The sequence below is a fragment of the Nocardioides pocheonensis genome, from assembly GCF_003725535.1.
GTDB classification, from domain to species: domain Bacteria; phylum Actinomycetota; class Actinomycetes; order Propionibacteriales; family Nocardioidaceae; genus Marmoricola; species Marmoricola pocheonensis.
Genome location: NZ_RJSF01000048.1, coordinates 1 through 56,128, shown reverse-complemented (window position 1 = coordinate 56,128; position 56,128 = coordinate 1). Strand labels below are relative to the sequence as shown.

The 56,128-nt window shown below is 71.0% G+C and carries 52 protein-coding genes, 1 pseudogene and 1 riboswitch (1 of these 54 cut by a window edge); of the genes and pseudogenes, 20 read left to right on the top strand and 33 right to left on the bottom strand.

Translation table 11 applies throughout. The features are described 5' to 3' along the window. The 5 genes in view from EFL26_RS22655 to EFL26_RS22635 are tightly spaced (at most 9 nt apart) and all read left to right on the top strand, a layout consistent with a single transcriptional unit that may run on beyond the window. A protein-coding gene (locus tag EFL26_RS22655; protein ID WP_246000349.1) for a molybdopterin oxidoreductase family protein crosses the window boundary here: on the top strand, positions 1-502 show its end. 1,604 nt of this gene lie to the left of the window's left edge; the window shows 502 of its 2,106 coding nt (coding positions 1,605-2,106); its start codon lies beyond the left edge, outside the window; it ends in the stop codon at positions 500-502. Continuing rightward, positions 499-2,133, top strand: coding sequence for an FAD-dependent oxidoreductase (locus tag EFL26_RS22650; RefSeq protein WP_123225200.1), 1,635 nt, complete (start codon positions 499-501; stop codon positions 2,131-2,133). The genes EFL26_RS22655 and EFL26_RS22650 overlap by 4 nt, the downstream gene beginning before the upstream one ends. Before the next feature lie 9 nt (positions 2,134-2,142). Then, complete coding sequence (gene nirB / locus EFL26_RS22645; RefSeq protein WP_123225199.1) at positions 2,143-4,722, top strand: nitrite reductase large subunit NirB; 2,580 nt, start codon at positions 2,143-2,145, stop codon at positions 4,720-4,722. Next, complete coding sequence (locus tag EFL26_RS22640) at positions 4,719-5,159, top strand: nitrite reductase (NAD(P)H) small subunit (protein WP_123225198.1); 441 nt, start codon at positions 4,719-4,721, stop codon at positions 5,157-5,159. Before nirB ends, EFL26_RS22640 begins: the two co-directional genes overlap by 4 nt. A gap of 9 nt (positions 5,160-5,168) precedes the next feature. Continuing rightward, positions 5,169-6,290, top strand: a complete 1,122-nt coding sequence (locus EFL26_RS22635; RefSeq protein ID WP_123225197.1) for a uroporphyrinogen-III synthase — start codon at positions 5,169-5,171, stop codon at positions 6,288-6,290. A gap of 18 nt (positions 6,291-6,308) precedes the next feature. Here EFL26_RS22635 and EFL26_RS22630 read toward each other — a convergent pair whose 3' ends face one another. The 5 genes from EFL26_RS22630 to EFL26_RS22610 all read right to left on the bottom strand — a co-directional run bounded on the left by EFL26_RS22630 (position 6,309) and on the right by EFL26_RS22610 (position 9,934). Further along, a complete protein-coding gene (locus tag EFL26_RS22630) occupies positions 6,309-7,247 on the bottom strand; it encodes an alpha/beta fold hydrolase (protein WP_183408335.1) in 939 nt (312 codons plus the stop codon). Positions 7,248-7,315: 68 nt separating this feature from the next. Further along, complete coding sequence (locus tag EFL26_RS22625) at positions 7,316-7,570, bottom strand: hypothetical protein (RefSeq protein WP_148046811.1); 255 nt, start codon at positions 7,568-7,570, stop codon at positions 7,316-7,318. Between the two features lie 39 nt (positions 7,571-7,609). Continuing rightward, on the bottom strand, positions 7,610-8,491 hold the full coding sequence (locus tag EFL26_RS22620) for an RNA polymerase sigma-70 factor (protein WP_425464126.1): 882 nt from the start codon (positions 8,489-8,491) through the stop codon (positions 7,610-7,612). Beyond that, positions 8,488-9,078 (bottom strand): carboxymuconolactone decarboxylase family protein, encoded by a 591-nt coding sequence (locus EFL26_RS22615; RefSeq protein ID WP_123225234.1) that lies wholly within the window; start codon positions 9,076-9,078, stop codon positions 8,488-8,490. The genes EFL26_RS22620 and EFL26_RS22615 overlap by 4 nt, the downstream gene beginning before the upstream one ends. Before the next feature lie 91 nt (positions 9,079-9,169). Then, positions 9,170-9,934: an MOSC domain-containing protein gene (locus EFL26_RS22610; RefSeq protein ID WP_123225193.1), complete on the bottom strand. Its 765-nt coding sequence runs from the start codon at positions 9,932-9,934 to the stop codon at positions 9,170-9,172. A gap of 220 nt (positions 9,935-10,154) precedes the next feature. Here EFL26_RS22610 and EFL26_RS22605 point away from each other — a divergent pair, with 220 nt between their 5' ends. After that, positions 10,155-13,202: a hypothetical protein gene (locus tag EFL26_RS22605; protein WP_123225192.1), complete on the top strand. Its 3,048-nt coding sequence runs from the start codon at positions 10,155-10,157 to the stop codon at positions 13,200-13,202. A 27-nt stretch (positions 13,203-13,229) separates the two neighbouring features. Here the strand turns inward: EFL26_RS22605 and EFL26_RS22600 are convergent, their stop codons facing one another. The 9 genes from EFL26_RS22600 to EFL26_RS22565 all read right to left on the bottom strand — a co-directional run bounded on the left by EFL26_RS22600 (position 13,230) and on the right by EFL26_RS22565 (position 20,295). Beyond that, positions 13,230-13,580, bottom strand: a complete 351-nt coding sequence (locus EFL26_RS22600; RefSeq protein WP_123225191.1) for a VOC family protein — start codon at positions 13,578-13,580, stop codon at positions 13,230-13,232. Between the two features lie 21 nt (positions 13,581-13,601). Next, complete coding sequence (locus tag EFL26_RS22595; protein WP_123225190.1) at positions 13,602-14,099, bottom strand: VOC family protein; 498 nt, start codon at positions 14,097-14,099, stop codon at positions 13,602-13,604. Positions 14,100-14,109: 10 nt separating this feature from the next. Continuing rightward, positions 14,110-14,775, bottom strand: coding sequence for a nitroreductase family protein (locus tag EFL26_RS22590; RefSeq protein ID WP_123225189.1), 666 nt, complete (start codon positions 14,773-14,775; stop codon positions 14,110-14,112). A 55-nt stretch (positions 14,776-14,830) separates the two neighbouring features. After that, the gene (locus tag EFL26_RS23960; protein ID WP_148046810.1) at positions 14,831-15,025 is read right to left on the bottom strand and encodes a hypothetical protein; all 195 of its coding nucleotides are present in this window, start codon (positions 15,023-15,025) and stop codon (positions 14,831-14,833) included. 73 nt (positions 15,026-15,098) lie between these two features. Further along, positions 15,099-17,462 (bottom strand): CocE/NonD family hydrolase, encoded by a 2,364-nt coding sequence (locus tag EFL26_RS22585; protein ID WP_148046809.1) that lies wholly within the window; start codon positions 17,460-17,462, stop codon positions 15,099-15,101. Between the two features lie 161 nt (positions 17,463-17,623). Further along, a complete protein-coding gene (locus tag EFL26_RS22580; RefSeq protein WP_148046808.1) occupies positions 17,624-17,839 on the bottom strand; it encodes a hypothetical protein in 216 nt (71 codons plus the stop codon). A gap of 112 nt (positions 17,840-17,951) precedes the next feature. Beyond that, complete coding sequence (locus EFL26_RS22575) at positions 17,952-18,698, bottom strand: SDR family oxidoreductase (RefSeq protein WP_123225186.1); 747 nt, start codon at positions 18,696-18,698, stop codon at positions 17,952-17,954. Positions 18,699-18,803: 105 nt separating this feature from the next. Beyond that, entirely contained in the window at positions 18,804-19,700 is an 897-nt protein-coding gene (locus EFL26_RS22570; RefSeq protein ID WP_123225185.1) for an RNA polymerase sigma-70 factor, read from the bottom strand. 121 nt (positions 19,701-19,821) lie between these two features. Beyond that, positions 19,822-20,295, bottom strand: a complete 474-nt coding sequence (locus EFL26_RS22565; protein WP_148046807.1) for a hypothetical protein — start codon at positions 20,293-20,295, stop codon at positions 19,822-19,824. 215 nt (positions 20,296-20,510) lie between these two features. Between EFL26_RS22565 and EFL26_RS22560 the strand changes: the two genes are divergently transcribed. Continuing rightward, positions 20,511-21,272, top strand: coding sequence for an SDR family oxidoreductase (locus EFL26_RS22560; RefSeq protein ID WP_183408334.1), 762 nt, complete (start codon positions 20,511-20,513; stop codon positions 21,270-21,272). A 236-nt stretch (positions 21,273-21,508) separates the two neighbouring features. Here the strand turns inward: EFL26_RS22560 and EFL26_RS22555 are convergent, their stop codons facing one another. Next, on the bottom strand, positions 21,509-22,126 hold the full coding sequence (locus tag EFL26_RS22555; RefSeq protein WP_123225183.1) for an NADPH-dependent F420 reductase: 618 nt from the start codon (positions 22,124-22,126) through the stop codon (positions 21,509-21,511). A 118-nt stretch (positions 22,127-22,244) separates the two neighbouring features. After that, positions 22,245-23,786 (bottom strand): MFS transporter, encoded by a 1,542-nt coding sequence (locus EFL26_RS22550; protein ID WP_123225182.1) that lies wholly within the window; start codon positions 23,784-23,786, stop codon positions 22,245-22,247. A 203-nt stretch (positions 23,787-23,989) separates the two neighbouring features. Here EFL26_RS22550 and EFL26_RS22545 point away from each other — a divergent pair, with 203 nt between their 5' ends. Beyond that, positions 23,990-24,652 carry a TetR/AcrR family transcriptional regulator gene (locus EFL26_RS22545; RefSeq protein ID WP_221177118.1) on the top strand — a complete coding sequence of 221 codons (663 nt, stop codon included), beginning with the start codon at positions 23,990-23,992 and terminating at the stop codon, positions 24,650-24,652. 108 nt (positions 24,653-24,760) lie between these two features. Here the strand turns inward: EFL26_RS22545 and EFL26_RS22540 are convergent, their stop codons facing one another. Both EFL26_RS22540 and EFL26_RS22535 read right to left on the bottom strand, forming a co-directional pair. Next, positions 24,761-25,144: a VOC family protein gene (locus tag EFL26_RS22540; RefSeq protein ID WP_123225181.1), complete on the bottom strand. Its 384-nt coding sequence runs from the start codon at positions 25,142-25,144 to the stop codon at positions 24,761-24,763. 13 nt (positions 25,145-25,157) lie between these two features. Beyond that, positions 25,158-25,442: a hypothetical protein gene (locus tag EFL26_RS22535; RefSeq protein WP_123225180.1), complete on the bottom strand. Its 285-nt coding sequence runs from the start codon at positions 25,440-25,442 to the stop codon at positions 25,158-25,160. A 60-nt stretch (positions 25,443-25,502) separates the two neighbouring features. Here EFL26_RS22535 and EFL26_RS22530 point away from each other — a divergent pair, with 60 nt between their 5' ends. Next, positions 25,503-26,021 (top strand): MarR family winged helix-turn-helix transcriptional regulator, encoded by a 519-nt coding sequence (locus tag EFL26_RS22530; RefSeq protein WP_123225179.1) that lies wholly within the window; start codon positions 25,503-25,505, stop codon positions 26,019-26,021. On the opposite strand, the gene EFL26_RS25045 is transcribed toward EFL26_RS22530, so the two are convergent. Continuing rightward, positions 26,003-26,188, bottom strand: a complete 186-nt coding sequence (locus tag EFL26_RS25045; RefSeq protein WP_425464125.1) for a hypothetical protein — start codon at positions 26,186-26,188, stop codon at positions 26,003-26,005. The genes EFL26_RS22530 and EFL26_RS25045 overlap by 19 nt on opposite strands. 315 nt (positions 26,189-26,503) lie before the next feature. Beyond that, positions 26,504-27,502, bottom strand: a complete 999-nt coding sequence (locus EFL26_RS22520; protein WP_221177117.1) for a hypothetical protein — start codon at positions 27,500-27,502, stop codon at positions 26,504-26,506. A gap of 251 nt (positions 27,503-27,753) precedes the next feature. Then, positions 27,754-27,822: riboswitch (cobalamin riboswitch) on the top strand. Positions 27,823-27,926: 104 nt separating this feature from the next. Between EFL26_RS22520 and cobO the strand changes: the two genes are divergently transcribed. Continuing rightward, positions 27,927-28,460, top strand: coding sequence for a cob(I)yrinic acid a,c-diamide adenosyltransferase (cobO, locus tag EFL26_RS22515; RefSeq protein WP_123225231.1), 534 nt, complete (start codon positions 27,927-27,929; stop codon positions 28,458-28,460). 215 nt (positions 28,461-28,675) lie between these two features. Here cobO and EFL26_RS22510 read toward each other — a convergent pair whose 3' ends face one another. Next, positions 28,676-29,584 (bottom strand): LysR family transcriptional regulator, encoded by a 909-nt coding sequence (locus EFL26_RS22510; RefSeq protein WP_123225178.1) that lies wholly within the window; start codon positions 29,582-29,584, stop codon positions 28,676-28,678. A gap of 73 nt (positions 29,585-29,657) precedes the next feature. Here EFL26_RS22510 and EFL26_RS22505 point away from each other — a divergent pair, with 73 nt between their 5' ends. Next, positions 29,658-30,668, top strand: a complete 1,011-nt coding sequence (locus EFL26_RS22505; RefSeq protein ID WP_123225177.1) for an EamA family transporter — start codon at positions 29,658-29,660, stop codon at positions 30,666-30,668. A gap of 81 nt (positions 30,669-30,749) precedes the next feature. Here EFL26_RS22505 and EFL26_RS24860 read toward each other — a convergent pair. The 7 genes and pseudogenes from EFL26_RS24860 to EFL26_RS22470 form a co-directional block, all read right to left on the bottom strand. Further along, positions 30,750-31,163 (bottom strand): annotated as a pseudogene (locus EFL26_RS24860) (SAM-dependent methyltransferase); the annotation flags it as partial. Between the two features lie 388 nt (positions 31,164-31,551). Next, positions 31,552-32,838: an FAD-binding oxidoreductase gene (locus tag EFL26_RS22495; protein WP_123225175.1), complete on the bottom strand. Its 1,287-nt coding sequence runs from the start codon at positions 32,836-32,838 to the stop codon at positions 31,552-31,554. Positions 32,839-32,924: 86 nt separating this feature from the next. After that, complete coding sequence (locus EFL26_RS22490) at positions 32,925-33,704, bottom strand: NUDIX domain-containing protein (RefSeq protein ID WP_246000348.1); 780 nt, start codon at positions 33,702-33,704, stop codon at positions 32,925-32,927. 223 nt (positions 33,705-33,927) lie between these two features. Continuing rightward, positions 33,928-35,967: a 1,4-alpha-glucan branching protein GlgB gene (gene glgB, locus EFL26_RS22485; protein WP_123225174.1), complete on the bottom strand. Its 2,040-nt coding sequence runs from the start codon at positions 35,965-35,967 to the stop codon at positions 33,928-33,930. A 2-nt stretch (positions 35,968-35,969) separates the two neighbouring features. Beyond that, entirely contained in the window at positions 35,970-37,355 is a 1,386-nt protein-coding gene (locus tag EFL26_RS22480) for a maltokinase N-terminal cap-like domain-containing protein (protein ID WP_123225173.1), read from the bottom strand. Continuing rightward, positions 37,345-39,078, bottom strand: coding sequence for a maltose alpha-D-glucosyltransferase (gene treS / locus EFL26_RS22475; protein WP_123225172.1), 1,734 nt, complete (start codon positions 39,076-39,078; stop codon positions 37,345-37,347). Before treS ends, EFL26_RS22480 begins: the two co-directional genes overlap by 11 nt. After that, entirely contained in the window at positions 39,075-41,066 is a 1,992-nt protein-coding gene (locus EFL26_RS22470) for an alpha-1,4-glucan--maltose-1-phosphate maltosyltransferase (protein ID WP_123225171.1), read from the bottom strand. Before EFL26_RS22470 ends, treS begins: the two co-directional genes overlap by 4 nt. Positions 41,067-41,207: 141 nt before the next feature. Between EFL26_RS22470 and EFL26_RS22465 the strand changes: the two genes are divergently transcribed. Both EFL26_RS22465 and EFL26_RS22460 read left to right on the top strand, forming a co-directional pair. Further along, positions 41,208-41,813 carry a GrpB family protein gene (locus EFL26_RS22465; protein ID WP_123225229.1) on the top strand — a complete coding sequence of 202 codons (606 nt, stop codon included), beginning with the start codon at positions 41,208-41,210 and terminating at the stop codon, positions 41,811-41,813. A 9-nt stretch (positions 41,814-41,822) separates the two neighbouring features. Further along, the gene (locus tag EFL26_RS22460) at positions 41,823-42,383 is read left to right on the top strand and encodes an NYN domain-containing protein (RefSeq protein ID WP_123225170.1); all 561 of its coding nucleotides are present in this window, start codon (positions 41,823-41,825) and stop codon (positions 42,381-42,383) included. Between the two features lie 14 nt (positions 42,384-42,397). Here EFL26_RS22460 and EFL26_RS22455 read toward each other — a convergent pair whose 3' ends face one another. The 4 genes from EFL26_RS22455 to EFL26_RS22440 all read right to left on the bottom strand — a co-directional run bounded on the left by EFL26_RS22455 (position 42,398) and on the right by EFL26_RS22440 (position 46,200). Continuing rightward, positions 42,398-42,991, bottom strand: coding sequence for a class F sortase (locus EFL26_RS22455; RefSeq protein ID WP_221177116.1), 594 nt, complete (start codon positions 42,989-42,991; stop codon positions 42,398-42,400). Between the two features lie 56 nt (positions 42,992-43,047). Next, on the bottom strand, positions 43,048-44,094 hold the full coding sequence (locus EFL26_RS22450) for an ice-binding family protein (RefSeq protein WP_123225169.1): 1,047 nt from the start codon (positions 44,092-44,094) through the stop codon (positions 43,048-43,050). Positions 44,095-44,314: 220 nt separating this feature from the next. Beyond that, entirely contained in the window at positions 44,315-45,673 is a 1,359-nt protein-coding gene (locus EFL26_RS22445) for an NAD(P)/FAD-dependent oxidoreductase (protein WP_246000347.1), read from the bottom strand. A gap of 44 nt (positions 45,674-45,717) precedes the next feature. Continuing rightward, complete coding sequence (locus EFL26_RS22440; protein WP_221177115.1) at positions 45,718-46,200, bottom strand: Lrp/AsnC family transcriptional regulator; 483 nt, start codon at positions 46,198-46,200, stop codon at positions 45,718-45,720. Positions 46,201-46,341: 141 nt separating this feature from the next. Between EFL26_RS22440 and EFL26_RS22435 the strand changes: the two genes are divergently transcribed. Genes EFL26_RS22435 through EFL26_RS22415 form a run of 5 tightly spaced genes read left to right on the top strand, consistent with a single transcriptional unit; the run spans position 46,342 to position 51,735 of the window. Continuing rightward, positions 46,342-47,514 (top strand): polyamine ABC transporter substrate-binding protein, encoded by a 1,173-nt coding sequence (locus tag EFL26_RS22435; RefSeq protein WP_123225167.1) that lies wholly within the window; start codon positions 46,342-46,344, stop codon positions 47,512-47,514. Continuing rightward, a complete protein-coding gene (locus EFL26_RS22430) occupies positions 47,498-48,628 on the top strand; it encodes an ABC transporter ATP-binding protein (protein WP_123225166.1) in 1,131 nt (376 codons plus the stop codon). The genes EFL26_RS22435 and EFL26_RS22430 overlap by 17 nt, the downstream gene beginning before the upstream one ends. Further along, complete coding sequence (locus EFL26_RS22425; protein WP_123225165.1) at positions 48,628-49,527, top strand: ABC transporter permease; 900 nt, start codon at positions 48,628-48,630, stop codon at positions 49,525-49,527. The genes EFL26_RS22430 and EFL26_RS22425 overlap by 1 nt, the downstream gene beginning before the upstream one ends. Continuing rightward, positions 49,524-50,348, top strand: coding sequence for an ABC transporter permease (locus EFL26_RS22420; protein WP_123225164.1), 825 nt, complete (start codon positions 49,524-49,526; stop codon positions 50,346-50,348). The genes EFL26_RS22425 and EFL26_RS22420 overlap by 4 nt, the downstream gene beginning before the upstream one ends. Before the next feature lie 31 nt (positions 50,349-50,379). Continuing rightward, a complete protein-coding gene (locus EFL26_RS22415; RefSeq protein ID WP_246000346.1) occupies positions 50,380-51,735 on the top strand; it encodes an NAD(P)/FAD-dependent oxidoreductase in 1,356 nt (451 codons plus the stop codon). Positions 51,736-51,746: 11 nt separating this feature from the next. Here the strand turns inward: EFL26_RS22415 and EFL26_RS22410 are convergent, their stop codons facing one another. Further along, complete coding sequence (locus EFL26_RS22410; protein WP_123225162.1) at positions 51,747-53,195, bottom strand: aspartate aminotransferase family protein; 1,449 nt, start codon at positions 53,193-53,195, stop codon at positions 51,747-51,749. 154 nt (positions 53,196-53,349) lie between these two features. Between EFL26_RS22410 and EFL26_RS22405 the strand changes: the two genes are divergently transcribed. Beyond that, on the top strand, positions 53,350-54,810 hold the full coding sequence (locus EFL26_RS22405; protein WP_123225161.1) for a gamma-aminobutyraldehyde dehydrogenase: 1,461 nt from the start codon (positions 53,350-53,352) through the stop codon (positions 54,808-54,810). Positions 54,811-54,814: 4 nt separating this feature from the next. Beyond that, the gene (locus tag EFL26_RS22400; RefSeq protein WP_123225160.1) at positions 54,815-56,071 is read left to right on the top strand and encodes a saccharopine dehydrogenase family protein; all 1,257 of its coding nucleotides are present in this window, start codon (positions 54,815-54,817) and stop codon (positions 56,069-56,071) included. The last annotated feature ends 57 nt before the right edge of the window (positions 56,072-56,128 follow it).

Here is a 56,128-nt window from a genome sequence, read left to right as displayed (position 1 = left end):
CCGGATGTTCACCGAGCGGTTCGCGCACCCCGACGGCCGGGCGCGGATGGTCGCCACCACCCCCGGGGCGCCCGCCGACGACCTGCAGCCGGACCGACCCGTCTACCTGATCACCGGGCGGGTGCTCGCGCACTACCAGTCCGGCGCGCAGACCCGCCGGGTCGCCGCCCTCAACCGGGCGTCGGCCGAGCCCTTCGTCGAGCTGCATCCCCAGCTGGCTCGGCGGCTCGCCGTCGACGACGGCGACGACGTGGCGGTCACGTCGCCGCGCGGCACCGCGGTCGCCCGCGCACGGATCACGACCGGGATCCGCCCGGACACCGTGTTCATGCCGTTCCACTGGCCCGGCGCGGGCATGGCCAACGCCGTCACCAACGACGCCACGGACCCGATCTCCGGAATGCCGGAGTTCAAGGTCTGCGCCGTCTCCGTCGCGCGCGCCGACCTGGCGACGGCGCTCCATGAGGCTCCACGACCGGACACCGAGGAGATCCCCGCATGACGCTCAATGCCCCCGAGAAGGCCTCTGGCCAGGCTCCCGAGAAGGTCCTGGTGATCGGCGCCGGCATGGTCGGGCACCGCTTCGTCGAGGAGCTGGTCCGAGGCGACCGCGACCAGCGGTACGCCGTGGAGCTGGTCGGTGAGGAGGAGTACGAGCCGTACAACCGGATCCTGCTCTCCGACGTGCTCGCCGGCCGCTCGGACCTCAAGGCGATCTCGCTGCCGATGCCCGACCCGGGGCGGGTGCAGTTCTGGCGCGGCGTCGCGGCCTCGGCGATCGACCGCGAGTCCGGAGTCGTGCACCTCTCGGACGGCAGCACGCGGCCCTACGACCGGCTGGTCCTGGCCACGGGCGCCCGCGCGTTCGTGCCGCCGGTGCCCGGCCTCGGTGTGTCCGACGAGGGCGGCCAGCCGCGCCACGTCCACGTGCTCCGCACGCTCGACGACTGCCGCAACATCGCCGCACGGGCGATCAACGCCAAGCACGCGGTGGTCCTCGGTGGTGGCGTGCTGGGTCTCGAGGCGGCCTGCGGGCTCCGCCGCCGCGGCGTGCCGGTCACCGTCGTCGACCTCGACGCCCACGTCATGGCCACCCAGCTCGACGCACCGGCCGCCCACGTGCTCGCCGCCCAGCTCGCCGACCTCGGCGTGGACGTGGTCACGGGCACGAGCGTGGCCGAGGTGATCAGCGCCTACGACGAGCTGGTGGCGGTCCGGCTCACCGACGGCCGGATCGTGGCCGCCGACCTGATGCTCGTGTCCTGCGGCGTCCGGGCCAACGTCGAGCTCGCCCGTGGAGCCGGCCTCGACGTCGACCGGGGCGTGGTGGTGGACGCGACGCTGACCTCCACCGACCCCCGCGTGCACGCCATCGGCGACTGCGCGCAGGCACCCGGCGGGATGCCCGGCCTGCTGGCGCCGGGATGGCGCCAGGCCGAGCAGCTCGCCCGGATGCTCACCGAGCCGACGTACGCCGAGGAGGCCGACGAGACCGCCGGCCCCGCGGCGAGCCAGGAGCCGGTGCGCCTGAAGGCCGCGGGCGTCGACCTGGTCACGATGGGCGTGCGCGCCTCGACCGCGCGCGACACCGACCGGGTCATCACGCTCAGCGACCCCGCCGGTCGCCGGCACGTCGACCTGGTGGTGCGCCCCGACGACCGGGGCGAGCCGACCCTGGTCGGGGTGACCTGTCTCGGCGCCGCCGACGTCTCCGCGACGCTGAGCGTCGCCTTCGACCGGCGCACCCCGCTGCCGGTGGACCCGCTGGCGCTGCTGCTGCCCGACGGCGGCCGGGCCGAGGAGTCCACCTCGCCGGTGCGCATGCCCGGGTCGACCACCGTGTGCCGCTGCAACGGCGTGTCGAAGAAGGACATCGTCGCCGCCTGGGAGGCAGGTGCCGGCACCGTCGAGGCGATCGCCGGCCGGACGCGAGCCACCACGGGCTGCGGCGGCTGCAAGGACGTGGTCTGCGGACTCGTCGACTGGCTCAACGCCAGCGACCCGGCCTCGCCGCTGTCCGACGCCGGCACCGGGCCCGCGGACCGCCCCCTCACCGACGCCACCTCGCCGCTGGGAGGCGGCCGTAGCACGGACGTAACACAGCGAAACATCACCGCCCCATCGACTTCCTAAGGTGCCTCCATGTCCAGTACTCACCCCACGCTGGCCAGCCGAACCGACCGTCCCCGCCGCCTGCACGTCATCGGTGGCGGCATGGTCGCCCACCGCCTGGTCGAGGCCCTGCGCGACCGCGACGTCGACGGCACCTGGACGGTGGACCTCTACTGCGAGGAGCCGCGGGCGCCGTACGACCGGGTCGCCCTGACGTCGTACTTCTCCGGCAGCAGCCCCGACGACCTCCTCCTCGGTGACGACCCGCTCGACCACGACCCCCTGGTGACCGTGCACGTCGGCACCCGGGTGACCGCGATCGACCCCGAGACCCGCACGCTCACCGTGGACGGCCGCGCGGAGGCGTACGACGCCCTCGTGCTCGCCACCGGCTCCTCGGCCTTCGTGCCGCCGGTCGCCGGCGCCGACCTGCCCGGCGCCTTCGTGTACCGCACGATCGAGGACGTGCAGGCGCTCGAGCGCTGGGTCCAGGACGGCGGACGGCCGCTCCAGGGTGTCGTCGTCGGCGGCGGGCTGCTCGGCCTGGAGGCCGCCGGCGCGCTGCACGGCATGGGCGTGCGGAGCACGGTCGTGGAGTTCGCCGACCGGCTGATGCCGCTCCAGGTCGACGAGGGCGGCGGGGCTGCGCTGCGCCGGATCATCGAGGGCATGGGCGTCCAGGTGCGCACCTCCACCGCCACCGCGGCGCTGCACGCCGGCAGCGACGGCAACGTCGGCTCGATGGAGTTCGCCGACGGCACCACCGTCGAGGCCGACGTGGTCGTGTTCGCCACGGGCGTCCGCCCCCGCGACGAGCTGGCCCGGGAGGCCGGGCTCGTGGTGGGTGAGCGTGGTGGCGTGGTCGTCGACGACGCGTGCCGCACCGTGGCCCCCGACGTCTACGCGGTCGGCGAGGTGGCGTGCATCCACGGCCGCACGTGGGGCCTGGTCGGACCGGGCAACACGATGGCCGAGGTCGTGGTCGACCGGCTGCTCGGCGGCGAGGCGACCTTCCCGGGCGCCGACACGAGCACCAAGCTCAAGCTCCTCGGCGTCGACGTCGCGTCGTTCGGCGACGCGTTCGCCGACTCCGCCGGCAGCCTCGAGGTCGTGTACGCCGACCCGGTGGCCAAGGTCTACAAGAAGCTCGTGATGTCCGACGACGCCACCACGCTGCTCGGCGGCGTGCTGGTCGGCGACGCCAGCGCCTACGCCTCGCTGCGCCCGATGCTGGGATCCGCGCTCGGGTCGGACCCGAACGCCTGGCTGCTGCCCGAGGGCGGCGTCGCCCCGCCGACCGGCGAGCTGCCGGACGCTGCCAACGTCTGCTCCTGCAACAACGTCACGGCCGGCACCATCCGGTCCGCCGTCTGCGACGCGGGCTGCACCGACCTGGGGTCGCTGAAGGCGTGCACCAAGGCCGGCACCAGCTGCGGCTCGTGCCTGCCGCTGGTCAAGAACATCCTCAACGCCGAGCTGAAGAAGTCCGGCGCCGAGGTCAGCACGGCGCTGTGCGAGCACTTCGCGTTCAGCCGCGCGCAGCTGTTCGACATCGTCTCGGTCACGGGACTGCGCACCTTCAGCGAGATCATCGCCGCGCACGGCACCGGTCGCGGGTGCGACATCTGCCGGCCGGTGGTCGCGTCGATCCTCTCCTCGCTCGGTGCCGGTCACGTGATGGACAAGGACCTGGCGCGGCTGCAGGACACCAACGACCACGTGATGGCCAACCTGCAGAAGGACGGCACCTACTCCGTCGTACCGCGGGTGCCGGGCGGTGAGATCACGCCCGAGGGGCTGATCGCGATCGGCGAGGTGGCCAAGGACTTCGGGCTCTACACCAAGATCACCGGCGGACAGCGGATCGACCTGTTCGGGGCCCGCCTCGAGCAGCTGCCGGCGATCTGGCGGCGCCTCGTCGACGCGGGCTTCGAGTCGGGCCACGCCTACGGAAAGGCGCTGCGCACGGTGAAGTCGTGCGTCGGGTCCACCTGGTGCCGCTACGGCGTGCAGGACTCCGTCGGCATGGCGATCGACCTCGAGCTGCGCTACCGCGGCCTGCGGTCACCGCACAAGCTCAAGCTGGGCGTCTCGGGGTGCGCCCGCGAGTGTGCCGAGGCGCGCGGCAAGGACATCGGCGTGATCGCCACCGACAAGGGCTGGAACCTGTACGTCGGGGGCAACGGTGGCTTCACCCCGCGGCACGCGCAGCTGTTCGCGGAGGACCTCGACACCGAGTCCCTGGTCCGCACCATCGACCGGTTCCTCATGTACTACGTGCGCACCGCCGACCGGCTCCAGCGCACCGCTCCCTGGGTGGAGGAGCACGAGGGCGGTCTCGAGGCGATCCGCGCGGTCGTCATGGAGGACTCGCTCGGCATCTGCGCCGACCTCGACGCCGCGATGGCCGCGCACGTGGAGAACTACCGCGACGAGTGGGCGGCGACGCTGGCCGACCCGGAGAAGCTCTCGCAGTTCGTCTCCTTCATCAACAGCCCGGAGTCCTCGGACCCCGACCTCACCTACGTCGAGGAGCGCGGCCAGCGGCGGCCCGCGACTCCCGACGAGCGACAGCTGATCGCCGGACCCAGACTGGAGGTGCGTTCATGACGCTGCAGGCCGAGTCGCCGACCGAGCCGCTGGCTCGCGAGACCCCGCGCAACGAGTGGGTCGCGGTGTGCACCAAGAGGCAACTGATCCCGGAGCGCGGCGTCGCCGTGCTCGTGAAGGACCAGCAGGTGGCCCTGTTCCGGGTCACCGGCACCGACCCGCGGACCGGTGAGCCGGCCGACTTCGTGTACGCCGTCGGCCACCGGGACCCGTTCGCCGACGCCAACGTGATCGCGCGCGGGATCGTCGGGTCGGTCGGGCAGGGTGACGCCCAGCGCGACACGGTCGCGTCGCCGATGTACAAGCACGTCTTCGACCTCGCGACGGGCGAGTGCCTGACGGACCCGAACGGTCGGCTGCCCGTCTACCGCACCTGGATCGCCGGGGGAGTGGTCTACGTGCATCCCGTCCCCGTCACCCCGGCGCTGGTCGCCTGAGCCAGCCCGATGACCGACCTCACCCCGGTCCTGGCCGGCACCCGCATCCTCGTCACGGCGCAGCGCCGCTCCGACGAGCTCGCGGGCGCGCTCATGCGGCGCGGTGCCGAGGTGGTGATCGCGCCGACCCTGGGCGTCGTGCCGCACATCGACGAGGATGCGTTGCTGCGACGTACCCAGGAGGTCCTCGAGGCGGGCGTCGACACGGTCGTGGTCACCACCGGGATCGGCTTCCGTGGCTGGATGGACACCGCCGAGGCGGCCGGGCTGGGCGACGAGCTGGTCCAGGCCCTCGCGGCGGTGCGACTGGTCGCGCGCGGACCGAAGGCGCGCGGCGCGCTGCAGGCGGTCGGGCTCAAGGCCGACTGGGTCGCCGAGTCCGAGACGTCGGCGGAGATCGTCGACTTCCTGCTGGCCGAGGGCGTCGACGGGTGTCGGATCGCCGTCCAGCACCACGGAGCCGGTGACCCGCACCTGGAGGCCAAGCTCGTCGCGGGCGGCGCGAGCGTGATCCCGCTCGAGGTCTACCGCTGGGGTCCGCCCACCGACCCGGCCGCGGTCACCGACACGGCGCTGCAGGTGGCGGCGGGCGCGTTCGACGCGGTGATGTTCACCTCCGCACCGGCCGCCACTGCGTGGATCGCCGAGCTGGAGGAGCAGGGCGTCACGGACATCGTCCGCGACCTGGTGGCCTCGGGCCGGTTGCTCGTGGCGGCGGTCGGGCCGGTCACCGCGGACCCCCTGGTCAACGCCGGCCTGCGCCCGGTCCACCCCGACCGCTCGCGGATGGGCGCCCTCGTGCGCCTGGTGATCCTCACCCTCGGCGACGAGGCGCACAGCGTGCCCACGCCGTCAGGCGTGCTGCACGTGCGCGCGTCCGCGGCGACGCTGAACCACGGCGTCCTCCCGCTGTCGCCCAACGGGCTGGCGATCCTGCGCCGGCTGGCACGCAACCCGGGCGAGGTGGTCAGCCGCGACCGTCTGCTCGAGGTGCTGCCCGGTGACTCCGCCGACCCGCACACCGCCGAGGTCGCGGTGGCGCGGCTCCGCGAGGCGCTGAGCCCCTACCTGGGCTCCCACCCCCTGGTGCGCACCGTGATCAAGCGCGGCTACGTGCTCCAGACGAGCTGAGCCCGGCACTCCAGCGACTCAGACGGCGACGGCGCGCGTCAGCCAGCCGGCGACGAGGTCGAGGTAGGACTCCGGGTCCTCGAGCATGAGCGCGTGCCGACGGTCGTCGAGCACGTGCCCCTCCCAGTCGGGCCGCGAGGCGATCACCGCACGCAGCACCTTGGCCGGGACCAGCGCGTCGTGCGTGCCACCCAGCAGGAGCGTCGGGGCCTGCACGGCCCGGATCGCGCTCCAGGTGCTGCGGGGGTTCGCCCAGAGTCGGGAGATCGAGCGGGTGAGGGCGAGCAGCGCGCGCCGGCGGTCGACGCCCGCGCCCGCGTCGGCGAACTCGGCCGCCATGAGGCCGAGCACCGCAGGATCGATCCCCTCGGGTTCGGAGTAGATCAGGCTGAGCAGGGCCCGGTTGCGACGCTGGTCCAGCTCCGGGCCGGCGAGGCCGACGGCTCCGAGGGCCAGCGCACCGAGGGACGACGTGGCGAGGGGGAGCACCCCGTCGATCGTCGCTCGGCTCGGCCGCAGGAAGCCGAGGGGCGATCGCGGCGGGAGGGCAGGCGAGACGAGGACGAGCCGGTCCAGGCGGTGCGGATGGGCGGCCCCGAGGAGCGTGCCGACCAGGCCGCCCATCGAGTTGCCGTGCAGCGTGAACCGGTCCCAGCCGAGGGCGTTGGCGACCTCGAGCACGAAGTCGACGTACCCCTCCACCGTCAGCGGGTCGCTCGCCTCGATCGGGGTGCGGCCGAAGCCGGGCAGGTCGACGGCGACCACCGGGCCGTGCTCGGCGAGCCCCTCCATCACCGGCACCCAGGTGACCGAGGATCCACCGAGCCCGTGCACGAGCAGCTGAGGTCGGCCACCGGACGAGGGACGCCCGGGCACCTCGAGGATGCGGGCGCGACGCCCGGGCAGGTCCAGGTGGGTGTCCGTCACGGAGGGCCAGTCGGCGAGCTGCGTGGTCACGCGATGCAGGTTCCCACGGCGACGCGGTCCATCCCCGTGCGTCTCGTCACGCCGCCGTCACGTGTCTCTCAGACCTGGTGGACCCGGTGGAACGCACGGACGAGGGCGCCGGCGACCAGGCCGAGGGCGAAGCCGACGAAGGTCGCCGGAGCTCCCACCTCGATCGCGGCCGCCCAGGCCGTCGGCCAGTACACCCGTACGCCGACGACCAGCCCGGTGAGCGCTCCCGCGAGGCCGAGGACGACCGCACCGACGACGCCCCACCGCAGCGGGAGCGGCAGGTCCTGCAGCACGGGCCGGACGGCGCGGGGCGGGGGGTCCACGCACTCGACTATGGCAGAGCGCGAGCCGCGTCATCCGTCCTACCGCCGGATCGTCGCCTCGACGTCGATCCGGCCCAGCTTGGCGGGGTTGCGCACGGCGTAGATCCGGGTGATCCGCCCGTCCTCGACCACGAAGCTGATCGCGGTGTCGTAGCCGTCGAGGGTGCCCACCAGACGGGCGCCCGGGGCGCCGTTGAGGAGCACGGGCAGGAACGTCGCACCGGGGGCGAGCCGTGGGAACGGCCGGAGCAGGTTCGCGACCTTCTTCGCGCCGACGACCGGGGTCACGACCGCCTGCACGATGCCGCCGCCGTCGGCGACGAGGACGACGTCGGGAGCCAGCACGTCCAGGAGCCCCTGGAGGTCGCCGCGGCTCGCGGCCGCGAGGAAGCGGTCGACGACCTCCTGCTGCTCCCGCGGGCTGACCTCCATCCGGGGCCTCCGCGCCGCGACGTGCCCGCGTGCCCGGTGCGCGGTCTGGCGCACGGCGGCCTCGGACTTGCCGACCGCCTCCGCGATCTCGCCGTACGGCGTGTCGAACACCTCGCGCAGCACGAACACCGCTCGCTCGGTGGGCGTGAGCGTCTCGAGCACGGTGAGCATCGCGAACGACACGCTCTCGGCGAGCTCGAGGTCGTCGGCCACGTCCGGCGCGGTGAGGAGCGGCTCCGGCAGCCACTCGCCGACGTACTCCTCGCGCCGCCGGGCGTTGGAGCGCAGCCGGTCGAGCGCCTTGCGCGTCACCATCCGCACCAGGAACGCCCGGGCGTCGCGCACCTCGGCGCGCTCGCCCGCACCGATGGCGTCCCATCGCAGCCAGGTCTCCTGCACCACATCCTCGGCGTCGGCGGCGGAGCCGAGCATCTCGTAGGCGACGGTGAACAGCAGCCCCCGGTGGGCCACGAACGGGTCGTCGGTCACGGTCGAGACCCTACGGCGGTGGGCTGCGCGAGCGGCTTCAGACCGCATGCCGCGGCGAAGCCGTCCGACTCGATGCCGAGCGCGACGTTCGCACGCGTCGTGAAGTTGGCGAACGCGATGATCGCGGTGAGCTCGACCAGGGCCGCGTCTCCCAGCTGCTCCCGCAAGGACGCCACCAGCTCGTCGGTCGCCGTCGGCTCGGTCTCGGTCATCGCCTCGGCGTACGCCAGCACCTCGCGCTCGAGCGGCGAGAACGCCTCGGACTCGCGCCACCGCGGGATCTCCCGTGCCTTCACCATGTCGAGGTCCTTGTTGTGGGCCTCGAAGTAGTTGAAGTCCAGGCACCAGCTGCAACCGACCTGCGCGGCGACCGCCATGTGCGCGAACGACTTCAGCTGCTCGTCGCACGCGTCCCACTTCTGCACCTTGCCCCCGATGCCTGCCATGCTCATCAGCACCTTCTGGTTGTGCCAGTAGACGCCGAGGGAGCTCGGCACCTGGCCCAGGCTCTTCCTCGCGAACCGCTTGATCACGGCGCCCTTGAGTCCGGTGATCTCGGCAGCCGGGATGCGGGTGTTTCCACTCATGTCGTCCTCCTCGGTCGGTCGGTACGACATCAAGACGCCGGCCGGCCGCGAGTTGTGACATCCACGCCCGGTGACGTCCGCTCGGCCGCTGCTAGGCCGAGGAAGCGTGCTCGGCTGCGAGATCACCCACGGACAGACGTCCCGGCGCGACGACGTCGGACCAGACCCCGAACAGTCCGCCGTGGTGGCGCGCGAGCGTGCGGAACATCTCGACGTCGGCCTCGAGCCCGGGCTGCGGTCGGGTGACCATCGTGCAGCGCACGCAGGGTTGCAGGGGGCGGAGCGTGACCGACCCGACCTCGACGTGGTGGCCCACCCACGAATCCTCGAGCCAGCCGTCGCCGTCGACGTCGATCAGCACGTTGGGTCGGAACCGGCGCACGTCCCAGGTGCCCCGAGGGTGGTGAGCCGCGCCGGTGCGCAACGACGCCGTGGTCACGATCAGGATCGGGGAGGCGTCGACGTACCGTCCGAGCGGCATCGTCCACTCGATGGCCGGGCTGGTGTCGTCGGTCGCATCTGCGAAGAACTCGGCCCTGCCTGCACGACCCGACGAGGACACGAGCGAGACCGGGCTCGCCAACCATCGCGAGAGCTCGCGATCGGTCCGCGCACTCGGGCCGACGAGCGTGCTGCCGTCGGGGAGCGTGATCACCGGTTGGTCGCCGTCGTCGTAGCTCGCGGCGGCGGCGAGCAGCTCGGGGCGGCGGCGGGCGGTCAGGATCCGCCCGGTGCGCTGGTCACGAATACCCCAGATCCGGTCGCCGGCGATGCCGTCGGTCTCCACCCGGGCGGTGTCGACCGTCTCGCCCTGGAGCGACTTGACGGGATACCGCCACAGGCCGACAACCTCCATCTCCGCCTCCGCCTCCGCATCCGTGGGTCGCCTCGACGACAACGATCGCCTTCGGAGCCCGTACCTGTCGATGGCGTCGGCGTCGGCGTCAGGACTTCGTCAGACCCGACCCGGGGGTCTCCGCTGCCGCCCTGAGCCGGCTGTATCACTCCACCGGCTGCGCCCCTCTGGAGGAATGTCGGGCCGGACCAGCCGACTCGGGATGGAAGGGGTGACCCCCATGGCACTCAAGCAGGACAACCTCAACGACAGCTACGGACTCGGGCGAGGAATCACCCCCAACTTCGAGATCTGGTACGACGACAGCCTCCCGAACCAGACGCGGGTGATCGCCAACGCCAACGCCCTGATCGCCGCGGTCGAGACCGAGTTCACGGTGACCACCGGGTGGTTCAACACGCCGTCCGGGAAGTTCGGCGCGAGTCATCGGCAGCGGGTCCTGCTCAACCGCGGCGGCGGCTCCGGGGCGAACAACAGCGGCTACGGCAACGACATCAACCTCGACTCGCTCGGCACCGGTGGCGTGACGGCGGCGGTCGCGGCCGAGCAGGTGAAGATGGTCTGGATGAACGAGTGGGTCGAGATCCTGATGTCTCTGACCAACGGGAAGTGGAACGCCGGCGACTCCAGCGGCGAGGCGCTCTCGCAGTACTGCGGCATCGTCCGCTTCCAGCAGGGCCACTACGCCTACTACGGCTCCTGGGTCGCCACGTGGCTGAACACCGCGGGCCGGCCCGACTGGGTGACCAGCACCGAGGGCACCGACGGCAACGCCGTCAGCTTCGGCTGCGCGCTCGGGTTCCTCTACTACCTCAACACCCAGCTCGGGTTCTCGATCAACGAGATCATCGCGGCCTACGACACCAACCTGATGAAGACCTACAACGCGCTCACCGGTGACCCGGGGAACCCGTTCCCGTTCTTCGCGTCCTTGCTCGAGCGCGCCTACCCGAGCTCGTCGACGGCGACCATTCCGGGGCCCGTGTCGGACGACCCGTTCCCGATCGCGGCGTTGAGCTTCCTCGCCGACAAGAACACCTTCGGCAGGGACGAGGTCCAGGACATCATCACGACGAGCGCCGGCCGGTGGCCGCGAGCGTTCTGGCTCGCCGTCGACGGCTTCTCGCAGGCGTCGTACCAGTCGCTGGGCATCGCGCCCGCGCCGCTCTCCGGGCCGTTCGCGTCGATGGCGGGCGTCACCCTGACCCAGCGGCCCGACATCGACTACGAGAACGCCACGCACCCCCGGCAGCCGCAGCGCATCCGGATCCCGTACGACGTGACGTTCTCCTCGACCGCGCTGGCCGGGTTCCCGTCCTCGGGGTCGACCACGAAGGAGCTCGACGGCAGCGTCGCCGCGGGCGGCACGACCGTCCCCGGCGGGCAGGCGTCGATGCTGTTCGAGCTCGTGGCCGGGTCGGACCCGTACTTCACCAACATCGACCCCAGCCAGAACAACGTCTTCTACCTCAGCCAGGACGTGCGGGTGTTCACCGCGACGCCCGACCTCAACGGCACTCCCGTGCCCGGTGGGCCCGCGTTCACCAGCCCCACCCCTGCCGGGGCGTACGGGTACGTCCAGAGCCTGCTCGGCTGGCTCAACACGACGTACTCCGACCCCACGGGGACCGACCCGTTCACGTCGGTGCTGCCCGGCCAGGGTGGCGCGCTGACCGGGGACTCGTCGGTGACGCCCTTCACCGTCGACTGGAGCCACTTCCCGCCCCGGCTGGCGCAGAACTTCAACTTCGCGATCGCCCGGGTCCGGCTGCGCGGGACGGCCGGGCCCTCCGGCGCCGCCAACGGCACGAAGGTCTTCTTCCGACTCTGGTCGACGAGCACTGCGGACACCGACTACCAGCCCACGACGACCTACCTCAGCGACAACGACGCCGCCGGCCAGCCCGGACGGCCGCGAGCGGGCGCCGGTCACACGACACTGCCGTTCTTCGCCACCGGCAACAACGGCGCGTCCGCCGACTACGCCGCAGGCGGTCCGAACAACAAGGACGTCACGATCGCGACCGGCGACAGCGTCTGGGTCTACTACGGCTGCTTCCTCAACGTGTACGACGGCGGCAACGTCGTCGACGGTCGCCCCGTCCAGCAGTGGCTCAACGGCACGCACCACTGCCTCGTCGCGCAGATCGCCTACGACGACACGCCGCTCTTCACCGGTGAGAGCCCGCAGAGCTCGGACAAGCTGGCGCAGCGCAACCTGCAGGTGACGGTGTCCGACAACCCCGGACCGGCGGAGACCCACCGGGTGCCGCAGACCTTCGACCTCCGTCCGTCCGCACCGGACCCGACCGGCACCGCGCGGCCGGACGAGCTGATGATCGACTGGGGCCGCGTGCCGACGGGGAGCACGGCGCACATCTTCTGGCCGGCCGTCCAGGCGCAGGAGGTGCTCGACCTGGCCGATGCGCTGTACGCGACCCACACGCTGAAGGTCGTCGACACGAACACGATCGCGTGCGAGGTCACCGGCGGCGTCAGCTACATCCCGATCCCGGCGCGCAGCGGCGACAACTTCGCGGGGCTGTTCACCGTCGACCTCCCCGTCGGCATCCACGCCGGCGAGGAGTACTCGATCGTCGTACGACGTCTCACCGACAAGGAGGCCCCGCCGCCTGTCGAGATCCGCACGCTCCCCGCCAACGTGAACGGCAAGGGCAAGGGCAAGGGCGACAAGGGTGTGACCGTTGCCGAGCTCGAGGGCACGAAGCGCCCCGGCGGCGACGGGCGCAAGCGGCCCCTCGGTGGGTGGCGTGTCGTCACCGGCACGTTCCAGGTGACGATCCCGGTCTCGACGCCCGACCACATGCTGTTCGCCGAGGAGAACACGCTCGCCATCCTGCGGTGGCGGCTGCTGAACCGCCCGCTCACGGACCGCTGGGTCCCGGTCCTGAAGCGGCTCGTCGAGTACGTCGCGGCCAGGGTCGACGGCCTCGGCGGTGACGCCTCGAGCATCGAGCCGTCGCCCAACGGCGTGCCGATCTCGCTGGCGCTCGGCGATCGCGACCACGGCCACGAGCACGGCCGGGTCGTCCGGGGCAAGGTGAGCGAGGTCCGGTACGACTGCAACGGCGCGTTCGAGGGCCTCGTGCTCGGTGCCTGCGCCTGCGGGTGCGAGAAGGGGCACGCCGTGCGCAGCTGCTCGCGCGGCATCGCCCGGATCGTGCTCCGAGCCCTGCGGCACGACCTCACGGTGTCCCTGGTGCTGGCGCACGAGGGCGGCCACGTCGAGCGGATCAGCGTCGAGTAGCGCCCGTGACGTTGCGGCGCGGAGCCGCTAGAGGTCGATCGCCAGGGGGTGGCGGGGCTGGTACATCCCGACCTCGCCGCCTCCGGGCAGTCGCAGCCGCGTCAGCCGTCCCCACCGCTCCTCGGAGACGTCCTGGGTGAATTCCACGCCCTTGGCTCGCAGCTCACCCATCGTCGCGTCCAGGTCGTCGCACACGAAGTACAGCTCGTGGCCGGTCGGGCCGTCCGACGGGTGCACGGCCACCTCCGCGGGCGGCAGCTTGAAGATGAGCCAGCCGCCGCCGGCGTCGACATGGGGTTGCCCGAGCACCTCGGCGAAGAACCTGCGGTCCGCCTCCGCGTCACGGCTGTGGACGATGACGTGGCTGCCCATGATCATCCGTCGACCCTACGCGTGACCTCAGAGCACCTTGGTGCCGTACATCTCTCCGAGCGGGTCGGCGATGAGCTCGAGCCGCGCACCGTTCGGGTCGCGGAAGTAGATCGAGGTGCCGCTCTCCTCCAGGTACTCGATGCCGGCGTCGCGGAGCTTGTCCTTCAGGTGCTGCCAGCGGTCCGGCTCGACGGAGATCGCGATGTGGTGGAGGCCGCCGAGCACCTCGGCGTACGGGCCCACGTCGAGGCCGGGGAAGTCGAAGAACGCCAGCAGGTTGTCGTGGCCGAGGTCGAAGAAGAAGTGGTTCGAGCCGGGGTAGTCACGGTTCTCGAAGATCTCGGTCAGCGGGAACTCCAGCACCTCCTGGTAGAACCGCACGGTCTCCTCGACGTCGCGCGCGACGACGGCGAAGTGGTGCAGGCCCCGGGCACTCGACGCCGGGCGGCTGTCGGCGGGCTGCAGGTACGTCGCTCGGATCCGCTCGCGCTCGGCGTCGATCGTGGCGAGGTCGATCTCGGTCATGGCCCTGAGACTAGGCCCGGAGCGGCCCGCCGTCCCAGTGCTCGAGGTGGGTGAGGTCCTCGACCGCCGCTCGGGTGAGGCGGGTGAGCTGCTTGACCGGCTTGCCGAGCGGCACGACGGCCGCGACGGCGTACGGTTCGGGGATGCCGAGCAGCTGCTTCAGCGCCGGCTCCTCGGCGATGGCCATCGTGGTGATCGTGCCGCCGAACCCCTCGTTGCGCGCGGCCAGCAGGATGTTCCAGACCAGGGGGTAGACCGACGCCCCGCCGACGATGCCGACCCGGTCGAGGTGCTGGTCCAGCGCCGCGACCGCGCGCAGGTCGACGCAGACGACGAGGACCACGGGCGCGGCGCGGATCGGGTCGGTGACCGAGGCGGGTACGGCGGTCTGCGCCACCTGCTCCTCGGTGACCGCGCTCGGGGTGAAGGCACTCCACGGCGTCTCGCCGGCCGCCCGCTGCGCGTGGTACCGCCGTGCTCCCGGTGCGGTGATCTCGACGAGCCGCTCGCGCGTCACGGAGTCGCGGACCACCACGATCTGGGTGCCCTGGCGGTTGCCGCCGCTCGGGGCGAACCGGGCGTTGTCGAGGATCGTGTGGAGCACGTCGTCGGGGAGCGGGTCGTCGGTGAAGTCCCGCACCGCGGCGGTCGTGCGCATCACGTCGTACAGGTCCATGGGCACCACGCTAGCCACGGCATCGCGCCCGGGCTCACCGGCCGGGCACGCCGGCTCAGGTCGTGGCCTCGCCGTGCGCTCGCTTCCACTCCGCCGAGTGCTCGCTCCGGTGGTGGAGACCCACGAGCCTGGCCGGGAACCACCACTTCACGGCTCGACCGAGGGCGGTGCGACGACACCAGCACTCCGGGTCGCACCCGCAGACGCGGTTGCGGGGGTTGTGCACCCGCTGGAGGAGACTCCGTGTCACCTCTCGAGCGTACGCGCGATCGGCATCGCGCGACCGCCCGGCGGAAGGCCGGCCCTCGTGGTCGTCCGGGACGCTACTGGGGGAAGCTGGTGTTGGTGAAGGGGACCGCCGGACGGCAGGGCTCGTTGCGCAGGCTCGGGCAGGTCGGCTGGGCCGAGCCGACCGTGGTCAGCGGGACGACCGGCAGGACCAGGCGCGAGGGCAGCTTCGGCGAGGAGGCGACGTACACGTCGGAGGTCGTGCCCGCCGGCTGGGTCTCGTCGAAGGACCAGATCGGCTGGGTGCCGTTCGGTGCGGTGATGGTCACCCGGACCTGGGAGCCGGCGCGGTAGGCGTGGCCCTGGAAGTACAGCGGGATGGTCACCAGGGTGTACTCGTCCTGCGGCATCGGCTGCACGTCGCCGGCGAGCATGGTCGGGATCGGCTGGAGCAGCGTGCTCGGCTGCTTCAACATGTTGTCCGCCGTCGTCGCGAGCTTGCGCTCGCTGCCGCGCAGCCAGCCGCTCTGCACGTACGTCTCCTGGCCGTTGCGGACCTCGCTGACCGTTGCCTGCAGGTCGACGTCGGGCGTCGACGACCGCACCCAGAGCTGCACCGATCCGGCTCCGACGGTGGTCACGTCCTGCGTGAGCGGCGCGGAGAGGTAGGAGACGGCGGTGCCGGGCTTGTTCTGCTGCCAGTCCCAGCTCCACTGCGAGGCGTTGCCCCACAGGCCGCCGGTGCCCGTGCCGCCGGTGTAGTCGGTCCTCGGCAGCGCGTTCGCGTCGGAGGTGTACCGGTCGACGTGCATCTTCGGCGGCGCGGCCGTGCCCAGCGCGCCGTTCGCGTTGAGGTACCACGACGCCGCCTGCACGCCCGGGACCGGGAGCGTGGAGAACGAGCGCTCGTACGCCGGGTAGGGGTCCCCGGCCGTCCTGCTGCCCGTGGGCGAGGTGCCGGCGCCGTTGTCGAACAGGACCCGGACGGCCGGTGCCTGCTCGAACGCAGCCAGAGCGGTGGCGTAGGTCGGCTGCAGCTGGACGGGATCGACCGGCAGCGTGACCAGGTCGGTCTGGGGGAGACCCATCGCGGTCTGGTAGATCAGCGGCGCGGAGGCACGCAGGATCGCCTGGTTGATAGCGGGCGGCTGGTGGGCGACGTACAGCTCGAGGAAGTCGTACCAGCGGTTCATCGTCTCGGGATCCAGGGAGTCGATGTGGGCCCCGTTGGTGAAGGTGAACCACTTCTTGGTGGTGCCGGTGAAGTGCGAGACCAGCGCGGGGCAGTGGCCGCCGGTCTGCTCGTCCTCCCACTGGCACGCCATGAACGTGGGCACGTTGATCTTGTCGACGAACGTCACCGGGTCGAGCGGGTCGGCCACCGCGGGCACGTAGTGGCTGTTCGCGCGGATCTTGGCCATCAGGTCGGCGGCCTCGCCGTGCAGCGCCTGGTTGGCGATGCAGGTCGCGTCGCCCTGGGCGACCCGCTGCTCGGCGTACGCCTGCGTGCCGGTCGCGCCGGTGCCGGCCGGCTGCGCCTCCTGCTGGCGCTCCTGGGCCCAGGCGACCGCGAAGCCGGTGTTCAGGACGCCGCCGGGGTAGAGAGTGGTCGCGGTCGCGTCGATCACCGACATCGGCGAGATCGCGGCGAGGTCCGGCGGCTGGAGCTGGGCGGTGAACAGCTGGCTGATGCCGCCGTAGGAGATGCCCATCATGCCGACCTTGTGGCCCTTGACCCAGGGCTGGTGGGCGATGGTCTCGACGACGTCGTAGCCGTCGAGGTTCTGCAGCGGCTCGAAGAAGTCGAAGGCGCCGCCGGAGCAGCCGGTGCCGCGCATGCTCACGTCGACGACCGCGAAGCCCATCAGGTTGGCGATCGCGGCGATCCCGTTGACCGGGCTGGCCGGGGCGGCGTACCCGTAGCCGGAGTACTCGATCAGCGTCGGGTACGGCGGCATGTAGTCGGGGCCGTTCGGCACCGGGAAGCCCTCGGGCAGGCCGCCGATGCCGGCGGGGTGGGTCGGCGGGTGCACGGTGAGCGCGAGCTGGGTGCCGTCGCGAGTGGTCAGGTAGGAGTAGCCGTCGTCCGGGATCGGCTGGTCGTAGATGCTCGGGTCCCACGGCGCCGCGGCTTCGGAGTGCACGGTGACCGGCCCGGAGGTCGCACCGGTCGCGTCCTCGCGCACCGAGTAGCCGCTGCCCGGGGCCACGTCGCGGAACAGCAGGCCACCGAGGGAGTCGGCGTGCTGCGTGGCCACCGTCTGGCCGGTGCCGTCGAGCAGCGTCGCGCCTGCCCCGGCGGGCAGCCCGACGCCGTACACCTGACGCGCACTCCCGTGGGCGGTGAAGGCGTCCGTCGCTCGCGCGCTGGGCAGGGCCAGCGTGGTCGCGGCCAGGAGCACCACCGAGAGCGCAGCCAGCAGGACAGGGATCCGGGTCCGCAGTGAGCGAGTGGCCACGGGGCATCTCCTTGGTCGCCCGGCACTCCTCCCCAGAGCGCAGGCAGCGGGGGCGTACGTCGGGGTCAACGACCACTCACCGGCGGAGGTCACGCGACCTGGCCGGCGCAGCTGCTCCCACCGAACCGCCCACGGCTCCGCAGGTCAGAGCTCTGCCGCGGTCATCCGGTGTGCTGCTCAGCCTCGTTCAGCGTCGTGGCCGCATCGCGGAGGCTCTTGAGCTCGGCCTCGTAGTAGCCGATCTCGATCGTGTCGACCGCGCGTGCGGCATCGTCGGACACCGGCACTGCTGCCTCGATCGTCTCGGCGACCAGGATCTCGAGATCTGCCTCGAAGGCGATGCCCGGCAGATCGGCGTTGTTCGGAAGGTTGGTCATGAACCGATGACCGACCACGGCCGGAATCTGTGACACGGAGGGCACCCGGCGTGTGCACGGAGCGCTCCTCGAGCCGCGGGTCCCGCCACGACACGTGGCGGGACCCACGGCCTCAGGCAGGTTCCTTGGCCCAGGCCTCGTAGGTGATCGAGCCCAGCTCGGCGTCGGGGCCGGGCACGAGGCTGTCGTCGGCCAGCTCGGTGCCGAAGTACGTGGCGTGCTCGTCGACGACGACGTCGCGCGTGTCGCCCGACCTGGCGAGCGCAGCCGGGATGAACTCGTCCATCCGCACCCGCTCGGGGCCGCCGATCTCCTTGACGCCCTGCAGCGGTGCGCCGACGGCGACGTGGCTCACGGCCGAGGCCACGTCGTCGGACGCGATCGGCTGGTAGTGGACCGGCGCCAGGTGCAGCTTCCCGTCGACCATCGACCCGTCGGCGATCGCCCGGGTGAACTCGAAGAACTGAGTCGCGTGCACGATCGAGTAGGGGACGCCGGACCCCTTGATGAGGTCCTCCTGAGCGGCCTTGGCGCGCAGGTATCCGCTGTCCGGCAGGGTCCCTGTGCCCACGACGGAGAGCGCGACGTGGTGCTTGACGCCGGCCTTCCTCTCGGCGGCGAGGATGTTGGTGGTGGCGGTGACGAAGAACGCCATGACGTCGTCGTCCGCGAAGGACGGCGAGTTGGAGACGTCGACCACGACGTCCGCGCCGGTCAGCACGTCGTCCAGTCCTTCTCCTGTCAGGGTGTTGACGCCGGTCTGGGGCGCGGCGGGCACCGCCTCGTGACCGTGAGCGTTGAGCAGCTCGGTGACCTTCGAACCGATGAGCCCGGTTCCGCCGATGACGACGACCTTCATGAGTGGCCCCTCTCTGGGATTCCGACGAGCGCGGCTGATCCGCCTCCGCCCTACTGACCGGGGAGGCCTCGCGGCTGTGACACCGATGCGGCGCTCGACCTCTCGCTACGCCGGGACGCGCGTGAGCTTGTCGGGCGCCATCACCCACATGATCCGGTCGATGCCGGAGCCCGACGCGCTGACGCTGAGGAGGACCGCCGGGGCACCGTCGCGTCGGGCGAGCAGCGAGGTCTGGCCGTTCGTCTCGACCCACGACAGGGTCGTTCCCTCCCACCAGTCGGACCACCCGGCGATGAACCGGGCGACGTTGTCCCGCCCGCTGACCGGCCGGCGGGCCGCCCGAGGGGCTTCTCCGGCGCTGTCGGTGGTGCTGACGACGTCCGCGGAGAGCACCTGCTCGAGCCGCTTCACGTCCCCGTCGCGGGCGGCCGCGACGAACGCCTCGAGCAGGGTCCGGTGCGTGGCCGGGTCGACCGGTTCCTTGCGGTCGGACTGGACCGACTTCTTCGCGCGGCTGACCAGCTGACGGGCGTTCGCCGCGGACGTGTCCAGGATGTCGGCGACCTCGTCGTACGAGTAGTCGAAGGCTTCGCGCAGCACGTACGCCGCCCGCTGGTCAGGCCTGACCTTCTCGAGCAGCACCAGCACTGCGGACTCCAGGGCTTCGGCCCTCTCGGCGCCGAGGCTCGGGTCGGCGCTGGTGTCGACGGGCTCGGGCAGCCACGGGCCGACGTACTGCTCGCGTCGTACGCGTGCGGACTCGGCGGTGTTCAGTGCGAGTCGGGTGGTCACGGTGGTCAGGAATCCCGCGGGGTTGCGCACGACGCTGCGGTCGGTTCCCTGCCAGCGCACCCAGGCCTCCTGGACGATGTCCTCGGCCTCGGCGACGCTGCCGAGCATGCGGTACGCGATGCCGAACAGGCGTGGCCGCGACTCGTTGAACGCGCCGATCGCCGCCTCGATGCCTGCGCCGGACTCGTCACCGGCCTTGCTTGACGTCATGTCGGTCTCGTCCTTGCCCGCGATCGGATCACCTCGACGACCAGGGGAACCGGCGCGTGTGGCGGCCGAACCCTCGTCGACAGCGTCCCACCGACGCGCCGGCCGCACCAGATCGCGCCTGTCACCCATCGATGCCGACCTCTCCGCGGGAGAGCGCAGCGTCGAACGCGCTGAACGCGTTCAGGATGCGCGCTGGGAGGTCGGGGTGCGTGGCGTCCCAGGATCCCGAGCACGCGGCACACGACAGGATGCCGGTGGGAGATGCCGACGACGGTGTCGTGGGGACCTCGCCGGTCATCGTCGTGCCGGCCGTGTGGACCGTGAGTGGGACGACGGTCGACCAGGTGAGGTCCGGCGCGCCGCACGCGCAGGTCGGCGCCGCGTCGTGCGTCCCGGGCGCCGCGACGTCGGATCGCCCGACCCCGGCCAGCTGCTCGAGCACCGCGGCCACGTCGATGCCGATCGGAGGCAGGTCGCGGGTCACGGTTCGCCCGTCACACGCCTTGCAGACCAGGGACTCGACCGGCAGGTCGAGGATCGGCGGCCCGACGAGGCGAACACCGCGGCTCTCGGACACGGTCAGGACCACAGGCATCAGGACGAGGCCGCGGAGGTAGGGACACCCGCAGCGACATCGTGGCCCCGCGTCCGAGTCTGACGGTGCGGCCAACGCGACGACCCTCCTCTCCGGGTTCCTGCGCTGCATCTGTGACCGGATCGGCCACGACTCTGTGACATCGCACGGGTGTCGTCACATCCGGGCTCGGTCTCCGGTCAACACGTCGACATCCCGAGAGAAAGGTCGAGCCCATGCACGTGACTGTTGTCGGAGGTACTGGCCTGATCGGCGCGCGGGTCGTGAGGCTGCTGCGGGATCACGGCGACGACGTTCGCGTCGCCTCGCGAAGGACCGGGGTCGACGCCTACTCCGGTGAGGGACTCCGGGAGGCGTTCGACGGGGTCGACGTCGTCGTCGACGTGTTGAACGTGAACCGCCCGTCGTACGAGTACGAGCAGGGGTTGAGCTTCTTCGACACCTGCACCCGCAGCGTGCTGCGTGCCGAGGAGTCCGCTGGCGTTCGACACCACGTGGGCCTGTCGGTCATCGGGGCGGAGCGGCTCGACAGCAACTACTTCCGGGGCAAGGTCGCCCAGGAGCAGCTGGTCGCGCAGTCACCGATCCCGCACTCCGTGCTCCGGACGACCTTGTTCTACGAGAACGTCCCCAGGCTCGTCGACCACGTCGCGACCACCCACATGGTGCGGCTGCCTCCCGTCCGGGTGCGCCCGGTCTCGGCGGACGACGTGGCCGCGACATTGTGTCGTCTCGCGCGCGGTGTGCCGCTGAACGGGTCGTTCGAGCTGGCCGGGCCGGAGGACTGGTTCCTCGACGCGCTCGCCCGCGAGGTGCTCGCGGCCCAGCACGACACCAGGCCCGTCGTACCCGACACCCATGCGCTGTTCATGGGCGCGCGCCTGCGCTCCGGCGACGAGTCGTTGCTCCCCGCCTGGGCGGAGACCAGCAGCTCGTTCGCCCGGTGGCGCGGCCAGGTGAAGACCCGGTCGGCCTGACCGGACTGCCCGCCGGAGCGCCTGGCACTTCGCAGCAGCGGAGCGCGTCCGGGTCGAGTCGCAGGTAAGAACGGGTCTGACCGGGTTTCACCGGGGCGACGACCTCGCCACGCCGGAAGCAGAGAGCGACTGGACCCGCTCGTCACCCGGACCACCGCCGGCTCTCCCCGCTGCCGTGGTCAAGGCAGGTCTGGGCGGACCGAACGAGCCGGTCCGCCCAGACCTGGAAGGGAGGGTCAGCGGACCTCGGCGCCCAGGGCGAGGTCGAAGCCGGCGCCGTTGCGTGCCAGGCCCATCAGGAGGATGCCGGCCCACTCGAGGGTGTGGGCCATCTCGAGCCCTCCTGCGTCGAGGGGCCGCAGGTCCAAGCTCTCCAGGAACTCCGCGACACGTGCCTTCGCCTCGGCGCCGTCGCCGGCGAGGAACGCGTCCAGCGGCGTGTCGTGAGCAAGGACGTGACCGAAGATCGTGTTCAGCGCCTTCACCACGTGTGTGCCCGCGGGGGCGGCTGCGGCGATCTGCTCGGACACCGAGTTGTCCACGGTGGTCGCGAGTCCGCTGGCGTCGGCGTTGAACGGGTTGGTGATGTCGACGAGGACCTTGCCGGCCAGGGCATCGCCGTAGTGCGCCACGACGCCAGCCGCGGCGGCGTGGAGGACGGCCACGATGACGATGTCACCGGCCGGCCGAGCGCCGAAAGCGCCGACCGTGGCGCCGTTGCCGATCTGGTCGGCGAGTGCCTGGGCTTTGGCGGTGTCGCGGCTCATGAGCTCGACGGTGTGGCCGTGCTTCGTTGCCCGGGTGCCGATGGCGGTGGCCATGTTGCCCGAACCGATGATGCTGATGGTGGTCATGATGGATGTTCCTCCGTGGTGTGTGGTTGGTGATCGTGCGTGGAGCGAGTGGTGCCTGCCCGGGCGGTGACGCCGCGATCCGTGTGGGCATCGGGGCGCCCTCCACCAGGTGCTGTGGTCAGATCAGTCCGCCGGCGATCTCGTCGAGGGGCTCGGGCTCACCCGGCTCCGTGTGGAACCGAGTGCCACCCCTGATCAGGGCGCCGCAGATGACGGCACCCGCCCAGAAGGCGCCCGCGGCCCACCAGTAGCCGATGGTGAACCCGTGCACGGTCGCGTCGACGACCGCGGCGCTGCCGTGGTCGACCAGGTAGTTGCTGTGGGCGGTGGCGACGAAGGTGCTGATCACGGCGATGCCGAGCGCCGCGCCGAGCTGCTGCGAGACGTTGTTGAGCGCGCCCGCAGCGCCGGCGTCACGCGGTTCGACACCCATCTGCGCGAGCGCGACCGCTGACACGATGGCCGACCCGATGCCTGCCCCGGCCAGGATCAGGCCGGGCAGCACCCAGGCCGCGTACTGACTGCTCGCGTCGGCCTGGGTCAGCAACGCCGCCCCGGCTCCGCCGATGGTCAAACCGCCGGCGACGATGGCGCGCATGGTCAGGTGCCGCACCAGCACGCTCTGGGTCAGCGTCGCGACCACGGCCACCGTCACCATCATCGGCAGGAACGCGAGCCCGGTCGTGATCGGGGAGTAGCCCAACACGCCCTGGAAGTAGTACGTCAGGAACAGGAACAGGGCGAAGACCCCGGCCTGACCCAGCAGGAGCGTCAGGAGGCCGGCGCCGCGGTTGCGGTCGGCGACCACGCGCACCGGGACGAGCGGGTGACGGTCGATCCTCTGGAACACGACGAAGACGATCAGCAGAAGGCCGCCGGCGACGAGAGAGGTCAGCGTGACTGCCGCGTCCCAACCATCGGTCTCGGCTCTCGATGCTCCGAAGACCAACCCGAAGACCCCCGCGGTGCCCAGGATCGTGCTCGGTACAGAGAGCTTGGGCCTGTTGGGCTCGGAGGAGTTGTGCAGCAGCGCGAGGCCACCGATGATCCCGACGACGGCGAAGACGACGTTGACGTACAAGGTCCAGCGCCAGTTGGCATAGTCGGTCAGCACCCCACCCAACATCAGGCCGACTGCCGAGGAGCCTCCTGCAACCGCGCCGAAGATCGCGAACGCCTTGCTCAGCTCCTTCAGGTCGGTGAAGATCACCGTGATCAGCGACAACGCAGCAGGCGCCATGACCGCGGCGAAAGCGCCCTGGACCGCGCGGGCCGTGACGAGCGTCTCGATGTTGGGGGCCGCGCCACCCACTGCGGAGGCGATCGCGAATCCGACGAGGCCGACGATGAAGATGTTCTTGCGGCCGAACGCGTCGGCCAGCCGTCCTCCGAGGAGGAGCAGGCTTCCGAAGGCCAGCAGGTAGGCAGTGACGACCCACTGGCGGGTGTCGTCGGAGAAGCCGAGGTCTGCCTGGATCGAGGGCAGAGCGACGTTCACGATCGTCGCGTCCAGCAGGAGCATCATCTGGGCGATCAGGATGACGCCGAGCGCCAGCCAGCGTCGCTCGTGGTGGGGGTTGGGTGGGGCCGTGGACTGCACGTCGACGGCTTCGGGGGCCACCAAGGTGCCGGAGGCCCCGAAGGGCTCGTTGGTGCTCATCTCTTCACTCCTGGGGGGTCAAGTCGGAGCGCCATGGTGAGGCACCCCTCCGGTTCACTGTTACCGGTGTAAGCGGAGGGGTGCCTCGATCTATTCCGGAGGGGTGCCTCGAATTGAGGGAGAAGCTCGATGATCGACTGCTGAGCGGCTCGCCGGAGGACGCGAAGCGGAGGCCACCCTCAGCGTGGTCGTAGACTGGGGGAGTGAGCCAGACCGACGTCGCGCCGATGCAGCGGTCGCTGCGCCGCGACGCCCGGGAGCGCCGTGACCGGCTCGTCGCCGCGGCGCAGGCCGAGTTCGCCGCCCACGGCGTGGATGCCTCCTTGGAGAAGATCGCCCGCGACGCCGACGTCGCCATCGGCACCCTGTATCGCCACTTCCCCACACGGATGGACCTGCTCCTGGCCGCCCTCGAGCCTCGACTGCAGGCCTTCCTCGACGGAGCCGCCCAGGCCCTGGAGATGGTTGATCCCTGGGACGCCTTCACCTCCTACCTGGAGAACCTGTTCGCTGTGCAGGCAGGGGACCGAGGCTTCAACGACTTCCTCTCTCGCCGCTTCCCCGGCAACGCCCACACCGAGCACATCCACGACGTGATGTGCCAGCAGATCGAGACCGTTCTCACCCGAGCCCAGGCGGCAGGCAAGGCTCGCGCCGACATCACGCAGGCCGACATCGTCAACCTCATCTGGTCCAACGGCCGGATCATCGACGCCACGAGCGCCAAGGCCCCCACGGCCTGGAGACGCCAGCTCCACCTCATGCTGGACGCCTATCGGGCTGAGCGGGCTCATCCGATCCCCGAGCCGCCGATGACGGACGAGCAGCTCTACGACGCCATGGTCCATCTCAGCAAGGTGAAGTAGGGCCTCCGGAACCGGAGGATGGCAGCGCGGCCGGGGCGATGACTCTCCCCAGCGGTCGGGCCAGGCGAGCTCGAGGAGCTCGAGACATCCGGGCGTGCCTCCGAGCTGCTACTCGGGCTGGAAGACCGCGATCGTGTTGCCGTCCGGGTCCTTGAACCACGCCGAACGCCCGATGCCGGCGGTGGTGACGATGTGGTCGACGGTCTTGAACGTGTCGGTGTCGTACTCCTCGAACTCGACGCCGCTGGCAGCGAGCGCGGCCACGTCCTTCTCGATGTCGTTCGACCAGAACCGGACCTGGGTGTGGTCCGCCTTGTTGCCGGCCGGACGGCCGTAGATCAAGAGGCTCGTGCCGTCGCCGGCTTCGAAGACGAGGTGGTTCTTGATGGTCTCCGGCGAGAGGGTGAGTCCGACCTTGTCGGTGTAGAAGGTCTGGCTCCGCTCGAGGTCGGTCGAGACGAGGACGGCGGAGACGCGGTTGTGGTTGAGCATGGTCGGTGCCCCCTCAGGGCTGGAGCGTGGTGACGTCGAAGACGGTTTCCTCCGGCGGCGTCGGGAAGCCGCCCTCGATGCCTGCCTGCATCCGGGGCATCAGGACGCCGTCGCGGAAGGCCTCCCAGCTCTGCTGGGACTCGTGCATGGCCACGATGGTCCAACCGTCGGCCGAGGGACCGGCCGCGTGGAAGATCTGGCCGTCGGGGAGCCCGTCCGCGGGATGCACCGCCGCGATGGATGCTTCGTAGTTCTCCCGAGTGCCGCCGGGAAAGTGATGAACCACTCCGAACGTCATGACTGTCTCCTCTCAAGGCCGAGATAGTATTTTCGTACGAAACGAAATATACTCAGGGGCATGGCCACGTCAAGACCCGATCACGAGTTCCTCGACCCGGAGGAGTGGGAGTCCTGGGGAGCGCTGATGATGCTCCACCGCTCGGTTCTCCAGGAGCTCGACGCCGACCTCCGGCGTCACCACGGCCTCGCTGTCATCGAGTTCGACGTGCTGATCACCCTGTTCAACGCCCCCGACCACCGGTTGCGCATGTCCGAGCTCGCCGAGCGGGTGCTCCTCAGCCCCGCGGGAACGACGCACCTCGTCACGCGCCTCGAGCGCGACGGCCTGGTGCGGCGCGAGGCCGACCCCGCCGACGGTCGCAAGTGGTTCACGGTGCTCACCGACGACGGCGACCGCGCGTTGCAGGAAGCCCGGCCGACCCACAACGCAGTCCTGCGCAGGACGCTGATCTCAGCGACCTCGCCTGCGGACCGGCGCACGCTGCGCCGGATCTGGAAGCGCGTGTCCACGCGCGCGCCGAACCCGGTGACGACCGATGGGGGAGGGCCGGGCGCCGGCTACGACCCGCGCAGGTAGACGAGCACCGTGGACACACGGCGGTCCGTCCCGCCGGGCAGGTCGAGCTTGGCGAAGATGTTGCCGACGTGCTTGCGGACAGCCGCCTCGCTGACGACGAAGTACGCGGCCGCCTGGACGGCTGCGTCGAGGCGCTTCGGCAGCACCACGTCGCCCCGGACCGGCACGGGTGATCGGTCGTCGCCACCGCGCTCGGCCTGGTGCTCGCGGCCGGGCTCGCCGGCTCCGCGGCAGCGACCCGGCGCTCCGGGCGAGCCGACGGAACGGGAGTGCGCATTCCGGACCGATGGGTGCGTTCCGTGCCTACTGCACGCCAGATCAGGATGGGGGGCGGTCGCGCGGCCCCGGGCCGTGCGAGGAGTGCGGATCGACGCAGCCTGCCGACGCCACGGTTGAGGTCGCGGCGGTCGGTTCTCGCCTCATGCATCAAGGTGAGTTCCCGGTCGACTACCGAACCGCGCTCCGTGCGAGTCCTCGATTCACTACCTGGAAGGCTGATCACGCGCGAGGCGGCCGCGCCGGTCTTCCTCGCGCTTGGAGTACGCCGCGGCGCGGATCGCCTCGTCCGACTCGAGTCCGGAGCCGAGGCCTCCGCCCACGGTGGCCGCTGAGGCGACGAACCAAGCCAGAACGAAGAAGTCGCCGTAGCCGAGCTGGGCGTGGAGGTAGCTGCCCATCAACCCGGGTTCCAGGACGAAGAAGGCCCAGGCAAGGTTCACGAGGTAGAGCGCGACGTAGCAGATCGACACCCCGACCATCAGCGTCACCAGTGTCGAGGCGTTGTACATCCGCGACCTTTCCCGCGCCTGGGGCGAGTCGTCGTCGGGCCGGTCCCACAGCTCACCGTCGATCACGAGCCAGGCGACCACGAGGATCACCGAAACGACCGTCGCCACCACCAACCGCCACCACGCCAGCGAGTCCGCAAGCAGCCAGACCGTCGAGTTGATCGTGGCCACGGCTCCGGTGGCCAGCGCGGCGACGAGTGCAGACTTCAGCCCTGGCACCAGGAGCCACGGACGGTTGGCGAGCACCATGCCGAGGAGCACGCGTGGGCGACCGCGGGGCTGCGAGAGAGCGACGCGGTGCTCGTCGTCCGTTTTCGGGCCTGCCATCGCATCGACCAGCGAGCGCACCGCGCGACGGGCGCGGGCGTGCATCCGCAGTCCGCCCAAGGCAGGCAGGGACAGCACCGCGGTCCGTCCGTCCGGATCGGACTCGACCACCAGGTGGTTGCCCTCGTGATCGTGGAGTGGAAGTTCGGTCAGGCCGACGACGTAGTCCCAGTCGTGCTGGCGAGCCTGGTGCTGCAGTCGGCCCATCGCGGTCGCGACTTCCTCCGAGCCGGTGGTGAACGGCTGACTGACCACGGTGATGTCCCAAGCCCCGGAGCCGTCCACCGGGCTCAGGTCTGTCATCCGTCGCGCGATGTCGGTCGGCGCGGCCGGATCAGCCACGAGTCCGACGCGGATCGATTCCATGGGGCTCGTTACCCGCCGCTGCAGCGTGGAAACACAGACGCGGCGATCGCGGACCGAAGGCGACCCGGCCGGGAGCAGTCATCGTGACCCGCACCGGTCTCGGGCTCGGCAGACACCGACACCCGGCGATGTGACGTCCCATCAGCTCCGTGCCGAAAGATGGCACCGGCGTTCTTGGCCAGCAGAGCAGGCACAGGGCCGTGGTAGCGTCCGGCCATCTCGCCGCGGTGCGCGGCGCGATGGCGTTTGGCAGGGAAGCCGGTGCGAACCCGGCGCTGTCCCGCAACGGTGATGCCCTCCGGGGATGAGACCGACCACCTGACACACGTCCAGCGGCTGTCCCTCGGAGGAAGGGCGGATCGCTTCGACACCCGGCGGTGTCGCGGCGAGCACGCCTCGTCCTCCCCACGTTCGGAGGATGATCATGGAAGCGAAGTCGCGGACGCAGACGCGAGTGCTCGTCAACACCGGGGACGGCAAGGGGAAGTCGTCCGCCGCGTTCGGTGTCATGGGTCGCGCCTGGGCGCGGGATTGGACGGTGGCCGTCGTCCAGTTCGTCAAGGGCGGCCGCTGGCAGGTCGGCGAGAAGAAGCTCGCGGACCACCTGGGCATCGAGTGGCACACCCTCGGCGACGGCTTCACCTGGGAGTCCGAGGACCTCGACGAGTCGGCGGCCAAGAACCGGCACGCCTGGGAGGTCGCCGCGGAGAAGCTCAGCAGCGGTGACTACGACCTCCTCATCCTCGACGAGCTCACGTACACGATCACCTACGGGTGGCTCGATCCGGCGGTCGTCGTGGATGCCGTCGTCGGACGACACCCGCGCACCAACGTCGTCATCACGGGTCGGGACGCCGCCCCCGAGCTCGTCGAGATCGCCGACACGGTCACCGAGATGCGCAAGGTCAAGCACGCGTACGACGAGGGCATCGGGGCCCGCAAGGGCATCGAGTACTGAGCCCGACGGGGCGTGCCGTGGGCCAGTGCCGCCGCCATCCCGTGGCCCACGCGCAGTCGATGCCTCCGGCGACGCCACTTCTGCCGCGGGTCTGACGTCGCCTGGTACGCCGCCGGCAGCGCGCCATGCGACGACAACCCCGCGCTGCAGCGGGCGCCTGCGGTTGGGTGGGCCGGTCGCCGTGCAGCCCCACGAGCCGTGGCTGCCCCCGATCCTCAGCTGCCGAGCCGCTCGGCTGCCGCACCGAGGGCGTCGACCACCGCTCTGACAGCGGGGGAGCGGGCCTGGGTGTGGCGCCAGATCGCGATCGTCTGGCGGGCCGGGACGGGGTCGTGGACGCGCACGGCGGTGGTCCCGGCGGGCAGCGGTCCGCGGCCGAGGCGCGGCACGAGCGCGATGCCGAGCCCGGCGGCGACGAGTGCCAGGTGGGAGGCGAACTCCATCGCGACGTGCTCGATGCGGGGCAGCCGGCCGGTGCCGGCGTACATCCGGGAGAGCCACTGGCGGCAGATCGTGTGCTCGGGCGTGGCGATCCACGGCTCGTCGGCCAGGTCGAGCGGGGTGAGCCGGTCACGGTCGGCGAGGGGGTGGTCCGCGCGGAGGATCACCTCCGCCTCGTCGCGGTGCACCGTACGTCGGTCCAGGTGCTCCGGGATCTCCAGCACCACGTCTCCCCAGCGATGCACCAGCGCGACGTCGGCCTGGCCGCGGGCCACCTCGTCGACGGCGTCCCAGGGCTCGAGCTCGCGCAGCCTGATCCGCAGGGCCGGGTGCGCGGCCGCGAGGTCGGCGACGACGGGCCCGATCAGGCCCCGCATCGACGTCGAGAACCCGACCAGCTCCAGGTCGCCGGTCACCTCGCCGGCGTGTGCGTGCAGGTCGGTCTCGAGGCGCTCGAGGTCCGCGGCGATCCGTGCGCCCTCCTCGACCGGGACCCGGCCGGGTCCGGTGAGGATCACGCCACGACCGACGCGCTCGAGCAGCTCGACCCCCGACTGCCGCTCGAGGCGCTTGATCTGCTGGGACACCGCGGACGGCGTGAAGCCGAGGGCCTGGGCCGCCGCGACGACCGACCCGTGTGCCTGCACGGCCTCGAGCGAGCGGAGGGCGGCGAGATCCATCATGCAGGCAGGCTACATGGTTTCGCGCAGATCAAATCGCTGGTGCTTCACGATCGCGGAACCGAGACTGGTCGGCATGGACCTCCGGCACGCGCTCCTGGCCACCCTCGTCGCGGTGATCTGGGGGTTCAACTTCGTGGTGATCGAGTGGGGCATGACCGGCGTGCCGCCGCTGCTGTTCGTCGCGCTGCGGTTCACCGCGGTCGTCGTCCCTGCGGTCTTCCTCGTCCCGCGTCCGGCGGTCTCGTGGCGGGTGGTGGCCGCGGTGGGCACGTTCATGTCGCTGGGCCAGTTCGGGCTGCTCTACACCTCCATGCACCTGGGCATGCCGCCCGGCCTCGCCGCGCTCGTGCTCCAGGCGCAGGTGCTCTTCACGGTGCTGATCGCGGCGGTGTGGCTGCGCGAGCGGCCCACGGGCCGCCAGGTCGGCGGGATCCTGCTGGCCTCAGCCGGACTGGTGGTCGTCGGCGCCGGCCGCGGCGGCCACGTGCCGCTCGGTGCGCTCGGCCTCTGCGTCGCCGCGGCCCTCTCCTGGGGCATCGGCAACGTGGTGGCGCGGCGCGCTGCGGTGCCGAGCTCGTCCGGCCTCTCCCTGGTGGTCTGGTCGTCGCTCGTGGTGCCGGTGCCGTTGTTCGTGCTCAGCCTCGCCCTGGACGGGCCGAGCACGGTGGGCCACGCGCTGGCCCACCTGGGCCCCGAGGCGATCGCCTCGACGGCGTACACCGCGGTACTGGCGTCACTGGTCGGCTACTCGATCTTCAACGGCCTGCTGGCCCGCTACCCGGCGTCGACGGTGGTCCCGTTCGTGCTGATCGCTCCACCGGTGGCGATGGCCAGCGGCTGGCTGCTGCTCGGCCAGGCGGTCAACCCGGCCGAGGGCGTCGGCGGACTGGTCGTGCTGGCCGGCGTGCTGGTCACCGTCTGGCGGCGTTCCTCAGGGCTTGCGCGCGACGATGCGCAGGGGACCGGCCGCGCCGCCGCCGACCCACCGTACGTCGACGAAGCCGGCCTGCTCGAGCTCCGCGGCGAGCCCGTCGCGGTCGCGGTCGGGCACGCCCCAGCCGTCGAGGATCACGCGGAAGACTGAGCGTTCGCGCGCCTCGGGGCCGGGATCCTCGGTGGTGAGCGAGGTGTCGTCGCCGAGCAGCGGCGCCTGGACGAGACCGCCGCTCCGCAGCGAGGTGAACAGGGTGCGCAGCGCGGCGGGCCGAGCCTCGTCGGGGAAGAAGAACTGGCTCCAGAACGCGACGTCGAACGACTCCGGCCGGGAGAAGTCGCCGGCGTCCGCGCAGACGACCTCGAACCGGTCGGCGACGCCGAGCATCTCGGCGCGCAGCCGGGCCTCGTCGGCGAGGTCCTCGCTCAGCTCGACGCCCACCGCCCGGAGCTTGGGCGCCGCCTGCAGCAGCGTGAGCACGCGCCCGGCCACCCCGCAGCCGAGCTCGAGCAGCAGCCCGCCGCCGGCCAGCACCTCGCCGGCCGGGTCGTGGGCGAGCCCCTGGCGGAAACCCTCGACGAGGCCCGCCGAGAACGGGTTCGGCGAGATCGCCCGGGCGAACAGGATCCGGTCGGCGGCCGGCATCGTCCAGTAGTCCGGCCCGGCCGCGACGTCGCGCAGCAGCCGGGCCTCGATCTGGGCCGAGGCCAGCGCGTCGCGCAGCGTGACGAAGGCGTGCTCCGCCGTGAGCGTCGCCCAGGCCGGGGTCAGCCGGTGGCCGTCGCCGTCGGGCGCGACGACTCCGTGCAGCAGGAGAGCCTGGACGACAGTGCGGGCCCGGCGCTCGGTCAGGCCGGTCGCCGCCGCCAGCTCGCCGGTGGTGGTTGCCTCGCGCAGCACGTCGAGCAGGCCGATCTCCTCGGCGCCCTGCAGCAGCGCCAGGAAGCCCTGGGCGCCGAGCAGCGGCGTCAGCGCGGCGTCGTACGCCTCGAAGAATCCGGGTCCGTCCCCCACGCGGCGATTATCGCGGTGCTCAGGGCTTGATGTTGAAGTTCCGGCGGAACAGGTTCTCCGGGTCCCACGCCCGCTTCACCTCGGTCAGGCGTGCGAGGGTCTCGGCCGGGTAGAGCGCGGCCAGGTCGTCGGCGGTGTCGGAGCCGAGGAAGCCGGCGTACGCGCCGATGCCGTGGCGACCGATCGTCTCCCACTCCGCGCGGGCGCCCGCGACGGCCTCGTCGGGCGCGTCCAGGGGGAGGAACTTCGCCGACACCACGAGCACCTGCGCGGCCCGGTGCGCGAACGCCGTCGCATCCGGGGCCACGCGCCCCATCGCGCCGCCGAGGCTCCGGAAGAACACCACCCGACCGGCGGTGCCCTGCGCGTACGCCGCCGCGACCGCGTCGATCACCTCGCCCGAGAGCTGCTCGAGGAAGGCGTTGCCGAGCACCGGCTGAATGCCCTCGGGCGGGTGCGCCTCCTCGAGCACCTCGGCGTACGGCTTCTCGGTGACCGTGTCGGAGACGACGTTGCCGAGCGAGCGGAGCGGGTCGATCTCGGACGGGTCGTCGCCGCAGTACGCGACCCACATCATCGCGCCCGCGGGGAAGTCCCCGAAGCCCGGCATCAGCGCCAGCGCCGTGCTGAGCTCCTCGGGGGCGGCGTCCATCGCGGCCGCCCACCCCTTGAGCAGCTGGGGCACCTCGTCCAGCGCGAACGCGATCGTGCCGAAGTGGATCGTGGTCACGGGCTGCGCCTGGAACTCGAACGCCGTCACGATCCCGAAGTTGCCGGCTCCGCCGCGCAGGGCCCAGAAGAGGTCGGGGTTCGTGCCGGCGTCGGCGCGCACGACGTCACCGGCGGCCGTCACGAGCTCCGCTCCGAGGACGCTGTCGACGGTGAGGCCGTGCTTGCGCACCATCCAGCCGATGCCACCGGCCTGGGTGAGGCCGCCGACCCCGACCGAGACGGTGTCGCCGGACGTGATCGCCAGGCCGTGGTCGGCGAGCGCGGCGGCGGCGTCGCCCCACCGGGCTCCGGCGCCGATCCGGACGCGGCCGTCGCCGAGCACGTCGACGGAGTCGAGCCGGCTGACGTCGATCACGGCTCCGCCGTCGCTGTTGCCGAACCCGAGGGCGTTGTGGCCGCCGCTGCGGACGGCGAGCTCGAGGCCGTGCTCGCGGACGTAGGCGATCGCGTCGACCACCTCGTCGGTCGTGGTCGGCCGGATCACGACGGCCGGGGCGGCCGTGCCGGCGATCGTGGTGCGGGCGGCGTCGTACTCGGCGTCGCCGGGGCGGATGGCGATGTGGTCGATGGTCATCAGGAGCTCCCGTCCGTGTCGTCGCGCGTCACGCTAGGAGCTCAAGTGGACTTGAACACAACTGTTTAAAGCACAAGGACCGAGGGTCAGCGACCGCTCTCCGTGTACGACGGTCCGGGGTCGTCCGACAGGTTGCGCAGCGCGGCCACCAGGCGTCGGGCCGTGAAGTCGGCGCACAGCTCGTGGACCTCCTCGAGCGTGCAGAACCGCACCGCCCGGATCTCGCGCTGCTGGCGCACGACCTGCTCGAGGATCGACTCGTGGTGCACGCCGCCGTCGAAGACCAGGCACACGGCGTCGTCCCAACCGCCCCAGGGCGGGAGCCAGTCGGTCAGCACGAGCGGCCCGGCCTCGAGGGCGAGGCCGAGCTCCTCCTCGACCTCGCGCGACACCGCGAGCTGGGGTGACTCACCCACCTCCACGACGCCACCGGGCAGGTCCCAGTCGTTCTTGTAGGTCAGCTGGCACAGCAGCACGCGCTGCTCGCCGGACTCGCCGTGCGCGCGGATCAGCATCTGGCTGATCGCCCGCTTGCGCGGCAGGAAGGAGTTGAGCAGGCGCCGGAAGCCCATCGGCTCCTCCACGGGGGTGTCGTCGGCGAGACGGGCGTAGACGATCCGGTCGGCGCCGGCGTCGATCTTGCGGGCGATCCCCTCGCGCATCAGGCCCGAGAAGGTCGCGATCCGCTGGGCGACCTCGTCGTCGGGATCGACGAGCACCTCGACCCGGTGGTGGCCGTCGCTGAACGCCTTCGCCAGGGCCACGCGGACGACGTCCACGGTCGGACCGAGGCCCTGCGCCTGCAGGTCGCTCGGCCAGCTCAGCCTGGCCACGCCGGGGGCGATCGGGGTCAGTTCGGCGGACACGCGGACAGACTACGGGGACCGGCGGAACGTGTTCTCGTGGGCATGTCCACAGGGGTTTCGAGGCGGTCGCTGCGCGACCGCGCCTCAACCATCAGCTGGTTGAGGTGCGAGCGCCAGCGAGCCTCGAAACCACCCGGGGCGACCTCAACCATAAGCTGGTTGAGGTGCGAGCGCCAGCGAGCCTCGAAACCACCCTTGGCGACCTCATCCAGCGGTCGGCGACTCAACCAGCGGAGGGGGTGAGCCAGAGGGTGGCCAGCGGGGGGAGGCGGAGCGTCGCGCTGGCCGGCTGGCCGTGGTACGGGTCGGCGTGGGCCGTCACCGTGCCGAGGTTGCCGACGCCGGAGCCGGCGTACGCGGTCGCGTCGGTGTTCACGACCTCGTTCCAGTCGCCGGCGAAGGGCAGCGGCAGCCGGTAGTTCTCGTGCGGCATGCCGGAGAAGTTGCACACGCAGACCAGCGCCTCGCCCTGGTTGCCCCAGCGGACGAACGCGATCACGTTCGACGCGGCGTCGTCGGCGATCAGCCAGGTGAAGCCGCCGGGGATGTGGTCCTGGGTCCACAGCGCCCGGGAGTCCTTGTACGTCGCGTTGAGGTCGCGCACCAGCCGGCTGACGCCCTCGTGGTCGGGGTCCTGCAGCGACCACCAGTCCAGCTCGCGGGACTCGGCCCACTCGCCGTCCTGTCCGAACTCCGTGCCCATGAACAGCAGCTGCTTGCCGGGGTGCGCCCACTGGTAGGCCAGGAAGGCCCGCAGGCCGGCGAACTGCTTCCACCGGTCGCCCGGCATCTTGCGGAGCAGGGACCCCTTGCCGTGCACGACCTCGTCGTGGCTGATCGGCAGCACGTAGCGCTCCGACCAGGCGTAGACGAGGCTGAAGGTCAGCTGGCCGTGGTGGTGGGAGCGGTACATCGGGTCGCGCTGGATGTAGCTCAGCGAGTCGTGCATCCAGCCCATGTTCCACTTCAGCGCGAAGCCCAGCCCGTGGTCGGACGTCGGTGCGGTGACGCCGGGCCACGAGGTGGACTCCTCGGCGATCACCAGACCGCCGGGGATGTGGTCGTCGACGGCGCGGTTGAGGTCCTGGAGGAACGCCACGGCCTCGAGGTTCTCGCGACCGCCGTGCACGTTGGGGCTCCACTGCCCGGCGCCGCGGGAGTAGTCGAGGTAGAGCATCGAGGCGACCGCGTCGACCCGCAGCGCGTCGATGTGGAACTCGTCCATCCAGTACAGCGCGTTCGCGATCAGGAAGTTGCGCACCTCGAGGCGCCCGAAGTTGAACACGAGCGTGCCCCAGTCGGGGTGCTCTCCGCGCAGCGGGTTCGGGTCCTCGTAGAGCGGCGTGCCGTCGAAGCGCGCGAGCGCGAAGTCGTCCTTCGGGAAGTGGGCGGGCACCCAGTCCAGGATCACGCCGATGCCGGCCTGGTGCAGCCGGTCGACCAGCCGGCGGAAGCCGTCGGGGTCGCCGAACCGCGACGTCGGGGCGTAGTACGACGTGACCTGGTAGCCCCACGAGCCACCGAACGGGTGCTCCATCACCGGCAGGAACTCCACGTGCGTGAAGCCCATCTCGACGACGTACTCGACGAGGGCGTCGGCGAGCGCGTCGTAGCCGTACCAGGAGCCGTCGAGGTGCTTGCGCCACGACCCGAGGTGGACCTCGTAGACCGACATCGGGCGGGCCGGGTCGGCCATCTCGGGCCGCTGCGCCATCCAGGCGTCGTCGGTCCAGGTGTGCTTGCTCTCGAAGACCACGGAGTGCTGCTCGGGAGGCACGCCGGTGTGCTGGGCCATCGGGTCGGCCTTGTCGCGCCACTGCCCGTCGGCGCCGGCGACGACGAACTTGTAGCGGGCACCGGACTTCACGCCCGGGACGACGAGCTCCCAGACACCGGACTCGGGGCGGCGAGACATCGGCATCGTGGAGCGGTCCCAGCCGTTGAAGTCGCCGATCAGGCGTACCTCGCGGGCGTTGGGCGCCCAGACGGAGAACCGCACGCCACCCTCCTCGACCTGGGCGCCGAGCGCCTCCCAGAGCCGGAAGTGGCGACCCTCGCCGATGAGGTGCAGGTCGAGGTCGCCGAGCGGCGACGCGAGCTGCTTCTCCTCGACCGGCGCGGTCGGCGCGGCCGGACTCGCGGCCGCCGGGGCGTCGGTGGGGGAGGCCGGCGCGGCGGGTGCCGCCGGTGCGTCCGGCGACGCCGCGGGCTCGCGGGTCTTCGGGACGCTGGTCCTGGACAGGTTCGGTGCGGGTCTCGTCATCGTCACTCCGTGCCGGATGTCGTGGTGGCGTACTCGGTGCCGGCGGCGAGCCGGTGCAGTGCGGCCATCGGGATGTCCACCCACGACGGCCGGTTCCGCGTCTCGTAGACCGCCTCGTAGACGGCCTTGTCGGCCACGTAGGCGGTGATCAGGGCGTGCTCCTCGGGGGTGAGCGCGGTGCCACGCTGCTCGACGTACCCGTCGAGGAACGCGATCGTGTTGCGCTGCACCCACTCCTCGGAGCGGTAGGCGATCTGCGCTGCCTCCTCCTCGGTGCTGTCCAGGTCGCGCGCGACCGCACGGACGGCGTAGTCGAAGGAGCGCAGCATGCCCGCGACGTCGCGCCACGGGGAGTCGGGCAGCCGGCGCTCGGCCAGCGGCTTGGCGGGCTCGCCCTCGAAGTCGACCAGCTTCCAGCCCAGCGAGGTGCGCAGCGTCTGGCCGAGGTGGAGGTCGCCGTGGATCCGCTGCGCGGGCTGCGCCCCGACGTCGCTGATCCCCGCGACCGCGTCGAAGCGCTCCGCCAGGGCATCGCGGTGCTCCGCCAGCGCGGGTACGACGCCGACGGCCGCGTCCAGACGCTCACGCATCGCCGTCGCGACCGCGGGCAGGTCGAGCGGCCGGGTCGGGAACGACCGGGCCAGCACCTCGTGGACCTCGGCGACCGCGACGCCGAGGCGGTGGGACTCGCCGGCGAAGTCGCCGCCCACCTCGTCGGCGTGCAGGTCGCCCTCGGCGAACAGGTTGCGGGTGCTGGCCAGCGCGAGACCCCAGCCGTCGCTGGCCGTGCGCAGGAACTTCTGCAGCATCGCCAGGTGGAGGTCCTCGACCCCGACGTACCCGTACAGCGGGGCGACGTGGGTGTTCTCGGCACGGGTGAGGGCCTCGAGGATCTCGATGTCGGGGTTCGGGCCGGTGGTCACCCGGCGGAACAGCTTCATCAGGCTGTCCTCGCCGAAGGCCACCGAGGAGTTGCTCTGCTCGCCGGAGAACAGCGTCGAGTGCGACTCCAGGTCGAGGTCGTGCTCGGCGGTGCGGTGGAAGGCGCCGTGCGGCTGCGCCATGGTCGCGGCCGCGAACGCCTCGAGCCAGCGCTGCATCGACTCCCGGTCGTGCACGGCGTCGTAGTGGTAGCGGTCGTCCCACTCGCCGACGAAGGCGTGGGAGATGCGCTCCTGCTGCTCCTCGTAGGCCGCCATCGGGACCTGGTACGCCGCGGTCTCGCCGTCGTCGGCGAACCGGAGGGTCACCAGCGTCGTGGACAGGTCGTCGGCGAGGGCGACGTCGCGCACGTCGACCACCTCGAAGTCGCGCCCCTTTCCGCCGAACCACCGGGCCTCGGTCACGAAGGCCCGCAACGCGGACTCGCGGGTCTGCTCAGCCGTCATCGGGCTCACCTCCCTCCGACTCGGGGAGCCGGATCCAGTAGAAGCCGTAGCCTCCGAGCGTGAGCAGGTAGGGCAGCTCACCGATCTGGGGGAACCGCACGCCCCCGAGCAGCTCGATCGGCTCCACGCCCTCCCAGCGGCGCAGGTCGAGCTCCACGGGCTGCGGGAAGCGGGACAGGTTGTTCACGCACAGCACGGTGTCGGTCGCCGGATTGCCGTCCTCGTCGACGTACTGGTGCTCGCGGACGTAGGAGAGCACCGACGGGTTCGAGCCGCCGAGGTCGTGGAACCCGCCGAGGCCGAAGCAGGGGTGCTGCTTGCGCGCGTGGATCATGCGGCGCGTCCAGTGCAGCAGGGACGAGGAGTTGTCGAGCTCGGCTTCCACATTGACCGACTGGTACCCGAAAACCGGGTCCTGGATCGCCGGGAGGTAGAGCTTGCCCGGAGTGGCCGAGGAGAACCCGGCGTTCCGGTCGGAGGTCCACTGCATCGGGGTGCGTACGCCGTCGCGGTCACCGAGCCAGATGTTGTCGCCCATGCCGATCTCGTCGCCGTAGTAGAGGACGGGAGAGCCGGGCAGGGAGAGCAGCAGCGCGGTGAACAGCTCCATCCGGTTGGTGTCGTTGTCCAGGAGCGGCGCGAGCCGGCGGCGGATGCCGATGTTGGCCTTCATCCGCGGGTCCGTGGCGTACTCCGACCACATGTAGTCGCGGTCGTCGTCGGTGACCATCTCGAGCGTCAGCTCGTCGTGGTTGCGCAGGAAGATGCCCCACTGGCAGTTCGACGGGATCGGCGGCGTCTGCTCCATGATCTCCGAGATCGGGAAGCGCGACTCGCGCCGCACGGCCATGAAGATGCGGGGCATCACCGGGAAGTGGAAGGCCATGTGGCACTCGTCGCCGCCGACGTCCGGGTCGCCGAAGTACTCCACCACGTCGGTCGGCCACTGGTTCGCCTCGCACAGCAGCACCGTGCCCGGGTACTTCTCGTCCACGATGCGGCGGACCTTCTTGAGGAACTCGTGGGTCTCCTTGAGGTTCTCGCCGTTGGTGCCGGGACGTTCGTAGAGGTAAGGCACAGCGTCGAGCCGGAATCCGTCCAGGCCCATGTCCAGCCAGAACGACATCGCCTCGAGGATCGCGTCGTGGACCTTGGGGTTGTCGAAGTTCAGGTCGGGCTGGTGGGAGAAGAACCGGTGCCAGAAGTACTGCTGGCGGACCGGGTCCCACGTCCAGTTCGACGGCTCGGTGTCGACGAAGATGATCCGGGCCTCTTGGTAGAGCTCGTCGGTGTCGGACCAGACGTAGAAGTCGCCGTACGGGCCGTCGGGGTCGCTCCGGCTGGCCTGGAACCACGGGTGCTGGTCGCTGGTGTGGTTCATGACGAAGTCGATGATCACGCGGATGCCGCGGGAGTGTGCCGCGTCGAGGAAGGCGTGGAAGTCCTCGACGGTGCCGACCTCGGGCTGGATGTTGGTGTAGTCGGCGACGTCGTAGCCGCCGTCGCGCAGCGGCGAGGTGAAGAACGGCGGCACCCAGAGGCAGTCCACGCCGAGCCAGTGCAGGTAGTCGAGCTTCTCGGTGAGACCCCGGAAGTCGCCGACGCCGTCGCCGTCGGAGTCCTTGAAGCTGCGGACGAGGACCTCGTAGAAGACCGCCGTCTTGAACCACTCCGGCTCCAGCGAGAGTCCTCCGGTCTCGTCCTCGGTCGCCACCTGCGTCAAACCCTGCTCCTCACCGTGAAGATGTGTGCCACCTCGACCGCGGGGTCGAGCCGCACGTAGTTGTGTGCGCCCCACTGCCAGGTCTGGTCGCTGATCTCGTCGTGCACGTCGAACGGCGCGTCGGGCGGCAGGCCGAGCGCCGCCAGGTCGAGGTGCGCCATGGTCGCGTGGGCGCCGTGGGGGTCGACGTTCACCACGACGATGACCGCGTCGCCGTCGATCCTGTCGGCCTCCGGGTCGGTGCGCACACGCCCCTTGCTGAACACCACGATGTTCGGGTCCTCGCTGTGGTGCACGGTGAGGTCGCGCAGCTGTTGGAGGGCCGGGTGCGCCCGGCGGATCTGGTTGAGGCGCGTCAGGTACGGCGCCAGCGACCGCCCCTCCGCCTCGGCGGTCGCCCAGTCGCGGATCTTGATCTGGTACTTCTCCGAGTCGAGGTACTCCTCGCTGCCGGGCTTGAGCGCCACCCGCTCGCACAGCTCGAAGCCGGCGTAGACGCCCCAGCTCGGGGACCCGGTCGCGGCGAGCACCGCACGGATCTTGAAGGCCGGCGGGCCGCCGTACTGGAGGAACTCGTGGAGGATGTCGGGGGTGTTCGGCCAGAAGTTCGGCCGCATGAAGTGCGCGCTCTCGTGGGCGACCTCCTGGAGGTAGGTCTCGATCTCCTCCTTGGTGTTGCGCCACGTGAAGTAGGTGTAGCTCTGGTGGAAGCCCACCTTGCCGAGGGCGTGCATCATCGGCGGCTTGGTGAACGCCTCGGACAGGAAGAGCACGTCGGGATCGGTCTCCCGGATCTCGCCGAGCAGCCGCTCCCAGAACGCGACCGGCTTGGTGTGCGGGTTGTCGACGCGGAAGATCCGGACGCCGTGCTTCATCCAGTGGCGCACGACGCGGAGCACCTCGGCGTAGATGCCGTCGGGGTCGTTGTCGAAGTTGATCGGGTAGATGTCCTGGTACTTCTTCGGAGGGTTCTCCGCGTAGGCGATCGTGCCGTCGGCGCGGGTGGTGAACCACTCCTGGTGCTTGCGGACCCAGGGGTGGTCGGGGGCCGCCTGGAGGGCGAGGTCGATTGCCACCTCGAGGCCGAGCTTCTTGGCCCGGCGGACGAACGCGTCGAAGTCGCGGAGCTTGCCGAGGTCGGGGTGGATCGCGTCGTGGCCGCCCTTGCGCGAGCCGATCGCCCAGGGCGAGCCGACGTCCTCGGGGCTGGGGGTCAGCGTGTTGTTCCTGCCCTTGCGGTTGACCTCGCCGATCGGGTGGATCGGCGGCAGGTAGATGACGTCGAAGCCCATCGCGGCCACGGCGTCGAGGCGCTCGGCCGCCGTCACGAACGTGCCGCTGTGCACGTGGCCCGCGTCGTCGACGTACGCGCCCTCGGAGCGGGGGAAGAACTCGTACCACGCGCTGAACAGCGCGCGCTTGCGGTCGACCTCGAGCGGGTAGGGCCCTTCGACGCTGACCAGGTCGCGCAGCGGGTGCTTCGCGAAGACGGCGGCCAGCTGCGGGCTCTCGGCCACGGCGAGCCGCGCCTGGACCGGTCGCCGCTCGTCCCCGAGCGCCTTGATCGCGCCGGCGACGGTCCTGCGGGCGGCGCCCTTGGTCTGGGGCAGCACGCGCTCCAGGAGGAGCACGCCCTCGGTGAACATCAGGTCGACGTCGACGCCGGCCCGGATCTTGATGCCCGCGTCGTGCAGCCAGGTCGCCAGCGGGTCGCTCCAGGACTCGATCGCGAACGTCCAGGAGCCTTCCTTGTCGGCGGCCACGGTGGCGGCCATGCGGCTCACCTCGGTGCCGGTCTCGGTCATCCGCACCGGTGCTCGGCGCACGCCTTTGGGGTCGGTGAGCACGACCTCCGCGCCCAGCTGGTCGTGCCCCTCGCGGAACACCAGGGCGGTCACCGGGAACGCTTCACCGACGGCAGCCTTCGCCGGGTAGCGCCCGTGCTCCACCACCGGCGTCACATCGAAGACAGGGATGCGACCGACCATGCCCTCCACCCTTCCGAATCCGGACCGAACACGCAAACAACGCCTCTCGGCGACGACGCTGGTCCCTATACCCGGGATCAAAGGGACTAACAGGTGTCCCCGTCCACCGGCTGGACTCGGCGCGGCCGCTACCGTGACGTGGTGGACCAGCCGAACCCGGCCGCGCTCTGCGAGCCCGACGGCGCCTGGGCCGATCGCGCCGCCGCACACCTCACGGACGTACGCCGGGTCCTCAGCGGGCTGCCGGGTGCCGACGTCGCGGCGTACGACCACATCGGCTCGACCTCGGTGCCCGGTCTCGCGGCGAAGCCGTACCTCGACCTGCAGGTCCGGATCCTCCCGCTTCCCGACCACGACGTGCTCGCCCGCCGGTTGGGACCGCTCGGGTTCGACCGCGCGCTCGGCGCGCGCCCCGACTCTCCCGGCGTCAGCCACGACATCCCGCGGGGCGACGAACCGGCGCCTCCGGAGGTCTGGGAGAAGCGGCTCTACGTGCAGCGGCAGGCCTCCGTGGTCCTCCACGTCCGGCGCAGCGACTCGCCGTGGGGTCGGTACACCGTGTGGTTCCGCGACTGGCTGCGTGCCCACCCCGCCGAACGGGCCCGCTACGAGGCGACCAAGCGGGCGTTGTCGGCACAGAACGCCGGAAAGCCCGACTACGACGACTACACCCGGGCGAAGACAGTGTTCTTCGACGGGATCCAGGACTCGCTCACCGTCTGGGCGAGGAGCAGGTACGGGCCCTAGGGTCGACCCATGGACGACGCAGCGGGGACGACGTACGTCCTGGTGGACGGGGAGAACATCGACGCCACCCTGGGTGGCTCGATCCTGGGGCGGCGTCCTCGACCGGAGGAGCGGCCACGCTGGGAGCGGCTGCTCCAGTTCGCCGCCGAGCGGTGGGACCAGCCGACGACGGGCCTCTTCTTCCTCGCCGCCAACAACGAGCTCCCGATGGCGTTCGTCCAGGCACTGCTCGCGATCGGCTACCGGCCGATCCCGCTCTCCGGTGCGCCCGGCGAGAAGGTGGTCGACATCGCCATCCAGCGCACCCTCGCCGAGCTGCGGAGCCGCAAGGGCGACGTGCTGCTGGTCAGCAACGACGGCGACTTCGTCGAGCAGGTGGAGGACCTGCTCGACGGTCGGCGGGTGGGCGTCGTGGGGTTCGCCGAGTTCCGCAACCAGGGCTTCCTCGAGCTCGCCGGCCAGGGCCTGGAGTTCTTCGACCTCGAGTACGACGTGCGTTCGTTCAACGAGCGACTGCCGCGCGTCCGGATCATCCCGATCGACGAGTTCGACCCCGCACAGTTCCTCTGAACGAGCCTCCCGGGCTAGCGAGGCTCGTTGCTCACGAGGTCGGCGAACACGACGACGTTCGCCTGGTAGCCACCGTGGGCGGCGTCGTACCGGCCGCCGCAGGTCACCAGCGCGAGCCCGGGCCGGCCCGTCGACCGGTAGACCTTCTGCGCGGGGAAGTCAGCATTGGCGTACGTCGAGATCGACGTCACCTCGAAGTGGGTGATCGACCCGTCGGAGGCTCGCACGGCGATCCCGTCCCCTCGTGTCAGTGAGCGCAGCCGGTAGAACACCGCAGGGCCGTGCGTGGAGTCCACGTGCCCGAGGATCACGGCCGACCCGGCCTGACCCGGGTGAGACCCCAGGCGGTACCAGCCCGCCTGGTCAGGGTTCGCGGGCACCTCGACGGTCCGGTCCGGGTGGATCCCCAGGGACGTGACGGTCGCCGAGACGTCGATCGCGGGGATGCGCAGGTGCGTCGGCCGGGCGGCCTTCAGGACCGTCCCCCCGGCGACGGGAACCGTCGTCGTGGTGACCGGCGCCGCTCGGGTCCGCTCCTTCGAGGGCGGCGTCAGACCCATCCAGCCGGCCGCGCCCAGGATCAGGGCGAGAACGCCGAGCGCCGCCATGAGCACCCACCGTCCACGGCCCCGAACCGCCGCCGCGTGGCCCGCCGTCCGCACGACTACCTGCGGGTGCGGACGGCGACGGGCCCGGCCGCGAGCAGGGCCGCGATCAGCGCAGCGATCCCGGCGAGTCCGGCCAGGGCGAAGAGGATGCCGCTGCCGTTCCCGCCCGTGTCACTGGAGGAAGGCGCGACGCCGACACCGGTGCTCGGGTGACCGGTCGGGATGACCGGTGTCGTGGGGGTCGACGGCGTCGAGGCGGTGTGGTCCGTGGAGCCGTGGTTCGTGGAGGTGTGGTGCTTCTTCGTCGGGGTCGCCGCACTCGTGGGCGTGGCGGTGACCCCCGAGCTGGTCGCGCAGTCCGGTGCCGTGATCACGTTGTCGTCGAGCGTCACCGCCCCGTTGCGGGCCAGGACCCGGCCCTCCACGGTCGCGCCGGTGTTCAGGGTCGCCGAGGTGAGCGCCATGATCGTGCCCGCGAAGGCGGTGCCGGTGTCCAGCGTCGCCGACGAGCCCACCTGCCAGTACACGTTGCACGGCGAGGCGCCGTTGACCAGCACGACGCTGCTGGCACTTGCGGTGGTCAGGGTCGAGCCGATCTGGAAGACGAACACCGCACTCGGATCCCCCTTCGCGTCCAGGGTGAGCGCGCCGGTCAGCTGCTGCGAGGTGGAGGCCGTGTAGACGCCGGTGGTCAGGGTCTTGCCGCCGAGGTCCTGGCCCGTGATGGACGCGTTGGAGGCTCGTCCGGCCGCGTCGTTGTAGGCCGTGGTCAGGTCGAGCTGCGCCTGGGCCGCAGGCGCATCGCCGGCGTGGATCACGCCGGGCGGCACGACCGTCCCGGGAGGGAAGCCCACGACAGCCGTGCCCGGGCTGACGCCCAGGTCCCCGTGGATCACCGAGGACCCGGCGTTGGTGACGGTCGAGCCGGCGAGCACGGCGTAGCTGGCCGCGGTGCCGAGTCCCACGGGTGCGCCCAGAGCGCTCGCCGGGGTCGTCGCGCCGACGAAGCCGGCGACGAGCAGTCCGAGCGAGGCGACGCCGAACGCTGCCGCCACACCTCGGCGAGGGGCGAAGGGGGAGAAGGACGTTGGTGGAGTGGACATGGCGGCTCCGGTCCGCTGGTTGGCCCGCTGTGCCGCCGGTCGGGTGACCGGCGATTCCAGCCCAGGGCCACGCATCGGGGATGTCTCGGCAAACCGGTGTCAGTCAGTCAAGGAACCTCAGCAGGCCCGTCGGATACTCAGGACGTCAAGTCCGAATTGCCTGCTATATACGCCTTGGCACCGTAACACGGATGCTCCGGCCGGTCCGCTGGCGGTGCGCTCATCCGTGGATCAGCGGCGCCATCGCCCGCGCGACGACGCTCGCGCGGTGGGTGCGGCCCTCTTCCCAGTCGGCGAGCCGCATCGCGCGGAGGCCGGCGTTGATGCCGAGCCAGCGGAGCGGCTCGGGCTCCCAGGCACGGCTGCGGTGGTTGACCCACGGCAGCGAGACCAGGTCCGTGTCACGCGCGAGCACGAGGTCGGCCAGCGTGCGGCCGGCGAGGTTGCTGGTGCCGACGCCGTCGCCGACGTAGCCGCCGGCCCATGCGAGACCGGTCCGGCGGTCGAGGCCGACCGACGCCGCCCAGTCGCGGGCGATGCCGAGCGGACCGCCCCAGGCGTGCGTGAAGCGCGCGCCGCCCAGCTGCGGGAGCAGCTCTCTCAGCGTCTCCTGGAGCATCCCGAACACGCGCGGCTCCCGGTCCTGGGCCGGCCGCACGCGCGAGGCGTAGTGGTACGGCGCGCCGCGACCGCCGAACGCCAGCCGTCCGTCCGCGGTGCGCTGCCCGTAGACGACGACGTGCCGGCCGTCGGTGAAGGTGGGTCGCGAGGTCAGCCCGATCTCGTCCCAGGTCGAGGCGGGCAGCGGTTCGGTGGCGACCATGAGCGAGTACACCGGTGCGATCGCGCGCCGGGCTCCGGGCAGGGCGGCGGTGTAGCCCTCGGTGGCACGGACCACGACGTCCGCGGCCACCTCGCCTGCCGCGGTCACGGCCGCGCCGGGCCGGATCGCCAGCACCCGCGTGTGCTCGTGGATCACGACACCGCGTGCCTCGACCGCGCGGGCCAGCCCGCGGACCAGTCGAGCCGGGTGAACGGCCGCACAGTGCGGGGTGAACAGGCCGCCGCGGACACCGCCGGCGGCCACGTGGGCCACGGCCTCGTCCTGGTCGAGCAGGCGCAGGTCGGCCTCGCCGAACCCGCGTTCGCGTGCCACCCGGAGGTCCTCGCGCAACCGGGCCAGCTGCGCCTTCGACCGTGCGAGCGTCACCGTGCCGCCGCGCCGGTAGTGCGCGTCGATGCCCTCCCGGTCGAGCACGCTGCCCACCTCGACGACCGTGGCCGCCATCGCCCGGTGCAGCCGCAGCGCCTCGGCGGGGGAGGAGCGCGCGACCAGGGATCGCCACGGAGTCGGGAACAGTGCGCTGCACCAGCCGCCGTTGCGGCCCGAGGCGCCGAAGCCGGCGACCTCCGCCTCCAGCACCGCGATCCGCAGCGACGGATCCGCGCGCGCCAGGTAGTAGGCGGTCCACAGGCCGGTGAAGCCCGCGCCGACGACCACCACGTCGTACGACGCCGGGCCCGGCAGCGGGCTGCGCGGGCTGAAGTCGTCGTCCGCGGTGTCGTGCCAGAGCGACAACGAGCGCAGGGCGTCACCGGGCGACGACCCGTGGGAGCGATCGGTCAGCGCACACCCCAGGAGTAGGTCTGCTTCTTCAGCTTCAGGTAGACGAAGGTCTCCGTGCCGCGCACGCCCGGGATCGCGCGGATCCGCGACGACAGCACGGAGAGCAGGTGCTCGTCGCTCTCGCAGACCGCCTCGACCAGGATGTCGAAGCCGCCGGCGGTGATCACGACGTACTCGATCTCGTCCATCTCCGCGAGCGCGTCGGCGACCGGCTCGAGCTGGCCCTCGACGGTCAGCCCGATCATGGCCTGGCGGGCGAAGCCGAGCTCCATCGGGTCGGTGACCGCCACGATCTGCATCACACCGCTGTCGATCAGCCGCTGCACCCGCTGGCGGACGGCCGCCTCGGACAGCCCGACCGCCTGGCCGATCTTCGCGTAGGCGCGCCGACCGTCCTGCTGGAGCTGGGCGATGATCGCCTTGGACACCTCGTCGAGGTGGGTGTGTCGTCCCGTCGTGTGGTCGCCGTGGTCCGCCATGCTGGACATGCTCTCGTTCCGGGACCTCGGCGGCAAGCACCCAGCCGCGTATTTCGTTGCGAAACAAGATATTCACAACGGAATCCCTTGTCGTACCCGAAATGCCGTGCCACGATCCTCGCAATACGCAGGGGAGGTCATGTGGTCGACACATCCGGGATCAGCCGGAGGACGGTCCTGAGGGGCGGCGCCGGTGCGGTGTTCGGCCTCGGGAGCATCGCGGCGCTGAAGGGATTCGGCACCGCGGGGCTCAAGCAGGACCCGGCGACGTGCACGTCGACCGACGTGTCCGCCCGCGACAAGCGGTTCGTGATCTCGAACTGGCCGCTGTACATCGACGAGCCCGACAAGGGCTACCACTCGACGCTGCAGGACTTCGAGAAGCAGACCGGCATCAAGGTCAGCTACACCGACGACGTCAACGACAACTCCGAGTTCTTCGCCAAGGTGAAGAACCAGCTCGGTGGCTGCCAGTCGACCAAGCGGGACATGTTCGTCCTGACCGACTGGATGGCCGCCCGGATGATCGACGTGGGCTGGATCCAGCCGATCGACCCGGCGAAGGTGCCGAACCTGCACGAGAACCTGATCGACTCCCTGGCGCAGCCCGCGTGGGACCCGAAGCGCGCGTACTCGGCTCCCTGGCAGAGCGGGCTGACCGGGATGGCCTACAACAAGAAGTACCTGAAGAAGCCGGTGAAGTCGTTCGGCGAGCTGTTGACCCGCAAGGACCTCACCGGCCGGGTCACGATGCTCACCGAGCTGCGCGACACCATGGGCCTGATCATGCTCAGTCAGGGCACCGACCCGGCCGACTTCACCGACCACCAGTGGGCCCAGGCGATGGACGCGCTGACCAAGGCGACCAGCGACGGCCAGATCCGCCGGTTCACGGGCAACGACTACGTCCAGGACCTCTCCGCCGGCAACGTGCTGGCCTGCGAGGCGTGGTCGGGGGACATCGCCAACGCCGGCGACGACAACCTGGTCTTCGTCCCCCCGGAGGAGGGGATGATGATCTGGGCCGACAACATGCTGGTGCCCAACCTGGCGACCCATCGGGGCAACGCCGAGAAGTGGATCGACTTCTACTACGACCCGCACAACGCCGCGAAGCTGGCCGACTACAACCAGTACATCTGCCCGGTGAAGGGCGCCCAGCAGGCGATGGAGAAGGTCGACAAGGACAACGTCGAGAACCCTCTCATCTTCCCCACCGAGGAGACGCTGAAGCAGACCCACCGCTTCATGGCGCTCAAGGAATTCCAGACCCGCGAGTTCGAAAGGCAGTTCTCCAATGTCACAGGCGTCTGAGGGCTCGCGCAGTCTCCACCTGTCCCAGGTCACGAAGGAGTTCGCTGCGTTCCGGGCCGTGGACTCGCTGGACCTCGACGTGCCGCACGGGTCGTTCTTCGCCCTGCTCGGACCGTCCGGCTGCGGGAAGACCACGACGTTGCGGATGGTCGCGGGCCTGGAGACGCCGACCTCGGGCACGATCCGGATCGGCGACACCGACATCACCTACGCCAAGCCGTACCAGCGCCCGGTCAACACGGTCTTCCAGAGCTACGCGCTCTTCCCGCACCTCGACGTCCACGAGAACGTCGCGTTCGGGCTGCGGCGCCGGAAGTCCAAGGAGGTCGACCGGCAGGTCAGCGAGATGCTCGCGCTGGTCGAGCTCGAGAGCCAGGCGCGCAAGAAGCCGGCGCAGCTCTCCGGCGGTCAGCAGCAGCGGGTCGCACTGGCCAGGGCGCTGATCAACCGGCCCGACGTGCTGCTGCTCGACGAGCCGCTGGGCGCGCTCGACCTCAAGCTGCGCCGGTCCATGCAGATCGAGCTGAAGCGGATCCAGACCGAGGTCGGGCTGACGTTCGTGCACGTGACCCACGACCAGGAGGAGGCCATGACCATGGCCGACACGGTCGCGGTGATGAACGCCGGCGTGATCGAGCAGATGGGTGCGCCCGCCGAGCTCTACGAGAACCCGCGGACGACGTTCGTCGCCAACTTCCTCGGCCAGTCCAACCTCATCGCCGGCAAGGTCGTCGGTCGCGAGGGCGACTTCGTCAAGGTGGACATGCACGGCATCGTCGTGTCGGTCCCGTTCGACCGGGCGCACACCGACGGCGGCGAGGGCTGGGTCGGCATCCGGCCGGAGAAGGTGCTCGTCGCCGAGGTCGGTGAGGACATCGACGCCCCGGGCAACCACCTCGAGGGTGGCGTCGTCACCGACGTCAGCTTCGTCGGGGTCAGCACGCAGTACCTCGTCCGGATGCCGTGGGGGCAGGAGCTCCAGGTGTTCGAGCAGAACACCGGACGGCGTCGGCTGTTCACCCACGGCGAGAAGGTGGACATCTCCTGGCGGCCCGAGTACGCCTTCCTCCTCGACGCCAGCCAGGACGCACACGCCGGCATCGAGGAGGAGTGATGGCGGCGATCACAGCGCCGGCACGGGCCACCGAGGACACCGCGAAGCGGGTCGGCGGCGGCCGCTGGACGGCGTACTGGCTGCTGGCGCCGGGCGCGCTCTGGCTGCTGCTGTTCTTCGTGGTGCCGTTCTACTCGCTGGTCTCGGCGAGCCTGTTCGACCCGAACGGCTCGGTGCTGACCGGGTACGACGTCACCTACCACGTCGGCAACTTCGGCACGGCGGTCAAGAACTACTACCCCGAGCTGCTCCGCTCGCTCTGGTACGCCGGGCTGGCGACCCTGGTCTGCCTGGTGATCGGTTACGTGCTCGCCTACGCGATCGCCTTCAAGGCCGGGCGGTGGCGCAACCTGCTGCTGGTGCTGGTGATCGCCCCGTTCTTCACCAGCTTCCTGCTCCGGACGCTCTCGTGGAAGCTGATCCTCTCCGACCACGGCTTCATCGTGGACCTCTTCCAGAAGGTGCACATCCTCGGCAGCGACGGCCGGTTGCTGAACACCTGGTTCGCCGTGGTGTCGGGCATCGTCTACAACTTCCTGCCCTTCATGGTGCTCCCGCTCTACGCCAGCCTGGAGAAGATCGACGGGCGCCTGATCGAGGCGGCCGGGGACCTGTACGCCTCGCCGTTCACCGCGTTCTTCAAGGTGACCTGGCCCCTGTCGCTCCCCGGCGTCGTCGCGGGCACCCTGCTCACCTTCATCCCGGCCGCGGGTGACTTCATCAACGCCCAGCTGCTCGGCGGCCCGGGCCAGCGGATGGTCGGCAACGTGATCCAGAGCCTGTTCACCTCGACCCAGGACTACGCCGCGGCGGGGGCGCTCTCGGTGATCCTGATGGCGCTGATCGTGGGCCTCGTCCTCGTCTACATCCGCAAGGTCGGGACGGAGGAGCTGGTATGAGCCTGGTCGCGCAGGCACTCCGCTGGACCAAGGCACACCTGGTCCTCGCGCTCGGGATCGTGGTCCTCGTCTACATGTTCGTGCCGATCGCGGTCGTGGTCCTGATGAGCTTCAACGACCCCGGCAAGTCCAAGAACGTCTACCGGTTCCACGACTTCACCCTGCACAACTGGGCGCACCCGTGCGGTCCGGCCGGGATGTGCCACGCGGTGGGGATCAGCGTCGGCATCGGCCTGCTGGCCACGCTGGTCGCCACGATCATCGGCACGATGGCCGCCTTCGGGCTGGTCCGGCACGAGTTCAGGGGCCGGTCGTTCGCGAACACGGTGATCTTCCTGCCGATGGCCTCGCCGGAGATCGTGATGGGCTCCTCCCTGCTGGCGCTGTTCGTGGCCCGGGGTTTCGGGGGCCGGCTCGGCTTCTGGACGATCTTCATCGCCCACGTGATGTTCTGCCTGTCCTTCGTGATCGTCACGGTCAAGGCCCGCCTGTCCGGCCTGGACGACAACCTCGAGCAGGCGGCGATGGACCTCTACGCCAACGAACGGGAGACGTTCTGGCGGGTGACCTTCCCGCTGGTGCTGCCGGGCATCCTCGCGGCCGCGCTGCTGGCGTTCTCGCTGTCGTTCGACGACTTCATCATCACGAACCTCAACGCCGGTCAGACGACGACCTTCCCGATGTTCGTCTGGGGTGCCGCGCAGCGCGGAGTGCCGATGCAGGTGAACGTGATCGGCACGGTGATGTTCCTGATCGCGATCGTGCTCGTCGTCGGCGGTGAGGTCAACAACCGGCGCCAGACCCGTGCGCTCGCCCGCTGACCCGGGAGCTGCCCTTGCCGACGCGGCCCCGGTGCCGTACTGGCTCGACGACCCGAGGAGGCCGGAGCCGGCGGCGCCGCTGACCGGGCCGGTGCACGCCGACCTCGTCGTCGTCGGCGGTGGGTACCTCGGCCTGTGGACCGCCTTGCTCGCGGTCACGCGGGAGCCGGATCGCGACGTGCTCGTGGTCGAGGCGGACACCTGCGGCCACGCGGCGAGCGGTCGCAACGGCGGCTTCTGCGAGGCCAGCCTCACGCACGGCCTGGGCAACGGCCTGGCCCGCTGGCCCGAGGAGATGCCCACGCTGGTCAGGCTGGGCCGCGAGAACCTCGACGCGATCGAGACGGCCATCGCCGAGCACGGCATCGACTGCGACTTCCTGCGGTCGGGCTCGCTCAGTGTCGCGACCTCGGAGCACCAGGTCGCCGACCTGCGTGAGGAGCAGCAGGCCGCGTCAGCCATCGGGCACACCCTGGCCCTGCTGGGGGAGGATGCCCTGCGCCGGCGAGTGTCCTCGCCCACCTACCGCGCGGCGCTGCACGACCCGGACTGCGCGCTCGTGGAGCCCGCGCGGCTGGCCTGGGGGTTGCGGCAGGCCTGCCTGCGCGCCGGTGTGCGGATCGCCGAGCACACGCGTGTGCAGGGGCTCTCGGACGAGGGCGGGCGCCTGCAGGTACGCACCGCCGGCGGGTTCGTCTCGGCGGACCGGGTCGTGCTGGCGACCAACGCGGCCCGGCCGCTGCTGCGCCGGCTGCGGCTGATGACGGTGCCGGTCTACGACTACGCGCTGATGACCGAGCCGCTGTCACCGGCCCAGCGGGCCGCGATCGGCTGGGAGGGCCGGGAGGGCATCTCGGACCGGACCAACCGCTTCCACTACTACCGCACCACGCGCGACGGCCGGATCCTGTGGGGCGGGTACGACGCGATCTACCACTTCGGGAGCCGGCAGCGGGCGACGTACGAGCAGCGACCGGAAACCTTCGAGACGCTCGCGGCGAACTTCTTCACGACCTTCCCCCAGCTCGAGGGCCTGCGGTTCACGCACCGGTGGGGCGGCGTGATCGACACCTGCACGCGGTTCACGGCGTTCCACGGCACGGCGTACGGCGGACGCGTGGCCTACGCGCTCGGCTTCACCGGGCTCGGGGTCGGCGCCACCCGGTTCGCCGCCGAGGTCGCGCTGGACCAGCTCGCCGGGCTGGAGACCGAGCGCACGTCGCTGCGGATGGTGCGCGAGCGGCCGCTGCCGTTCCCGCCCGAACCGCTGCGCTGGGCCGGCGTCCGGGCGACCACGTGGTCGCTGGCCCGGGCCGACCGCCACGGCGGCCGCGAGAACCTCTGGCTGCGCGCGATGGACCGGCTGGGCCTCGGCTTCGACTCCTGACGCGTCCTCGGTCAGCCCGCCGCGGTGGTGCGATGGTGCGGGCGCCCGTGCTCGAGCGGGTCGATGTGGTTCTCCGCCTCGGTCAGCACGGCCCGCAGGATCGACTCGATCTCGTCGAAGTGCTGCTGGTCGCAGATCAGCGGGGGCGCGAGCTGGACGACCGGGTCGCCGCGGTCGTCGGCACGGCAGTACAGCCCTGCCTCGAAGAGCGCCTTGGACAGGAAGCCGCGCAGCAGCCGCTCGGACTCGGCGTCGTCGAAGGTCTCCTTGGTCGCCTTGTCCTTGACCAGCTCGATCCCGTAGAAGTACCCGTCGCCGCGGACATCGCCGACCAGCGGCAGGTCGAGCAGCTTCTCCAGCGTCGCCCGGAAGGCGCCCTCGGTGTCGCGGACGTGCTCGTTGAGCTGCTCGCGCTCGAAGATGTCCAGGTTGGCCATCGCGACCGCGGTCGAGACCGGGTGGCCGCCGAAGGTGTAGCCGTGCAGGAACGACTCGGTGCCCTTGGCGAACGGTTCGAAGAGCCGGTCGGTGGCGATCATCGCGCCGAGCGGCGCGTAGCCCGAGGTCAGGCCCTTGGCGCAGGTGATGATGTCGGGCTGGTATCCGTAGCGCTCGGCCCCGAACATGTGGCCCAGCCGCCCGAACGCGCAGATCACCTCGTCGCTCACCAGGAGCACGTCGTACTCGTCGCAGATCTCGCGCACGCGCTCGAAGTAGCCCGGCGGCGGCGGGAAGCACCCACCGGAGTTCTGCACCGGTTCGAGGAAGACGGCGGCGACCGTGTCGGGGCCCTCGAACTCGATCACCTCGGCGATGCGGTCCGCGGCCCAGCGCCCGAACGCCGTGGCGTCCTCGGGCCGGCCGCCCTGGAACTGGTCGGGCGCGCGGTAGAGGTTGGTGTTCGGCACCCGGAAGGTGCTCGGCACCAACGGCTCGAACTGCGCCTTCATCCCGGGCAGGCCGGTGATCGAGAGCGCGCCCTGGGGGGTGCCGTGGTAGGCGATCGCCCGGCTGATCACCTTGTGCTTGGTGGGCTTGCCGGTGAGCTTGAAGTAGTTCTTGGCCAGCTTCCACGCGGTCTCGACGGCCTCGCCGCCCCCGGTGGTGAAGAAGACCCGGTTCAAGTCGCCGGGCGCGTAGCCGGCGATGCGCGCGGCGAGGTCCATCGCGCTCGGGTGGGCGTAGGACCACAGCGGGAAGAAGGCCAGCTCGGAGGCCTGCTTGGCGGCGGCCTCGGCGAGCTCGGTGCGACCGTGGCCGACCTGGCTCACGAACAGCCCGGCGAGCCCGTCGAGGTAGCGCCGGCCGTGGGCGTCGTAGATGTAGGCACCGTCTCCGCGCACGATCGTGGGGATCTCCGCCCGGTCGTAGGAGGAGTGGCGGGTGAAGTGCATCCACAGGTGGTCCCGGGCGGCCTGCTGGCGCGCCTGGTCGGCACCGCCGGAGCTGGAGTCGGTCATGGCCGCCAGTGTGCCAAGCCGATCCGGGATCAGCAAGTGAATCCGCATGCTCCAGCGGCCTGAAGTGATGCTTTCGTAGGTCCGGGCGCGAACAACCTGCGGATTTCGTTGTGAGTTGCTTGACCACCGTCGCGCTGGCCGGTTGACTTCTGCCATGCCTGAGAACAGCGACCTGAAGGTGCTCAAGAACGTCGTCGGCGGCGAGCTCGTCGAGGCGGCGTCCGGTGCGACGTACGACGTGGTCGACCCGACCACGGGTGCGGTCTACGCCGCCGCCCCGGCCAGCGGTGCCGAGGACGTCGACCGCGCGTACGCCGCGGCCGCGGCAGCGTTCGAGACCTGGGGGCGGACCAGCCCCAAGGAGCGCAGCGAGGCGCTGCTGAAGATCGCCGACGCGATCGACGCCCGCGCCGACGAGATCGTCGCCGTCGAGGTCAAGGACACCGGCAAGCCGATCGGTCTCACCGCGAGCGAGGAGCTGCCACCCAGCTCCGACCACTTCCGGTTCTTCGCCGGCGCCGCGCGGGTGCTCGAGGGGAAGTCCGCCGGTGAGTACCTCCCCGGCCACACCTCGTGGATCCGTCGCGAGCCGATCGGCGTGGTCGGTCAGGTGACGCCGTGGAACTACCCGCTGATGATGATGATCTGGAAGATCGCGCCGGCCCTGGCCGCCGGCAACACCGTGGTGCTCAAGCCGAGTGACACGACCCCTGCCTCGTCGGTCCTGCTCGCGGAGATCTGCCAGGAGTTCCTGCCGCCGGGAGTCCTGAACGTCGTGACCGGCGACCGCGACACCGGTCGTCTGCTGGTGACCCACAAGACGCCGCAGATGGTGTCGATCACGGGGTCGGTCCGCGCCGGGATGGAGGTCGCCGGTGCGGCCGCGACGGACCTCAAGCGCGTCCACCTCGAGCTCGGGGGCAAGGCGCCGGTGATCGTCTTCGACGACGCCGACCTCGAGGCGGCAGCCGAGGCGATCGCGACGGCCGGCTACTTCAACGCCGGTCAGGACTGCACGGCGGCGACCCGGGTGCTGGCCGGTCCGCGCATCCACGACGACTTCGTCTCGGCGCTCACCGAGCAGGCCCGCACGCTGAAGACCGGCATGCCCGACGACGAGGACGTGCTCTTCGGTCCGCTGAACAACCCCGACCAGCTCGCCCGGGTCTCCGGGATGGTCGACCGGCTGCCGGACCACGCGAACGTCGAGGCCGGTGGCGGACGGGCCGACGTCGCCGGGGGAGAGCAGGGCTACTTCTACCAGCCGACGGTGCTGTCCGGCCTGAGGCAGGACGACGAGCAGATCCAGAGCGAGATCTTCGGGCCGGTGATCACGGTCCAGCGCTTCGACGACGAGGCCGAGGCGCTGCGCTGGGCCAACGGCGTCGAGTACGGCCTGTCCTCGAGCGTGTGGACGCGCGACCACGCGCGCGCCCTGCGGATGAGCCGGGACCTCGACTTCGGCGTGGTCTGGATCAACACGCACATCCCGTTCGTCTCCGAGATGCCGCACGGCGGCTTCAAGCACAGTGGCTACGGGAAGGACCTCTCGATGTACGGGCTCGAGGACTACACCCGGATCAAGCACGTGATGAGCTTCCTCGGGGAGGGCTGACCCCGTGCGGATCCTGCTGGTGGGCGCGGGCGGCGTCGGCTCGGCGTTCGTCGCGATCGCGCGCCGACGGCACTTCTTCGAGGCCTGCCTGGTCGCCGACCACGACGAGGCGCGGGCCGAGAAGGCCGTGGTCGAGGCGGCCGACGGCCGGTTCACGGCGGCCCGCGTGGACGCGTCCAGCGCCGAGTCGGTCGCGACGCTGGCGCGGGAGTTCAACGCGACGCACGTGATGAACGCGGTCGACCCGCGCTTCGTCATGCCGATCTTCGACGGTGCCTTCGCGGCGGGCGCGGACTACCTCGACATGGCCATGAGCCTGTCGCGGCCGCACGCCGAGCGCCCGTACGAGGAGTGCGGCGTCAAGCTGGGGGACGAGCAGTTCGCCCGTGCGGCGGACTGGGAGCAGGCCGGGCGCCTCGCCCTCGTGGGGATGGGTGTGGAGCCCGGCCTCTCCGACGTCTTCGCCCGGTACGCCGCCGACCACCTCTTCTCCGAGATCGACGAGCTGGGCACCCGGGACGGGTCGAACCTCACCGTGGACGGCTACGACTTCGCCCCGTCGTTCTCGATCTGGACCACGATCGAGGAGTGCCTCAACCCGCCCGTGGTGTGGGAGCGGGACCGCGGGTGGTTCACCACCGCGCCCTTCAGCGAGCCCGAGGTCTTCGACTTCCCCGAAGGGATCGGGCCGGTCGAGTGCGTGAACGTCGAGCACGAGGAGGTGCTCCTCATGCCTCGGTGGGTCGAGGCGAAGCGGGTCACCTTCAAGTACGGCCTCGGCAACGAGTTCATCGAGGTGCTCAAGACCCTGCACAAGCTCGGCCTCGACCGCACCGACAAGGTGCGGGTCCCTTCGGCAGGCTCAGGACGAGCGGCGGCAACGGCTGAGGTCTCGCCGCGCGACGTGGTGGCGGCCTGCCTGCCCGACCCCGCGAGGCTCGGCGACCGGATGCACGGCAAGACCTGTGCCGGCCTGCACGTCACCGGCACGGGCAAGGACGGACTGCCCCGAAGCTCCTATCTGTTCCATGTCGTCGACAACGACTGGTCGATGCAGGAGTACGGCCACCAGTGCGTGGTCTGGCAGACCGCGATCAACCCGGTGGTCGCGCTCGAGCTGCTGGCCACCGGCGCCTGGTCCGGCACGGGGATCCTCGGGCCCGAGGCGTTCGACGCCGTGCCGTTCCTCGACCTGCTCACCGCCTACGGATCGCCCTGGGGGCTGGAGGAGGTTTCGGCAGGCTCGACCACCGCTGGTTGAGCCTGCCGAAACCGCCCGTGCCTCGACCGTCGGGTGGTTGAGGCGCGGTTGCGCAGC

Excerpts from the sequence above, each read along its gene's own strand:
- EFL26_RS22650 (WP_123225200.1), top strand. The coding sequence starts at position 499 with ATGACGCTCAATGCCCCCGAGAAGGCCTCTGGCCAGGCTCCCGAGAAG.
- EFL26_RS22430 (WP_123225166.1), top strand. The coding sequence starts at position 47,498 with ATGTCACAGGCGTCTGAGGGCTCGCGCAGTCTCCACCTGTCCCAGGTC.
- EFL26_RS22580 (WP_148046808.1), bottom strand. The coding sequence starts at position 17,839 with ATGACCAACCTTCCGAACAACGCCGATCTGCCGGGCATCGCCTTCGAG.
- cobO (WP_123225231.1), top strand. The coding sequence starts at position 27,927 with ATGGAAGCGAAGTCGCGGACGCAGACGCGAGTGCTCGTCAACACCGGG.
- EFL26_RS22440 (WP_221177115.1), bottom strand. The coding sequence starts at position 46,200 with ATGGCGGACCACGGCGACCACACGACGGGACGACACACCCACCTCGAC.
- EFL26_RS22615 (WP_123225234.1), bottom strand. The coding sequence starts at position 9,078 with ATGAGTGGAAACACCCGCATCCCGGCTGCCGAGATCACCGGACTCAAG.
- EFL26_RS22600 (WP_123225191.1), bottom strand. The coding sequence starts at position 13,580 with ATGATCATGGGCAGCCACGTCATCGTCCACAGCCGTGACGCGGAGGCG.
- EFL26_RS22595 (WP_123225190.1), bottom strand. The coding sequence starts at position 14,099 with ATGACCGAGATCGACCTCGCCACGATCGACGCCGAGCGCGAGCGGATC.
- nirB (WP_123225199.1), top strand. The coding sequence starts at position 2,143 with ATGTCCAGTACTCACCCCACGCTGGCCAGCCGAACCGACCGTCCCCGC.
- EFL26_RS22610 (WP_123225193.1), bottom strand. The coding sequence starts at position 9,934 with ATGGAGGTTGTCGGCCTGTGGCGGTATCCCGTCAAGTCGCTCCAGGGC.
- EFL26_RS22495 (WP_123225175.1), bottom strand. The coding sequence starts at position 32,838 with ATGACCATCGACCACATCGCCATCCGCCCCGGCGACGCCGAGTACGAC.
- EFL26_RS22420 (WP_123225164.1), top strand. The coding sequence starts at position 49,524 with ATGAGCCTGGTCGCGCAGGCACTCCGCTGGACCAAGGCACACCTGGTC.
- EFL26_RS22550 (WP_123225182.1), bottom strand. The coding sequence starts at position 23,786 with ATGAGCACCAACGAGCCCTTCGGGGCCTCCGGCACCTTGGTGGCCCCC.
- EFL26_RS22535 (WP_123225180.1), bottom strand. The coding sequence starts at position 25,442 with ATGACGTTCGGAGTGGTTCATCACTTTCCCGGCGGCACTCGGGAGAAC.
- EFL26_RS22570 (WP_123225185.1), bottom strand. The coding sequence starts at position 19,700 with ATGACGTCAAGCAAGGCCGGTGACGAGTCCGGCGCAGGCATCGAGGCG.
- EFL26_RS22530 (WP_123225179.1), top strand. The coding sequence starts at position 25,503 with ATGGCCACGTCAAGACCCGATCACGAGTTCCTCGACCCGGAGGAGTGG.
- EFL26_RS22540 (WP_123225181.1), bottom strand. The coding sequence starts at position 25,144 with ATGCTCAACCACAACCGCGTCTCCGCCGTCCTCGTCTCGACCGACCTC.
- EFL26_RS22450 (WP_123225169.1), bottom strand. The coding sequence starts at position 44,094 with ATGTCCACTCCACCAACGTCCTTCTCCCCCTTCGCCCCTCGCCGAGGT.
- EFL26_RS22565 (WP_148046807.1), bottom strand. The coding sequence starts at position 20,295 with ATGCCTGTGGTCCTGACCGTGTCCGAGAGCCGCGGTGTTCGCCTCGTC.
- EFL26_RS22575 (WP_123225186.1), bottom strand. The coding sequence starts at position 18,698 with ATGAAGGTCGTCGTCATCGGCGGAACCGGGCTCATCGGTTCGAAGGTC.
- EFL26_RS22505 (WP_123225177.1), top strand. The coding sequence starts at position 29,658 with ATGGACCTCCGGCACGCGCTCCTGGCCACCCTCGTCGCGGTGATCTGG.
- EFL26_RS22635 (WP_123225197.1), top strand. The coding sequence starts at position 5,169 with ATGACCGACCTCACCCCGGTCCTGGCCGGCACCCGCATCCTCGTCACG.
- EFL26_RS22460 (WP_123225170.1), top strand. The coding sequence starts at position 41,823 with ATGGACGACGCAGCGGGGACGACGTACGTCCTGGTGGACGGGGAGAAC.
- EFL26_RS22560 (WP_183408334.1), top strand. The coding sequence starts at position 20,511 with ATGCACGTGACTGTTGTCGGAGGTACTGGCCTGATCGGCGCGCGGGTC.
- EFL26_RS22520 (WP_221177117.1), bottom strand. The coding sequence starts at position 27,502 with ATGGAATCGATCCGCGTCGGACTCGTGGCTGATCCGGCCGCGCCGACC.
- EFL26_RS22555 (WP_123225183.1), bottom strand. The coding sequence starts at position 22,126 with ATGACCACCATCAGCATCATCGGTTCGGGCAACATGGCCACCGCCATC.
- EFL26_RS22480 (WP_123225173.1), bottom strand. The coding sequence starts at position 37,355 with ATGACGGCTGAGCAGACCCGCGAGTCCGCGTTGCGGGCCTTCGTGACC.
- EFL26_RS22405 (WP_123225161.1), top strand. The coding sequence starts at position 53,350 with ATGCCTGAGAACAGCGACCTGAAGGTGCTCAAGAACGTCGTCGGCGGC.
- EFL26_RS22510 (WP_123225178.1), bottom strand. The coding sequence starts at position 29,584 with ATGATGGATCTCGCCGCCCTCCGCTCGCTCGAGGCCGTGCAGGCACAC.
- EFL26_RS22470 (WP_123225171.1), bottom strand. The coding sequence starts at position 41,066 with ATGGTCGGTCGCATCCCTGTCTTCGATGTGACGCCGGTGGTGGAGCAC.
- EFL26_RS22640 (WP_123225198.1), top strand. The coding sequence starts at position 4,719 with ATGACGCTGCAGGCCGAGTCGCCGACCGAGCCGCTGGCTCGCGAGACC.
- EFL26_RS22605 (WP_123225192.1), top strand. The coding sequence starts at position 10,155 with ATGGCACTCAAGCAGGACAACCTCAACGACAGCTACGGACTCGGGCGA.
- glgB (WP_123225174.1), bottom strand. The coding sequence starts at position 35,967 with ATGACGAGACCCGCACCGAACCTGTCCAGGACCAGCGTCCCGAAGACC.
- EFL26_RS22425 (WP_123225165.1), top strand. The coding sequence starts at position 48,628 with ATGGCGGCGATCACAGCGCCGGCACGGGCCACCGAGGACACCGCGAAG.
- EFL26_RS22455 (WP_221177116.1), bottom strand. The coding sequence starts at position 42,991 with ATGGCGGCGCTCGGCGTTCTCGCCCTGATCCTGGGCGCGGCCGGCTGG.
- EFL26_RS22590 (WP_123225189.1), bottom strand. The coding sequence starts at position 14,775 with ATGGACCTGTACGACGTGATGCGCACGACCGCCGCGGTGCGGGACTTC.
- EFL26_RS22410 (WP_123225162.1), bottom strand. The coding sequence starts at position 53,195 with ATGACCGACTCCAGCTCCGGCGGTGCCGACCAGGCGCGCCAGCAGGCC.